This is a genomic window from Sphingomonas flavida (genome assembly GCF_036663655.1).
Taxonomy (GTDB): domain Bacteria; phylum Pseudomonadota; class Alphaproteobacteria; order Sphingomonadales; family Sphingomonadaceae; genus Sphingomonas.
Genome location: NZ_JAXOJH010000014.1, coordinates 57,672 through 104,258, shown reverse-complemented (window position 1 = coordinate 104,258; position 46,587 = coordinate 57,672). Strand labels below are relative to the sequence as shown.

The window sequence follows — 46,587 nt, the reverse complement described above, 5'->3', positions numbered from 1 at the left end:
CCTCAAGCATTTCCGACGCTTCGCTACTCGCTACGACCGCCGCATCATCCACTTCACCGGCTTCGTCCACCTCGCCGCCGCCATGATCTGGCTACGATGAATGTCGATCCGGCCTAGCGATATTTGACGATGCGCGTGATAAACCGCTATGTTATCGCATGTTACCGTTACGATATCGAGGATCGGGAAGAATTCGGCATGGGTGGCTGCGAACCGTCCTTACAGCCATGGGAAAAACCCAATGCTTCGTCTCTAAGGATGTCGCTGGCCTGTTTCAGATAGCACGCCGCGAGTTGACCCAGTTGTGCCTGATCCAGCCGCGCCAGATGACCATCCAATGCCTGCACAACTTCCCAGAGCGTTTCCATCGACGAGTCGCGGGTCATGCGTAGCCACCTATTGCCGACAAAAACAGGTGCCTAATGTGAACCGTCGATAGTCCCACGACGAGCATAATCTTGTTAATTATAAACAATATAGAACGGCAATATAAAGTTTGATAATTCATAGCTAAGCCGGTTGCATGGGTAATCGGTTCATCACCAAGCTGCGTGGGCTTGCCGATCTCGGCGAGCCAGAGATAAGCGCGCTGGAGCGCCTCACAGCCCGTCCCAAGGCCATCACGGCCCGAAAGGATCTGATCCGCGAAGGAGACCCCCCCGGCCCGGTGTTCGTCATGCTGGAAGGCTGGGCATACCGCTATAAAGTGCTGCCGAGCGGCACCCGCCAGATCACGGCGTTTCTAATGCCGGGTGATGCCTGCGACCTGCACACCGAAATGCTGGCCGAGATGGATCACAGCATCCAGACCGTAACCGCTGCTTCGGTGGCGACCATCAGCCGTTCGGACATGAACGAACTGATGGGGTCCTATCCTCGCATCGCAACGGCCATGTATATCGCGCAGCTGGTCGACGAAGGGACCCTTCGCGCCTGGATCGTCAGCCTGGGCCGCCGCTCCAGCGTCGAGCGCGTTGCCCATCTGATCCTGGAATTGTTCCTGCGCGCGGTCCGCATCGGGCTGAGCGACGGGACGCGCATGGAATTGCCGCTGCCGCAGGTGGTGCTAGCCGACGCATTGGGCATGACCCCGGTTCATATCAATCGCATCCTGCAAGAGCTGCGTCGGTCGGGCGCGATCGAGCTGAGCCGGGGCGTCCTGCGGATCATCGACCCGGCGGCCTTGACCCACATATCCGGTTTCGATGCCAATTACCTTTACAAGAGAATGAAATAGGCACCGGCACACGGCCTTCCTTAACTGCCTATATTGTCCTTGATAGATATATGGGGCATGACCGATCCATCGTCGGCTGATGCTCCGAGGCGCTGACGGCTGTGGGCGAAAAGGCCTGCGCCTCTGATGAGGCCAGCGCCATGCCCAAATTCTTTATCCACGCCATCGATGCCAGGCTCAAAACCCGCGACGACGGCACGGAATTCGATACCAGCGAAAGCGCCCTCACCTCCGCGATCCATAGCGCGGCCGCACTCGCCGTCGATGAAATCCACAAAGGCCAGACAAATGCGGCGATCGAGGTGCGGGTCGAACGGGCCGATGGCACGCCGCTGCGTCGTGCCATCGTGTGCATGTCGGTCTCCTCCCTTCTTCCTTGATCGAAGAAGGGCAAGGCTTGCAGGTCACAGTAGAGGGTCGCTGACGACCCGATCCTATAGCCGGGCAGAGATTAGTTCGGGCAGGCGAGGACGAACGTGGGCAGACGGCATCAGGCGTCCACCGCGCCGATCTGCTTCAGCATGCCCAGATTGTCCATCAGCGCCCAATGCTCCTTCAGCTTGCCGTCCTCGAAGCGGAACAGGTCCATCACGACGAAATCGACCGGCTTGTGCGTGGCGGGCACACCCAGCCCGTCGCCCGAATGGATCGCCTTCATCCGCAGATGGATCAACACCTTGTCCCCCTCAGCGACGGAATCGAGGATGGGCAGTTCGATCCGGCTGAAATTGCCGTGCAGGAATTCGCCAAGCTGACGCATCCCGTCATGCCCGCGCACGACGAATGGCAGGCCCGGATCGTGGCGTACGAAGTCTTCGGCGATATGCTCTTTCCACCACGCCTCGTCGCGCGCGGCGAAGGCGGTAAAGTAATCGCGGGCCAGTTGCGTGTTCGCAGACGTGTCGGTCATGAGCGTCCTTTCAAAGATAGGGCTTGGTGTCGCGGAAGGCGGGGCGATCGGCGGTGGCGGTGACCAGCGCGTCGAGCCGGGGCATCGCTGCCACCCAGGGCTCACCCGCAAAGCGCAGGTCGAGATAGTCCCGCGCCACCACCGCGGTGATGACCGCGATGTCGGGCGTGTCGCCGTGATAGATGGGTGGATCCGCCTCCAGCGCGGCCAGACCGTTAACGATCGTCCGAATACGTCGCCGGCCCACCCGGTGCTCGGCAAAGTCGGGATCGATCTGCATCCGGTTGGTGACGATGTTCGCCTGGGCGTCGATCACCCCCATGGCACGACCCGCCAGGCTGACGATCCGGTCGACATCGCCCGCCAGCAGCGACGGCTCGGGCCGGGTTCGCTCGAGCCACAACAGGATCAACAGGCTTTCGGTGAGCGGCAGGCCGCCCTCTATCTCCAGCGTCGGCACGCGCGCGGCGGTGTTGAGCTTCAGCAGCGCCGCATCGTCGTTCCAGGGATTGACGATCTCGGTGGCCGACAGGTCGAAGCCTTTTTCACCCAAGGCGATCCGCGCGATGCGGGCATAGGGCGAAGTGGTGTTGGTCAGGATACGCATCAGGCGTCCTCGTCGCGAACGGCGCTGAACCCCAGGCGCGGGAGATGGACATGAACCGTGCCCGCCGCCCCGGTGACGTTCGCGATGACCAGCTCGCGCGTGTCCGCCGCGACCAGCGTGCCACGGATCGGGTCGTTGGCCTCGTCCGCGATGACGAGGACGGGATCGCCCTCGGCCAGACCGCTGGGGTCGGCATCGCGGACGCCGGTCGTCGCGATGGGCTGCGCGTCCCGCGCAACCGAAAGGGCATCGGTCGGGGTCATCGTGCTATGCTGGCCATGCCCGAAGGCGGCGATACGCTCCATCCAGTCCGACAGGTTGTCGAACGGCAGGAGCGCCTCGATCGCCGCACCGCCATTGCTTCGCGCGAACCACAATGGATGCCAGGCCGCGAGATCGGCGGCAGTCAGCGTCTCGCCGAACAGGAACGGACGGCCATCCGCCAGCATCTGCGCAAGCAAGTCGATGAGACTGGCCACCCGCTGGCGGTCGAGCGGCGCGGTCTTCATGCTCGCCGCGCGGGAGAAGTCGTGGTGCATGAAGGCAATACGGTCGGCGATGAACTCGGCTGGCACGCCGTCGCCGATGATCGACGTGGTCAGCGTCGCCGCAGGCATGAACCCGGCCATATCCGCCCAGCGGGCAAAAGCCATGATCGCACCGCGCTGCTCCATCGGGTAGAGCGGCTTATCCGGATAGCGGCGATCCAGCTCGTCGAGGATCAGCGCGGTGTCGCAATAGATATCCGCGCCGAATTGCAGAACCGGAATCCGGCGATAGCCCGCGGTCAGTGGCACGGTATGCGGGCGCGGCGGCCAGATGGGTGCCTCGACCGACGCCCAGACCACACCCTTGTGCCCCAGTGCGGTCCGCACCTTCTCGGCAAAAGGCGACAGGTCGTAATGGTGCAGGATGGGCGTGGTCATGCGCAAAGCTCCGACAGCATCGCCTCGGCCTGCGCGACCGTCATCTTGCGGGCCGAGGGGCAGCCGATGATCGTATCGGGCCGCGCCGTCGCCGGGTCGTAATCGCGCGCGGCGATGCCCGCATACAGGCCGGGCACCGCGCGCCGCGCCATTTCCGCCACCCGGTCGCGCGGCAGTTGCTGGCTGGTGAATTTCAGCGGAAAGGCGATGTCGCGGTAGAGATCACGCACGGCATCCGAAGCCGCCGCGATGCATTCCGCGCGAGACAGGCCGGTCGTGTCGACCTCCAGCGCCTCGGCCAGCGGGCGGACCTTGTGCGGCAGCACCGCCAGATCGAAAGCCAGCACCTCGGGCAGCAGGATGCCGACGCCGTACGGGTGCGGAAGGTCGAGATGCCCCTCCATCGGCAGCGACAGCGCATGGCCATGGCCCAGCCGTGCGTTGCCACAGGCGATATTGGCCATGCACGACGCGATCAGATTGTCGGCCCATGCGCCCTCGTCATCCGAATTGATCGAGGCGCGCAGCGAACCGTGCTGCAACCGTACCGCCGCGATCGCCAGCGCGTCGGTGATCGGCGATCCGATCGCGCTGACATAGGCCTCGACCGCGTGTGTCAGCGCGTCGACGGCCGGAAGCGCGGCCACCCGCATTGGCAGCGAGGCGAGCGTGACGGGGTCGAGGATCGCCGCATCGGGAAAGCTGAGCGGCCCGCCGCCCAGCAGCTTGAGGTGGCGTTCCTCGTCCTTGACGATCGTCCATTGCGACACTTCGGACCCCGAACCCGCCGTGGTCGGGACCATGATCATCGGCAGCGCGCGCTTGTCGAAACTGCCGACGCCGGTGCATTCCGCCATAGGCTTGTCGTTGGTCGCGACGATTGCGATCCCCTTGCCGGTGCACATCACCGATCCGCCGCCGATGCAGATGATGCCGTCGATCGCGGCGCGGCGAACCCGATCGCCCTGCTGGTCGATATGCGAGCAGCGTGCGTCGATGCCGACCTCGTCGAACCGCTCGGTCGCGATCCCCGCCTCGGCCAGCGCATCGAGGGCGGCGGCATGAAAATCCTGCGCCGAGATGACGGGATCTGAAACGACCAGCACCCGACTGATCTTCAGATCACGCGCGACCGTGCCGATCGTCGCCAGCGATCCCGATCCGGCGATCACGCGGGTCGGCATGTAGAAATTGGTGACCAAGACCATCTCTCCTTGAGCGATCCGATACTTTGCCGGATCACCTTGTTCGTCGATGTTGCGGCCCAGGGGTCAGGCGGCGCCAATAGGGCTTTTGTCGCGCCGCCATCGCCTGTCGTTATGGCTCAGCCGTGCTTGAAGATGGTCGTGCGGATCGTCGAGGCGTCGTGCAACGCCGCAAAGCCCTTTTCGCGGCCATGGCCGGACTTCTTCATGCCCCCGAAGGGCAGTTCGATGCCGCCGCCCGCGCCGAAGGCGTTGATATAGACCTGCCCCGCCCGGATCTGCCGCGAAACCCGCAGCGCACGATTGCCGTCGATCGTCCACACTGCCGCCATCAGGCCGTAATCGGTGTCGTTGGCGAGACGCACGGCATCCTCTTCGTCCTCGAAGGACAGGACGGCGAGCACCGGTCCGAACACTTCCTGCGTCGCCAGCTCATGCTCGCGCGGGACCGGGCCATAGATGCGCGGCGCGACGAAATAGCCGCCCTCCGGCACCCCTTCGGCAACCTGGCCTTCCGCCAACACCGGGACGCCCGCACGTTGAGCGCGTTCGAAGAAACCCTCGATCCGCTTCTTCTGGGTCGCGTTGATGACGGGGCCCAACTGATGATCCATCTCCGGCGTGCCCGCCGTCAGCTTCGCAAATTCCTCGGCCAGCGCCTTGGTCACGGCATCGAAGACGGACGCCTGGACCAGCGCACGCGAGCCCGCCGAACAGGTCTGCCCCGAATTCTGCACCATGGTCAGCGCGATCGTCTTGGCGGCGGTGGTGATGTCGGCATCCTCGAAGACGACATGCGGGCTCTTGCCGCCCAGCTCCATCGTGACGCCGATATGGTTCCTGGCCGCCGCCGTCTGGATCAGCGTGCCGACCTCCGGGCTGCCGGTGAACGAGATGAAGTCGATTCCCGGATGATTGGACAATGCGTCGCCCGCCTCCTCGCCCAGTCCCGGCACGATGTTGATCGCGCCCTTGGGAAAGCCGATCTCGGCCGCCAGTTCGGCCAAGCGCAGCGGGGTCAGGCACGCATCCTCGGCGGGCTTGACGACACAGGCATTGCCCATGGCCAGCGCCGGTCCGACCGTGCGGCCGAACATCTGCGCCGGGTAGTTCCAGGGGATGATATGACCGGTGACGCCGTGCGGCACATGCTCGGTCGTGACAAAATAACCGGGCATGAACGGGATGGTGTCACCGTGGACCTTGTCCGCCGCGCCGCCATAATATTCAAAATAGCGCGCGGTCGCGACCATGTCGTTACGCGCTTGGGTCAGCGGCTTGCCAGTGTCGCGGCTTTCCAACTGCGCCAATTCCTCGGCGACCTCGGCAATCCGCAGACCCAATCTGGTCAGCAGGCGGCCACGCTCGGTCGCCGACAACTTGCCCCAGTCACCCGCCAGCGCGGCGCGCGCTGCCGCTACTGCCCGGTCCACATCGGCCTTGTTGCCCGCCGCGATCTTGGCGAACTTCACGCCCTCGGCCGGGGCGATCACGTCGATCGTGCCGCCGGAGGCCGATGCCACCCATTCATTGTCGATGAAGACACCCTTGGCGGGCAAGATGGCGGCCTCGGTCATGCGTTGAACATCCTCTGCTTGCGGCGGCTTTCAGGATTAACCGTCAAAGCCGCGATCTTGATCCAGGATGTGCTGGCTTGCCGAACGCATCGCCAAGACGCTTTTGCGCTGGCGCCCATAGGGCGTCGTTATGCCCGATCAGACACTGACCCGCATCCGCGCCTGCCCCCACGCCCCGGCGCGCACCAGGTCGCGCAAGGTCCGTCGACACAGCCGCTCGACCGCGCGCATCGCGGTGGTCAGCGGGCGGTCGGCAGGCTCGACGATATGGACGGTGCGCTGGAAGGCAGGCTCGAACGCCCAGGACCGGAGCGCCCCGGCCGCCACTTCGACGGCCACCGAATGATCGGGCAGGACGGAAAAGCCCAGCCCGTCCGCCACCAGCGACTTGATGGCGCCATAGGCGTCGATCTCCCACCCCGTGGTCAGGGAGACCTTGGCACGGGCCGCCTGATCGTCGACCAGATCGCGCAGGCCATGGCCGGGGCTGGGCAGGATCAACGGCAGCCCGGCCAACTGCGCCATCCCGACCGACCGGCCGGGCGGGGACATGGCATGGATTTCCGCCTCCCCGGTCGCGCCGAACAGGACCAGCGTCTCGGTCAGGATGCCCGTCGAACGCAGCTCACGATCCTCGACAAAGGCGTAGAGCAGGCCCAGATCTACCCGCCCCTGCCGCAGCCAGTCCAGGACATAGCCGCTCATCGCCTCGGCCACCCGCAGGCGGACGCGCGGCAGCTCGGCACGGGCGGAGCGGACCAGCGGCGCACCCAGCACCTGCGCGATAGAGGACGGCAGGCCGATCGCCACCTCTCCCGCCGGCTCGGCATCGGTATCGCGAATGGCACGCTCGGCTTCCTCGAAACGGGCGACGATGTCGCGGGCATGGGCAAGCAGCGTCGCCCCCGCCTCCGTCGCCTGGACGCCCTGTGCCGTTCGAAACAGCAGCGCGACGCCCAGATCCGCTTCCATGTTGCGGACATGCAGGCTGAGCGAGGGCTGCGCGACGTTCAGTCGTTGCGCCGCGCGCGAAATGGAACCGCTTTCGACGATGGCGATGAAATAGCGCAGCTGTCTGACGTCCAAGGGCGGGTCCTCTCTCTCCGCCCCCGCGCATAGCGCGCCGCCCGTGAAACGTCACCCGGCGGCGAACTCCGCGCGCAAGCCTGCGTCGTGCTCGCCCAGGGCCGGTACGGGCCCGAATGCCGGGTCCTGATTGTTGATGCGTGCGCCGGGGGCCAGATACCGGACCGGTCCCGATGGCGTGTCGACCGTGACGTATCGATTTTGCGGATGCGCGGCCAGATCGGCCATCGAGCTGACCCGGCCATAGGCGATCCGCGCGCGCTCCAGGCGTTCGATCATTTCATCCCGTGTCGCCGCCGCGAAGGCCGCCGACACGATCGCGTCCAGCTCGTCGCGATGCGCCACCCGCGTGCTGTTGCCGACGAAACGCGGATCGGTCGCCACCTCCGGCTGGAGGAGGACGTCGCGGCACAGATTGGCCCATTCGCGTTCGTTCTGGATCGAGAACAGCACGGCCGAGCCATCACCACAGGTATAGGCGCCGTAGGGCGCGATCGTCGGGTGGTTGAGCCCCGAGCGGGCCGGCTGCTTGCCGCCATAGACATATTGCAGATAGGGCACGTTCATCCAGTCGGCGAGCGCATGGAACAGCGACACGTCGATATGCCGCCCCTCGCCGCTGCGCATCCGCCCGATAATCGCCTGGAGCACCGCCTGATATGCGGTCATGCCTGCCGAAATGTCACAGACCGACACGCCCACCCGCGCCATGCCATGGTCGTTGCCGGTAATCGCGGACAGCCCGCTTTCGGCCTGAACCAGCAGGTCATAGGCCTTCAGGTCGCGATACGGCCCCTCCAGTCCATAACCGGAAATGGAACAGGTGATCAGCCGGGGATCACGCGCGCGCAAAGCCGCAGGCGCAAAGCCCAGCTTGTCGATGACGCCGGGGGCCAGGTTCTGAACGAAGATATCCGCGCCATCGATCATCCGCGCCAGGATCGCACGATCGGCCTCCTGCTTCAGGTCGAGGCGCACCGATTCCTTGCCGCGATTGAGCCAGACGAAATAGGCGCTCTCACCATGGACCAGATGGTCATAACCGCGCGCGAAATCGCCTTCCGGACGCTCGACCTTGATGACACGCGCGCCGCCGTCCGCCAGCCGGCTGGTGAGATAGGGTGCCGCCACAGCCTGTTCGACCGACACCACCGTCAATCCCGCCAAGTCGCCCATCATCCCATCCTCGATTTGATTGCATCGTCGGATGTGGCTTTTGCCGATCAGGGGCGCAAATAGCGTCGCGGTCATACTGTCATCGCATCCCGCTATGCCCTTTGTGCGCCGCCGTATCGCAAGCCGTGGCCAAGACAGGAACATGTGCCCGCCGGTTCGATCGTCGGCACCGTCATCCTATCTGAGCAGGCGCTTCGGTGTGTCGCCGCTTGCCGCACGGTCCTTTTTTGCGGCGATCCTCGTCTCGTTGCGATCGTGATGGGCATGGTGGTGGTGGGCGTGACGGCCAGGTTCGAAACAGGGCGTGGCGTCCGCCATGGGCGCCGCCACGTCGAAGCAGTCGTTGCTCATGTCGCGCTCGCTCTGCGCGGCCAGGGCGGGGACGGCGACCAGGCCGAGCGGAAGAGCGATCGTCCAGAAATCGGGGCGGCGCATGTGAAACCCTTTGAACCGAGACCGTGAGATGCCCCCATTGTCGCCCCGAAGGCCGCGTCTGCCGACTTAAATGAATTTAACCTGCGGCGATGCGTCTTGGCCGCCATGCGGGTGTGCGGTTATGCCGCACGTCATGGCAGATATTCTGGTCATCGAAGACGACGACGCCACCGCTGCGGCCATCATGGCCGAGCTGGCGCGTCATGGGCATGTCGCCAGTCGGGCGGCGGACGGCGATAGCGGGCTGGACCTTGCCACCCGCGAAGCGTTCGATGCAATCACCCTGGACCGGATGCTGCCCGGACTGGACGGCCTGACCCTGGTCGCACGACTGCGCGAACGGCATATCACCATCCCGGTCCTGATGCTGAGCGCCTTGAGCGACGTCGACGAGCGGATCGCAGGGCTTCGCGCGGGCGGCGACGATTACCTGACCAAGCCTTTCGATTTCGCCGAAATGGCGATGCGGGTCGAGGTGCTGCTGCGGCGGCGCGAACAGGCCGAGGCGGTGGTGCTTCGCGGCGGCGGGATCGAATGCGACCTGGTCCGCCGCACGGTCAAGGTGGACGGCGAGCCGACCCGGCTGCTCCACATGGAGTTCCGACTGCTCGAGTTCCTGATGCGCAATCAGGGCGAGGTCATGACCCGGCGGATCATCTTCGAGCGGGTCTGGGGCTATTATTTCGATCCCGGCGCCAATCTGATCAGCGTCCATATCGCCCGGCTGCGCAAGAAGATCGACCGGCCGGGCCGACCGTCGCCGATCCAGACGGTGAAGGGAGAGGGCTATCTCTTCGAGAGCTGACGCGCCATTGCGCTGGCGCGACATCATCGGGATCAGCACCTTCCGCCTCTCGGCCATGCTGGGGGCGGTGTTCGTCGTCGGGCTGATCGCGATGCTGGGCGTCGTCTATGCCGCCACCGCCCGCGACCTGACCGCACGCAGCGACCGCATCCTCCATGCCGCCGCGCAGCGCCTGTTGCAGGTCCCGGCGGACCAGTTGCCCGACCGCGTGCGATACGAGCTGCGGCGCGACCGGGCCGGCTTCAATTATCTGGCACTGATCGCGGCCGACGGCACCCCGATCGTCGGCAATGTCCGCCTGTTGCGCCCCCTGCCCCCCGGCCATCCCGTCGATGTCGAGGACGGATCGCGCGGCCCCTTTCGCCTGGTGGCGCTGCACACCCGCGAGGGCGAGACGCTGCTCGTCGGGCGCGACATCAGCCTGCTGCGCGACCTGCGCCATACCATCCTGGAGACGCTGATCGTCAGCGGCCTGCTGACCCTGCTTTGCGTGGCGGCGGCGGCGATCTGGTTCAGCCGCGCACCGCTGCGCCGCGTACGCGCCCTGCAACGCGCCAGCCGGGAGATCGCGGCGGGGGATTTTTCGGTCCGGATGCCGATCGCCGGGCGGCATGACGAACTCGACCAGTTCGCGACGACGGTGAACGCGACGGTCGAGGAGGTCGGCCGCGTCGTCGCGCAGGTGAAGGGCGCGACCGATGGCATCGCCCATGATCTCCGTACCCCCCTCACCCGCGTCCGCGCGACCCTGAACGCGCTGCGCCACCGCCCCCATGACGCGGACGAAGTGGCGGCGGGAATCCGGCAGGCGACCGGCGACCTCGACCTGGTGCTGGAGCGGTTCGCCGCCCTGCTGCGCATCTCCGAGCTGGAAGCGGGACGCCGCCGTGCCGGGTTTCGCACGCTCGACCTGGGCACCCTCGTCACACAGGTCGCCGACCTCTACGAACCACTGGCCGAGGATCGGGGCATCGCCCTGTCGGTGGCTAGCCGGTCATGGTCGGTGGAAGGCGACGACAAGCTGTTGTTCGAGGCGCTGAGCAACCTGCTCGACAATGCCATCAAGTTCGGGCGGCCCGGCGGTCGGGTCGCGATCGCACTGACCGAAGGCCCGGACGGGCGCGCGATCGAGGTGCGTGACGACGGACCCGGCATCGCAGCCGGGGAACGCGATGCGGTGCTACGCCGGTTCCACCGGGGACAGGGGGCGCAGGACATTGCGGGCAGCGGCCTGGGCCTCAGCCTGGTCGTCGCGATCCTGCACCTGCATGGCCTCAGCCTCAGCCTGTACGATGCCGGGCCGGGACTATGCGTGCGGATCGCGCTGCCCCGCCCGGAGTGAAATTCATTTAAGTCGCCTGCGCCCCCGAATGGCGCGATGGAGGCCCCGTCGGCGACGCGCAGCGGGTTCCCCACCCCCCTTGATCCCCGCGCCGTTGCCGACACCGCCCATATCCGACGGTCACCGGGACACCCATGCTTCAGCTCGTCAAGCTTGCCCTCGCCAAGCCCTATACCTTTGTCGTCCTCGCGATCCTGATCGTGCTGGGCGGCGGGATCGCGGCGGTGGAAACGCCGACCGACATCTTTCCCGACATCCGCATCCCGGTGATCGCCGCGGTCTGGACCTATCGCGGGTTGCCGCCACGCGACATGTCGGGGCGCGTCATCTATTATTACGAACGCTCGCTGTCCTCGACGGTCGGTGACATCGACCATATCGAAAGCCAGTCGCTGTCGGGCGTCGGCATCGTGAAGATCTTCTTCCGCCCCGGCGTCGATATCCGCACCGCCACCGCGCAGGTGACGTCCGCATCGCAGACCGTTCTGAAGCAGATGCCGCCGGGCATCACGCCGCCGCTGATCCTGAACTACAACGCCTCGACCGTGCCGATCCTTCAGCTCGCCCTGTCGGGCAAGGGCCTGTCCGAGCAGAAGATCTACGACCTGGGCCAGAACATGATCCGCCCGGCGCTGGCGTCGGTGCAGGGCGCGGCGATCCCATCGCCCTATGGCGGCAAGGAACGCCAGATTCAGATCGACCTGGACCCCGCCGCGCTTCAGGCGCACCGGCTGTCGGCGACCGACGTCGCGAGCGCCCTGGCGCAGCAGAACCAGATCGTGCCCGCCGGCACCGCGAAGATCGGCCAGTATGAATATAATCTCCGTCTGAACAACAGCCCCGACGCGATCGACGAACTCAACGACCTGCCGATCAAGACGATCGACGGGACGACCGTCCTGATGCGTGACGTGGCGCATGTCCGCGACGGATCGCCGCCGCAGCGCAACGAGGTGCGGGTCGACGGCGCGCGCTCGGTCCTGATGACCGTGCTGAAGAGCGGATCGGCCTCGACGATCGCCATCGTCGATCAGGTCAAGGCACTGATGCCCAAGCTGGAGGCGACGTTGCCGCCCGGGCTGAACGTCAAGCTGCTGTCCGACCAGTCCGTGTTCGTGAAGGCGGCGGTATCCGGCGTGATGCGCGAAGGCGTGATCGCCGCCGCGCTGACCAGCCTGATGATCCTGCTGTTCTTGGGCTCGTGGCGCTCGACCGTCATCATCGCCGCGTCGATCCCGCTCGCCATCCTGGCCGCCATCGCCGGGCTGGCGCTCGCCGGGCAGACGCTGAACATCATGACGCTGGGCGGGCTGGCGCTGGCGGTCGGCATCCTGGTCGACGACGCCACCGTCACCATCGAGAACATCAACTGGCATCTGGAACAGGGCAAGTCGGTGCGCGACGCGATCTTGGACGGCGCCAGGCAGATCGTCGGCCCCGCCTTCGTCTCGCTGCTGTGCATCTGCATCGCCTTCGTGCCGATGTTCTTCCTGCCGGGGATCGCGGGCTTCCTGTTCGCGCCGATGGCGATGGCGGTGGTGTTCGCCATGATCGCCTCGTTCATCCTGTCGCGCACCCTGGTGCCGACGATGGGCAATTACCTGCTGCGCGATCATGGCAGCGCCCACACCGCCGAGGTGATGGCGACGCATGACGCGCAGGCCGGTCGGCCGGAAAGCCGCAACCCGCTACGCCGGTTCCAGCATGGTTTCGAGCGTCGGTTCGAGGCGGTGCGCAGCTATTATACCGGCCTCCTCGCCTTTGCGCTCGCCCGGCGGCGACCATTCGTCATCGGCTTCATGGTGGTGGTGCTGATGTCCTTCGCGCTGGTGCCGATGCTCGGCCGCAACTTCTTCCCCGCCGTCGATGCAGGCCAGATCAGCCTGCATGTCCGTGCGCCCGTCGGCACCCGCATCGAAGAGACGGCCGCGCTGTTCGACCATATCGAGAACCGCATTCGACAGGTCATTCCCCCCGACCAGCTCGACACCATCGTCGACAATATCGGCCTGCCGGTCAGCGGCATCAACCGCGCCTATTCCAACACCGGCGGCGTGGGCCCGCAGGACGGCGACATCCTGGTCACGTTGAAGGAAGGTCACCACCCGACCGCCGATTTCGTCAAGGCATTGCGCGAACAGTTGCCGCAGGATTTCCCCGGCTCGTCCTTCGCCTTCCTGCCCGCCGACATCGTCAGCCAGATCCTGAACTTTGGCTCGCCCGCCCCCATCGACGTGCAGGTCGCAGGCCCCGATACCAAGGGGAACGAGGCCTATGCCCGGATGCTCGTCGCCCGCCTGTCGAAAATCCCCGGCCTCGCCGATGTCCGCCTGCAACAGGCGTCCAACTATCCCGAATATGCGGTCGATGTGGACCGTGCGCAGGCCAGCCGCCTGGGCATCACCGAGAACGACGTGACGCGCAGTCTCTCCGTCAATCTGGCGGGCAGCGCGCAGGTCGCGCCGACCTTCTGGCTCAATCCCAAGAACGGCGTGTCCTATCCGATCGTGGTGCAGTCGCCGCAATATCGCGCCAGCACCATCGAACAGCTCGACAACCTGCCGATCACCGGCGCCACGCCCGGCAGCTTCCAGACGCTGCAGGCGTTGGGCACGCTGCACCGCGAACCCAGCCCCGCGCTCGTCTCGCACTATGCCGTGCAGCCGGTGTTCGACGTCTATGCGACGCCGCAGGGTCGCGACCTGGGCGCGGTCGCCGCCGACATCAACCGGGTGCTCGCCCAGACCAGGGCTCAGTTGCCCAAGGGCGCGACCGTGGCGATGCGTGGACAGGTGGAGACCATGAATACCGCCTTCACCGGCCTGATCCTCGGCCTGGCGGGTGCGGTCATCCTGATCTACCTGCTGATCGTCGTGAACTTCCAAAGCTGGATCGATCCGCTGGTGATCGTATCCGCCCTGCCCGCCGCACTGGCCGGGATCGTGTGGATGCTGTTCGCAACCCATACGCCGCTTAGCGTGCCCGCCCTGACCGGCGCCATCATGTGCATGGGCGTGGCGACCGCGAACAGCGTGCTGGTGGTCAGCTTCGCCCGCGAGCGGCTGGCGGCGTGCGGCGACGCGATCCAGGCCGCGATGGAGGCGGGCGCCACCCGCTTCCGCCCGGTGCTGATGACCGCGCTGTCGATGATGATCGGCATGGCCCCAATGGCGCTGGGCCTGGGCGAAGGCGGCGAGCAGAATGCGCCGCTCGGCCGTGCGGTCATCGGCGGCCTGCTATGCGCCACGCTCGCCACGCTGGTCTTCGTGCCCGTCGTCTTCGCCATTGCGCACCGCCGCCGGAAGGCGACCACGCCCACCCCCTTTACGCCCATCGGAGAAGCCAAACATGCATGATGCCGCCCCGGCCCCCGCTGTGTCGGCCGACACGCCCACGCCCAAGGGCCTGAAGATCGCCGGCCTTGCCGCCGTCGTCCTGGCGATCGGCACGGTCGGTGTCGGGATCTCGACCCGAAGCCATGACGTCGCGACGGCGGCCAGCTGGTCCACGACCAACGCCATTCCGACCGTCCACCTGATCCCCGTCAAGGGCGGTGCGGCAAGCGAGGCGCTCGACCTGCCCGCGACGCTGGAGGCCTGGGAGGCCGCGCGGCTGTTCCCGCGTGTCGGCGGCTATGTGCATAGCTGGTCGCAGGACATCGGCGCGCACGTCGCCGCCGGACAGGCGCTCGGCGTCATCGATACGCCCGAACTCGACGAGCAGATCGGCCAGGCCCGCGCCGCGCTGGCCAGTGCCGTCGCGCATGAAAAACTGGCGCGCAGTACGGCCGCCCGCTGGAGCGACCTGCTGACCACCTCCTCGGTATCCCGGCAGGAGGTCGACGAGAAGAACGGCGACCTGGCGGTCAAGGCGGCCGGTGTCGCCGAGGCGCGCGCCGCCCTGTCGCGGCTGGAGGCCATGAAACGCTATGCGGTCGTCCGCGCGCCCTTTGCCGGGGTCGTCACCGCGCGCAATGCCGAGGTGGGCGATCTCGTCGGTCCCGGCGCCGCCGCGCAGTCGCCCATGTTCGGCGTGGCCGACACCCGCCGCATCCGCGTCTATGTCAACGTGCCGCAGTCGCTGTCGGCCACGATCAAGCCGGGCATGACCGCGACGCTGAGCGTCCCCGCCTTTCCGGGACGCCGCTTCACCGCCACGGTCGCGGGCCTGTCGAGCGCCATCGATCCGCAATCGGGTGCCTTCCGCGTCCAGCTTCTCGCCGACAATCCCGACGGCCTGTTGAAGCCCGGCGGCTATGCCCAGGCACGCTTCGACCTGCCCGGCCAGCCGGGCACCGCGCTAGTGTCATCCAGCGCCATCCTGTTCGGTGCAGGCGGCGCGCAGGTCGCCACGGTCGACCCGCACGGGCATATCGTGATGCATCCGGTGCATATCGGGCAGGACAACGGCCCGACCATACAGATCCTGTCTGGCATCGCGCCCGGCGAACAGGTCGTCGACAATCCGCCGGACTCGCTGGCGCAGGGCGAGCTGGTCCGCGTGGGGCAGAACCGTCATGGCTAAGCCCCTGTCCCGATCGATCGCATCCCACTGGCTCGCCGGCACGGCACTGGCGCTTCTGGGCGGGTGTTCGATGGCCCCCGCCTATCACCCGCCGGTCATCCCCGCCCCTGCCGCGTATAAGGAAATGCCGACGGCCGGGAACACGGTGTGGAAGACCGCCGATGCGGCGACCACGACCCTGCCCGCCGCCTGGTGGACCGGCTTCGGCGATCCGCTGCTCGACCAGTTGGAAGCGCGGATCGACAGCGACAATCCGACGCTGGCGGGCGCGCTGGCTCGCTACGACATGGCCCGTGCCACCCTGGCGGGCGCGCGTTCCGGGTTGTTCCCCCGTGTCGAGCTGACCCCGAACCTCACCCGCAACCGGCAGTCGGACGAGCGCCCCTTGCGCGGCGGCTCGCAACCGGATTTCTATAGCGCCGCGACACTGGGCGGTGACTTATCCTATGAGGCCGATCTGTGGGGGCGCGTGCGCAATTCCGTGGCGTCCGGCCGGGCGCTTGCCGAAGCCAGCCGCGACGATCTGGCGGCGGTCAAGCTCGCCCTGCAAGGCCAGCTGGCCACGGACTTCGTGCGGTTGCGGGGGCAGGACCAGCAACTGGCGCTTCTCGCCCAGACGATTGATGCCTTCGCCAAGGCGGATGCCCTGACCCGCAACCGCTTCCGCGGCGGTATCGCGACCGGGATGGATGTCGGCCGGGCCGGTGCGCTACTCGGCGAGGCGCGCGCGCAATATGCCGTGTTGCAGGCGGATCGCGCCGTGACCGAACATGCGATCGCCAGCCTGGTCGGGCAACCCGCCTCGGTCTTCTCGATCCCGCGTCGCGATACCCCGCTCGCCCTTCCCGCCATTCCGGTCGGCGTCCCCTCGACCCTGCTCGCCAGACGCCCCGATGTCGCGGCGGCCGAGCGGCGCATGGCGGCGGCCAATGCGCGGATCGGCGTCGCCAGGGCCGCATTCTTCCCACAGATCATGCTGGGCGGCACAGGCGGGTTCCAGAGCACGGCGCTGGCGGGGCTGGTCGCTGCCCCCAATATCTTCTGGGCGATTGGACCGGGCGCGATCCTCAACCTGTTCGACGGCGGGAAGCGCCGCGCCGATGTCGCCGCCGCGCGCGCCGACTGGGCCGCTGCCGCAGCCGATTACCGGGTCCGCGCCCTGGGGGCATTCCAGGATGTCGAGGATGCCCTGGCCACCCTCCATCATCTTGACGAAGCCCAGACCGCACAGAACGAAGCGGTAGCATCGGCCGCCAAGGCAAGTCAGATCGCGCTGGACCGTTACATCAAAGGCGCCACCACCTATCTCGACGTGGCCACCGCCCAGGAAAATCTCCTCCGAGACCAGCAAAGCGCCCTGTCGTTGCAGAACCAGCGCCTGACGGCGAGCGTCGCCTTGGCCCGTACGCTGGGCGGAGGATCACCGACAGCCAGTGGCTAGCGGACCGACGAGATGCCCCAGAACCGAGCCCTCATGCGCTTGGCCACGCATCCCCGCATCAGATGCGCGATCATCTGGTGGTTCGGCATCGCAAACGCGGTCGAGACGGGACAAATGTCGCTCGCTGATGGTCGCCCATAGCGGCCGTGCTGCAAATGCAGACGGGACAGAAGAAACAACGCCGCGACATCCCTCAATTTGGAACAGAAGCAATCGTTTGGCGCTTGTGAATGTGATCATTCCGGGAGCTATGACATTGACCGATACCACACGACGCACATTCGTGACGGGTGCAGCCGTCACCGCTGGTGCCATCGCAGCGACAGCCGCAAACGCCGCAACGCAGGGCGGCAGCAACAACGCCGCGACGACATCGGCGGCCGCAGCCTATCCCAAGCCCCCCTATCCCGCACAGCGCCAGCCTTGGCCTGGTCTTGCGTCGAAGATGACCCCGCGCCCGGACCACGGTGAGAAGAGCTACAAGGGCTCAGGCAAGCTGGCTGGCAAGAAGGCCTTGATAACCGGCGGCGACAGCGGCATCGGCCGGGCTGCGGCGATCGCCTATGCGCGAGAGGGTGCGGACGTCGCGATCAACTATCTACCCGCCGAAGAACCGGACGCTCGCGAGGTCGTGGCCTTGATCCAGGCCGAGGGTCGCAAGGCGATCGCAATTCCCGGCGATCTGCGTGACGAACGTTTTTGCCGCCAGCTGGTGAAGCAGGCGAGCGAACAGCTGGGCGGCCTCGATATCCTCGTCAACAATGCGGCACGCCAGCAGACGCGTCCCGGTATCGCCGATATCTCGAGCCAGGATTTCGACGATACGATGAAGACCAATGTCTACGCACCGTTCTGGCTGACGAAGGCGGCACTCGAGCGGATGAGCGCGGGCGCGGTCATCGTGAACACCTCGTCCGAACAGGCTGGCAATCCCTCGCCCGACATCGTCGACTATGCACTGACGCGCGCCGCGGTGCTGAACTTCACCAAGAGCATGGCCAAGCAAGTCGCCAGCCGCGGCATCCGCGTGAACGCCGTTGCCCCCGGCCCCTTCTGGACTCCCCTACAGGTCAGCGGCGGAGCGACACCTGAGAAGTTGCGGAACTTCGGCGGAGATTCGCCGATGGCGCGAGCAGGCCAGCCGGCGGAAATTGCGGCACTTTACGTGGCCGCCGCCGATCCGTCGTTGAGCTATTCGACGGGCCAGATATTCGGTTCGACGGGCGGAAACGGTCAACCGGCATGACCAGTCGTGCCGCAACTCTTCGGAGTTGCGGCACGCAACAGGCGGTCCCAATGCCGATCTCGAAACTGCCGCCAATCCGTGAGCGGTCATCCGAGACGGGTGGAAGCGGGGTCGACGACAGCGTCGCCGCTCGATGATGCCACTGGACATCCTCCTTTTTTTCCAGTTTATGTTATGTTGTAACATACCTAACGGATGATCGTCATGACACGTCTTTCCCAGTCCGATTCCCGCCTTCCCGTGACCGTGCTGTCGGGCTTTCTCGGTGCTGGAAAGACGACGCTGCTCAATCACATCCTCGCCAATCGCGAGGGGCGGCGAGTGGCAGTGATCGTCAACGACATGTCGGAGGTGAATATCGACGCCGACCTCGTCCGTGGGGGTGAGGCCGCATTGTCCCGGTCGGAGGAAGCCTTGGTCGAGATGACCAATGGTTGCATCTGCTGCACGCTGCGCGACGACCTGCTGGCGGAGGTCCGCACACTCGCCGAGGCGGGGCGGTTCGATTACCTTGTCATCGAAAGCACGGGGATTTCGGAGCCGCTGCCCGTCGCCTCCACCTTCTCGTTCCGCGACGAAGACGGCATGTCGCTGGGCGATGTCGCGCGGCTCGACACGATGGTGACGGTGGTCGATGCCCTGAACCTGCTCGCCGATTATTCGAGCCAGGATTTCCTGGCCGACCGTGGCGAGACATTGGGAGAAGACGATACCCGCAGCCTGGTGGGCTTGCTGGTCGAGCAGATCGAGTTCGCCGACGTCGTGATCGTCAACAAGGCGTCGTCGGTATCGCCGGAACAGCTTGGCATCGTGAAGAAGCTGATCGCCAGCCTCAACGCGGATGCCGTGATCGTGACGGCCGATCACGGCCGCGTCGACCTGGACCTCATTCTCGACACCGGGCTGTTCGACGAGGAAAAAGCGGCGCGCCATCCGCTCTGGGCGAAAGAGTTGTACGGCTATGCCCACCACCAGCCCGAAACCGAGGAATATGGCATCGAAAGCTTCGTCTATCGCGCCCGACAGCCCTTCGATCCGGCGCGTTTCCATGCATTCCTGACGGATGGCGGCTTGGACCATGTCGTGCGCGCCAAGGGGCATTTCTGGTTGGCGACCCGGCCAGACTGGATCGGCGAACTCGCGGTCGCGGGCAGCCAGACCGAGACGGCGCGCATGGGCCGCTGGTGGGCGTCTATCCCGAAACACCAATGGCCCGATGACGGGCGCTTCGAGGAATTCGTCGCCAGGCATTGGGACATGATCTGGGGCGATCGGCGCCAGGAACTGGTGTTCATCGGCATCAACATGGACGAGGCACGAATCCGCGCGAGACTGGATGCCTGCCTCGTTTCCGCCGCTGCCTTCACCCCCGCGCTTTGGACAGCGCTGCGCGATCCGTTCCCGGCATGGGGCGCGCGCCAGTTGGAAATCGCTGAGTGACGCTTGGCATGGTCGAGGACGTCGGTGCCTCGGCCTATAAGCCCATCGTGATGATCTTCGCTCGGCGCGGATCAAGACGCCGTGTCCCTGCGCAAGATCAACGCGGTCCGGGCAGCGTTCGGCATCGGCGTGCTCCAGGATGCTATCAGCAGCCCCGCGACAGGTAGCTACGTCGCGAATTGTCCCGAAACGATGGCCGAAGGGACGCCAACCCTTCGCAGTGACATCTACACCTTTTTACACTATCCAACCTCCGTGCGCCGCCTCCTCCCCCTCCTGGCCTGCTTGATGCTGATGCTGACGACTATGTCAGGCATGGCTCATGCTGCCGATGTGGCGGGGGGCAGCATCGCCGGTGTCGAGCTGTCCGCGCATACGGACGGCGATAGCGACGAAGTCCCATCGGACAGCGACAAGGGCTATCCGCATCATCACACCGTCTGCCACGGACATGAGGTCGGCAAGCCGATGCAGGCCGATGCGGCATGGGCGCATGTTGCGCGTGGAATGCAGGCGGTTGCCTCCCTCATTGCTCCTTTGAACGGCACGGCGGGCACCGTCGATTTGAGGCCCCCGCAAGCCTGACGTTCCGAACAGGGCGCGCATTGGCGCGCCCCTGTCGTTCATCGTCAGGAGTTCCTATTCATGTATCGCACCCTTGCGGCCGTCCTGGTCGCAGCGTCGTGCGCCTCCGTGGCGCCAGCGCAGATGGACATGGCCGCGCCTTTGGCATCGACCGAGCCCGTCTATACCCTTGAGCAAGCTGTCGCCGCAGCGGGGGGCACTGCGCCCGCTACGACGGCAGCCTCCGCCGCCATCGATGCGGCGCGCGCCGGCCGCACCGTCGCGGGCCTGCGCCCCAACCCGGTCATACAGGGCCAGGTGGAAAACATCATCGGATCAGGGTCATATCGTGGTCTGCGATCAGCTGAGACGACGGTCGGCTTCGCTGTTCCGATCGAACTCGGCGGCAAGCGGGGTGCCCGCGTGGCGGTCGCGAACGCCCATCTGGCCCGGACCGAATTGCAGGCGGCCATCATCGCGGCCGATGTCCGGCTTCAGGTCACGCAACTCTATATCCAGGCGGTGGCAGCGGATCGCCGTGTCATCACCGCGCGCGATCAGGCGCGGATCGCAAGCGATGCGTCGAAGGCGGCGGGCATTCGCGTCCAGGCCGGGCGTGCCTCTCCGCTGGAGCAGCAGCGCGCGGACGTCGCCCGCATCAACGCGGAGGCGAACGTCGAGCGACAGTCGCGGTTGGCCGATGCGGCGCGGGCGAACCTTGCACGTCGTATCGGACAGCCGATCGACGGAATGCTCGACTCCGGCTTGCTCGATCGTCTGCCGACTATCGCGACATACGGCCCGCTGCCGCCCGTCGATACCTCCGGTACACTGGCGTTGGCGGCAGCGAATGCCGAACTCAGCGTGGCCGATGCCGGGCTCAGGCTGGCGCGTACGAACCGCGTGCCCGACCTCAATATCGGACCGGCGCTGCGCCGTCTCGAGGCGACCAACGACACCGCCGCAGTGTTCACCGTCTCGATCCCGATCCCGCTGTTCAACAATGGACATGCTGCGATCGCCCAGGCGACCGCACAGCGGACCCAGGCGGAGGCGCTACGTCGCGCCATGACGCTCGACGTCGAGCAGGCGATCACCGACGCCAGGGCCGAAGAAGCCAATGCCGCGACTGCCGCACGCGCGGCATCGGGGCCTGCACTGGCGGCAGCGCAGGAAGCCGCGCGAATCGCCCGGATCGGCTACCGCGAAGGCAAGTTCGGTCAGCTCGATCTCCTCGATGCGGAAAGAACGCTATCGGAAACGCGCGTCGCCGCGATCGATGCGCTCGCCAATTATCAAAACGCCCGTGCGCGGCTGGAGCGACTGACCGCCCCCGCGCCGACATCCACGATATCGGGGGAAACCCAGTGATGAAGACGACCTATCTCGTCAGTGCAGGCGCGCTTGTGCTGATACTGTCCGCCTGCGGCGGTAGCCGTGACGCCGGCGATCGGAGCGCCGGCAAGGAAGCTGCCTCGACGTCCCAGGCCGCCCCCGTCCAGAAGGGGGCGGTAACGCTGTCGACCGACCAGATCCGCGCAGCGGGCGTCGAGCTTGGCCGTCCGATCATAGGCGGCGCAGGCACGATCGACCTGCCTGCCATCATCGAGGGCGATCCGCAGAATACGCTGGTCGTCTCCGCAGCGATCGCCGGACGCGTCGTGGCGCTGACCCGCAACCTTGGCCAGTCGGTCGGACGCGGACAGACGATCGCCCTCATCGAGAGCCGTGAGGCGGCGCAACTCAAGGGCGAGGCCGAGGCTGCGCGCGCGCGGCTGCAACTCGCCAGTTCCAATCTCGCGCGCGAGCAGCGCCTGTTCGCGCAGAAGGTGTCGCCCGAGCAGGACCTTGTCGCGGCACGGACCGCCGCGACCGAAGCGCGGATCGCGTTGCGCCAGGCGCAGAGCATGATCTCGGCGGCGGGGGGCCTCGGAGGCGGCCTCAACCGTCTTGGCATCGTCGCCCCGATCTCGGGCCAGGTCATCGCCCGCCCGGTCGTGCTGGGACAGACTGTCGCGGCAGACGCCGAACTCTACCGCATCGCCGATCTTGCGCGGGTGTCGCTGTCGCTTAGCCTGAAGCCGGACGACGCGAGCAAGATTCGTCCCGGCAATATCGTCACCGTTCGCGCAGCGGGTCGGCAGGCGACGGCGCGCATCGCCTTCGTTTCACCTGCACTGGATCCGCAGACGCGTTTGGTGCCCGCGATCGCGACGCTCGACAATCACGGCGGTACATGGCGTGTCGGCGAGCCGGTGACGGCCTCGATCCAGCTCACCGGCAGCGGGCGCGACGCGGCGATCCGCGTACCGACGACGGCGGTGCAAAGCGAAGACGGTCGCTCGATCGTGTTCGTGCGAACGACGACCGGCTTCCAGGCAACGCCGGTCGTCCTGGGTGATGCGTCGGGCGATACCGTCATCGTCCGCTCCGGCCTGACCGGGCGCGAGCAGATCGCCACTACGGGAAGCTTCTCGCTCAAGGCCGAACTCGGCAAGAGCGAAGCGGCGGAGGATTGATCGCATGATCGCCCGCATCGTCACATGGGCGGTCGAGAAGCGCTGGCTCGTCCTGCTCCTCACCGCCATCGCCGCGACCATCGGCGCCTTCTCGCTTCGGCAACTGCCGATCGACGCCGTGCCCGACATCACCAACAACCAGGTCCAGATCAACGTCCGCGCGTCGGCACTGTCGCCCGAGCTGGTCGAAAAGCAGGTGTCGTTCCCGATCGAGACCGCGCTCGCCGGGACGCCTGGCCTCGAATATACCCGCTCGCTCAGCCGCAACGGCTTTGCACAGATCACCGCGGTCTTTTCGGACAAGACCGACATCTACTTCGCCCGCCAGCAGGTGGGCGAGCGGTTGCAGGGCGTCCGGGAAAGCTTGCCGGACGGCGTGAACCCGGAAATGGGCCCGATCGCGACCGGGCTCGGCGAGGTGTACATGTACACCGTTCGGCTCCAGCATCGCGCCGACGACACGCACAAGCCGGGTGAACCGGGGCAGCAGCCCGACGGCAGCTACATCACGCCCGAAGGCGAGCGACTGACGAGCGAGGAGGACAAGGCCACCTATCTGCGCACCGCGCAGGACTGGATCGTCACGCCGCTGCTCAAGAGCGTCCCGGGCCTTGCCGGGGTCGACTCGATCGGCGGCTATGCCAAGCAGTTTCTCGTTGTCCCCGACGTGGCGAAGCTCGCCTCGCTCGGGATCACGCTGACCGACCTCGGCACCGCGCTGGAGCGCAACAACACCAGCGTCGGCGGAGGCTTCGTCAACCGCAACGGCGAAGGTCTGGCGGTGCGATCCGACGCGCTGCTACGCAACACCGCCGAGTTGGGGCGCACCGTCGTCGCCTCGCGAGGCGGCGTGCCGATCACGCTCGATCAGGTAGCGACCGTCAAGACCGGCCAGGCAATCCGCATGGGATCGGCATCGGAGAACGGCACCGAAGTCGTGGTCGGCACCGCGATCATGCGGATCGGGGAGAACAGCCGCAATGTCGCGACCGCGGTCGCGGACAAGCTCGAATCGATCAACGCCTCGCTGCCACCCGATGTCGTCGTCCAGCCCGTGCTGAACCGCACCGCGCTGGTCGATTCCACCATCAAAACCGTGGCGAAGAACCTCTTGGAGGGCGCGATCCTCGTGATCGTCGTCCTGTTCCTCCTGCTCGGCAATTTCCGCGCGGCGATCATCGCGGCCCTGGTCATCCCGGTGACGATGATGCTGACCGGGTTCGGAATGCTCCGCGCCGGCGTCTCGGCAAACCTGATGAGCCTCGGTGCGCTCGACTTCGGCCTGATCGTCGACGGCGCGGTCATCATCGTCGAGAACTCGCTGCGGCACCTCGCCGAGTTGCAGCACGACAAGGGCCGGCTCCTGACGCCGAAGGAGCGGCTGGCCACCGTCGCGACCTCGGCGCGTGAAATGATCCGTCCGTCCGTCTACGGACAGGCGATCATCATCCTCGTCTATGTGCCGTTGCTCACCCTGACCGGGGTGGAGGGCAAGACGTTCGTGCCAATGGCGCTTACCGTCATCATCGCGCTCGCCTTCGCCTTCGTGCTGTCGCTCACCTTCGTGCCCGCGATGATCGCGATCGCGCTGTCGAAGCGCGTCGAGGAACAGGACGGCCGGATCGTCGCATGGCTGAAGCGCCGGTACGAGCCGGGACTGACCAAGGCCATGAAGCGCCCGGCGATCACGATCGGCGCGGCGGTCGGCAGCCTCGTCCTGGCGGCGCTGGCGTTCACCGCGCTGGGTCAGGTGTTCCTGCCCCAGCTCGACGAGGGCGATCTCCTCATCCAGTCGCTGCGCATACCGGCGACCTCGGTCCAGCAGAGCCAGGCGATGCAGGTGCCGATCGAGCGGATGATGTCGCACCAGCCGGAGGTGAAGTTCGTCTACTCCAAGACCGGCACCGCCGACCTGGCGTCGGACCCCATGCCGCCCAATGCGACGGACATGTTCGTCATCCTCAAGCCGCGCGAGGAATGGCCCGACCCGAAGCTGACGAAGGCGGCTCTGGTCAGTCGGCTGGAGGGGCAGCTCGCCCGTTTCCCCGGCAATGCCTATGAGATCACCCAGCCGATCCAGATGCGCTTCAACGAGCTGATCGCCGGCGTGCGCGGCGATATCGCCGTCAAGGTGTTCGGCGACGACTTCGCGTCGATGAACCGCACCGCGGAGCAGATCGCCAGCGTGCTCCGCAAGACGCCGGGCGCTGTGGATGTGAAGGTCGAGCAGACGACGGGCCTCCCCATGCTCGACATCCGCGTCAACCGCGACGCGATGGCGCGGCTCGGCGTTACCGCGCAGGACGTGCAGGACACGATCACCGCAACGCTGGGCGGCCGCACGGCGGGAATGATCTTCGAGGGCGATCGTCGCTTCCCGGTGGTCATCCGCCTGTCCGAGACGCAACGTGCGGACCTGAACCTGTTGCAGCAGGTCCCGGTGCCGGTCGCCGGAGGCGCGTTCGTGCCACTGTCGAGCGTCGCGGACATCCGCATCACCGACGGGCCGAACCAGATCAGCCGCGAAAATGGAAAGCGGCGGGTGGTCGTTCAGGCCAATGTCCGCGGCCGCGACGTCGGGTCGGTCGTCGCGGAGGCGCAGGCGACGATCGCGCGACAGGTCCGCCTCCCCTCGGGCAGCTACCTCGAATGGGGTGGTCAGTTCGAAAATCTCGCCTCGGCGAACGCTCGGCTGAAGCTCGTGGTGCCGGCGTGCTTCGTCCTGATCCTGTTCCTGCTGTACGGGGCCCTGGGGTCGGTGCGGGACGCGGCGATCGTCTTCACCGGCGTGCCCTTCGCGCTGGTGGGCGGCGTGCTGCTGCTATTCGTATGCGGTATGGACTTTTCAATCTCGGCTGCGGTCGGGTTCATCGCGTTGTCGGGTATCGCGGTCCTTAACGGTCTCGTCATGGTCAGCTCGATCCAGGGGCTTATCGCCGGCGGCATGGACCGGGCAGAAGCGGCCTATGCCGGGGCGCAGCAACGCCTTCGTCCGGTGGCGATGACGGCGCTGGTCGCCAGCCTCGGCTTCGTGCCGATGGCGCTTGGCCACGGAGCCGGTGCCGAGGTGCAGAAGCCCCTGGCGACAGTCGTCATCGGCGGGCTGATCTCCGCGACGCTGTTGACCATGTTCGTATTGCCGACACTCTATGCCCGCTTCGGGCAGCGGACGATCGGCACGACGGCCGACGACAGTGCGGAGACGGACGTCGCCTCGACGATGCAGGCCGCACATGCGCCTGACTGACCGTATCCGCCTCGCACGCGGATCGCATCATCACTCGAATTACGAAAGACGTCGATATGGATGTAAGGCTCTGGGTCGTGTGCGCAGCGGTCGGTGGTATGATTCCTGGTCGAGATGTGGGCCCCTAGCTGGGCCGCTACGCCGGCATCCTTGGTGGTTTCGTACTTTTGGCGATCGGTGGACCGATCCTGCTTCAACATCTCTCCGACGCTGCCTGAGACAAGGACGCCCAGCCGATCCCATCGAACCGCCAAGAAGCTTTCGGCAGCTAAGGAAAATTTGCAGACCTCGACGAGCCGCTACCAGACATTCCTGCCCTATTCCCTAACCCGAGCTTAGGTCATTCGATGATTTGAAAGCCGGGCACGACAGGAACAACTAATGTCAGGCTGTCCCCGAAGCAGGATATACTCAGGCTCTTAAAATCGATGCGATACTCCAAGGAACGCCTGCATGTCAGGTGCGGCCCTGTTCAGCCCGACGTTCGTGCCAAGATCGAATTGCGTGTTATGATCCGATTGCCAGGATACCGCCAAGCTGCCCAGAGCGGGAGTCCCGCGCACGGTCCGGTCCGGATCGTCGTCGCGCAGGACCTGCGTGCTCAGATCGACTTTCAGCGTCTCGCTGAACTCATATTCGATTTCGGCCGCGCTGCCGTACAGCGCATGGCGGCCCCGACCGTCGTCATTAACCGCCGCCGACACGATCGGGGTGACTTGCAGCGAGACTGTCTTCGACGTGCGATAGGTGACGGGAAGCTGGAACGTCGCGCCCCAGTCACCGGCGCCGATCGGCTGGCGTCCCACCGGCACCAGCGCGGTGGCGATGCCAGACATCGCCAATCCCGTATCGCCCTTTCGTTCGACGATCGACGTCTTGATGCCGATGCTGGCGTCCCCGACCCGGTGCGTCCGCATTACGGCACCGTCTGCGTCGCGGTCCCGCTGAACGCCGAACGGCGTCCATCCCAACCGCAACTCGGTCTTCCCGCCCATACCGAAGCGGATCAGCGTGTCCCCGATCAGTACCGTGTCGACCCGCTCGCCATCGCGACGCTCAAGCGTCCAGTCTGCCAGTCCCGTTTCGGTCTGCAAGCGGCCGGCTGCCGTGATGCACGCGCTGGTCGTCAGGCCGGGGCGCTCGCTGCACAGCCGATCGGCATTGCTGTTCTGCGCTGTCGCCGCCACCGGAACCCACGCCAGGCCACAAGCTAACGCTTTGATCAAATTGCGCATTATTACCCCTTCACGAGCGGCGTAGCGCAAAGCGACCGACCATGCCATGGACTATCGCGCCTATTCTCTCGACCGCACCAAAGCTGTGAAGTGGCAACAGAGCGATCGAGGACGGTGACCGAGGACCAGTCATTCAGAGCGTACTATTCGTCTCCCGGCGTCCGCCATTCGTTGATCTTGTAACTGACGGTCCAACAGGGCTCACGCCATGGCGGACAAGCGGCGAGGCTTGGAGAAAGCGCGATGGCGACCTTCTGCACGACGGAGGGCAATAGCCGCAATGCGGGGTATGCCATGTTGTCCAGCCGTCAGGGCACAGAAACGCAGGGAACCTTCCAGCGTCCGGTTCCCTTTCTCTGCTTCATCTTATAAACGTATAATTTGGCCTGCCGTGGGGGCGGGAGATGTCGGACATAAGGCTCAAGGAAGCGACGGCAAGAATGGTAACGGACGCCGATCACGCCACACCGCGCATGGCCGAGCTGGTTGCTGGACATGTCTGGAGCAATAGTCCGCTGGGAGCGCGCAGCACTTGGCCGGCTTCGTTGCGGATCACGGTCGATACGATGCTGGCGTCGCTGCATCCCATGTGTTTGATCTGGGGTAGCGAACGCATCCTCCTCTACAATGACGGCTATGCTCCTATCCTCGGCACCCGCCATCCCGGCGCGCTCGGGCGACCGACCATCAAGGTGTGGCCGGAACTCTGGTATGACATCGAACCGCTGATCGACCGCGTCTTCGCAGGCGAGAGCGTCGCATTCCGCGACCAGCCCTTGACCATGACGCGTAACGGCTTTCCCGAAGAGACGTGGTACGATTTCGCCTACTCGCCAGTGCGGGATGACGAGGGCAAGGTCGTGGGCCTGCTGAACGTCACGTCGGAGAGCACGGCACGCGTGACCGCCCAGCGAGAACGCGATCGCTCGGTGGACGAGCTCTCGGTCAACGACGCGAAATGGCGCGACCTGTTCGAGACGCTGGAAGAGGGCTTTGTCCTTGGCGAGGTTATGCGCGATGGCGCGGGCCGGATCGTCGACTGGCGCTACGACGAGGTCAACAACGCCTGGTACGATCTGGTCGGTGTCGAACATGGCTGCGCGGTCGGACGGACGATCCGGGAGGTCTTTCCCGGCGTCGAGGATGAATGGGTGACAGAGATCGCCCGCGTCGTGGAGACGGGCGAGGCGATACGGTTCACGCGCCAGGTGGGCAATCTCGAACGTTGGTATGACGGCATATGCCAGCCCGCCGGAGCCGATCGGTTCACCATATTGTTCCTCGAGGTCACCGAACGCATCCAGTCGGAACGACGGCGCGAAGCCCTGGCGGAACTTGGTCGGGTGTTGCTGGCCATCGGCGATCCGGACGAAGTCGTGCGTGCGGCGGCGGCGATCATCGGACGCACGCTCGATGTCGGCCGCGTCGGGTACGGCACTCTTGCAGAGGACGGAGAGACCTTCACGGTGCCGAACGATTGGACGGCCGAAGGCTATCCGAGCCTCGCTGGCACCTATCATATGGATGACTACGGGGGTTATGCGGACGACCTTCGCCAGGGTCGCACCGTCGTCATTCCCGACATCCGTCTCGATTCCCGTACATTGCCCAATACGATAGCGCTGGAGAAGCTGGCGGTCCGTAGCCTGGTCAACCGGCCGATCGTGGAGAAGGGGCGAACGGTTGCCGTCCTCTACATCAATTCGGATACCACTCGTGACTGGACGCCCAAGGAGTTGGCGTTCATCGCCGACGCCGCCAATCGGACCCGCGCCGCACTCGAACGGCGTCGCGCCGAGAAGGACGTGCGAGAAACCGCGACCTTCATGCGCAGCGTCCTTGCCGCGTCCACCGATTGCATCAAGGTCGTCGAACTGGACGGCACGCTTTCGTTCATGAGCGAAGGCGGCATGGAGGTGATGGAGATCAGCGACTTCAATGCGGTCCGCGGATGTCCGTGGCCGGACCTGTTGAGGGAAGACGGCCCGAGACAAGCCCGCGAGGCGCTGGAAGCGGCGAAACGGGGCATCACGACGCATTTCGAAACGCCGGCCGACACGTATCTCGGCACACCGAAACACTGGTCCGTATCCGTATCGCCGATCCCAGGCCCCGATGGCGAGGTGGCGCGCATCCTGTCGGTGTCGCGTGACCACACCGAGCTTCAGAAATCACGCGAACAGCAGCAGCTCCTCAACGGCGAACTGGCGCATCGCATCAAGAACACGATGAGCGTCGTGCAGGCGATCGCCAACCAGACGCTCGGCAAGGCAGAGGATCGGGAGGCGGTCGCCGCGTTCGGCAAGCGGCTGGGTGCGCTCGCTTCCGCGCATGACGCGCTGACCCACGACCATTGGTCGGCGGCGAAGCTGGGCGATGTCGCGCGCGGCGCGCTGGAGACATTCGGCGAGGATCGCTTCACGCTGGCCGGACCCGAAGTCACGATCGGGCCACGCGCGACCTTGGCGCTGACCCTCATGCTGCACGAACTCGCGACCAATGCCGCCAAATATGGCGCGCTGACGGTGTCGGACGGCAAGGTCACAGTGAACTGGGCGGTCCACCGCGAGGGCGATCAGGACGTGCTCCATCTGGGCTGGGCCGAGCGAGGTGGCCCGCCTGCGGTCGAACCGACGCGCAAGGGTTTCGGCTCGCGGATCATTCGTATGGGTCTAAGCGGCTCCGGGGGCGTTAAGCTGCGCTACGAAGCCCAGGGCCTCACGATGGAGGCCACTGCCCCCCTTTACCAAGTTCAAGAGGCGTAACGCGTAACCTGACGACATGGGACAGTCTCAACCTATCATGCGCTGGCCGGTGCTGGTCGTCGAAGACGAGCCGATCCTGCGGCTCGATGCGATCAGCATGGTCGAGCAGGCCGGCTTCGAAGCCGTCGAGGCGCTGAGCAGCGCCGACGCCATTCGGCTTCTCGAAGAGCGTCTGGACATCCGCTTGGTCTATATGGACCTCGACATGCCGCGCAGTCGCAAAGGCATCGAGATCGCAGCGGCGATCCGCAAACGCTGGCCGCCGATCGAAATCATCCTGACCGCGGCGTATTTCACGCGAGAGAGCGTCGAGCTGCCCGAACGGGTCGAATTCTACCCCAAGCCGGTGGATCATATCGAGATTGTGGAAGCCATGCGGCGGCTGATCGGACATGATCGGACGGAACAGGCCTGAGCGCACCATCGCCCCTGTCCATCGGTGCAAGGCTGAATTGGGCTTGGCCGGAAAGTGGTGCGCTCTTGACGGTCGGAGTGCGGTTGATTGCCGCCCTTCGGACAAATCGAGACGGTCATCCGCCTGAAATCGCTCTATGATCCCGTTGCTGCCGGCAGACACACCTTGGTCACGAACCCAGGCCTATGACTAGATTGGCGACAGCACAGCCTGGCCACACTGCCCGGAAACCGTGCTCGACCTGTTGCTTCCGTCGAAGTTCGCGATGTGCCTTGGCTGTTCGTGACGGATGAGACTCGTCACCTCCACGGCGGGCAGGTTGCGGGGCATCGACCCATATTCGGTCGTTCTGGTGCTGGTTTGGCCCACCCGACTTCTGCCATTCATCCAACTTCGAAATGAGCGATACGTCGCTCGTCAACGAGCGATTGGCCGCGACGAACGGCACGAACGCTGCGCAGTGTGCAGGATTTCGAACCATGAAATCATGCCGATCGTCGCCGTCGCGGCTGTCAGGCCCATTTACCCCGCCTTTCGAGCGTCATGATCCGCCGCGCAGGCTACGGTCAGGCCACCATATTGGTATGGACATAGTATGGCGTGCCCATGTCGACCAGCGGGATGAGGGGACGGCCGATATGATAACCCTGTAGAGCATCGCAGCCGATTTCCCGACACAATGCGAGTTGTTCCGGCGTTTCGACCCCCTCGGCATGGGTAACGACACCCAGCTCGCGTCCGAGCGCAACCGTCGCCCGCAGCACCGCCATCGAGCGCGGATCGCTCGCCGCGCGCAGCACGAAGCTGCGATCGATCTTGATCCGGTCAAAGCTCAGATCACGAAGATGGGACAGCGACGATTGCCCGGTCCCGAAATCATCCAGTGCGATTTTGAAGCCGAGTTTCCGAATACGCTCCAACCGGCCTGCGACCTTGGCAGCGTCGTGGATCAGCGCCGTCTCGGTGATTTCGATTTCCAGCCGCTCAGCCGCCAAGCCATTAGCTATGACGGCCTGTGTGAGGTGGTCGAGCAAGGCATCCGATGCCAGCTGCGCGGCAGAAACGTTGACCGCTACATACAGATGCGGCGACCAACCCGCCAGGTGTCGACATGCTTCCGCGATCACCCACCGCCCGATTTCGTCGATCAGGCCTGAGTCCTCAGCGATGGGAATGAATATATCAGGCGAAATCCATCCCCGAACGGGATGTTGCCATCGCAGCAGTGCCTCATAGCCGCAGGTGATGCCGGAGGCGAGGTCGGCGATCGGTTGAAAGGCCAGGCGGAAGCCCCCGTCTTTCACGGCGCTATGGAGGCCGTCAACGATCTCCTGTCGCTGGAGGAGCGCTTCTGTCATGGCGTGCTCATAACAGTGAGCGCGACGACGGCCCGCCCGTTTCGCGTCGTAGAGGGCGAGGTCGGCACGCCTCATCAATTCCTCACCCGACAGCCCGGCTTCCCACTCCGCTACACCGATGCTGCATCCCGGCTGGAGGCGATAGCCGTCAATGATGACGGGATTGGATATCTCGGTGACGACCGTCTGGGCGAACGTCCTTGCCTCGCCGATCGGCAAGGCCATCACGATAGCCATCTCGTCGCCGCCCATCCGAGCAACGAAGCTTTCCGAGCTGACCAGGCGATGCAGGACGGCCGCACAATGGATCAGGAGCTTATCGCCTATGCCATGGCCAAATGTGTCGTTGATCTCCTTGAATTCATCAAGATCGATCAGAAGCAGGCTGAACGTCGCGGCCTTGCCGATCATGGCCGCGACGTGATCCTGAAGCGCCCGGCGGTTGCCGAGATTGGTCAGGACGTCATGATGCGCGTGAAAACTCAACTCGCGGCTGGCCTGCCTTTCGGAGGTCACGTCATTGAATGTAAGGACCACGCCCTGTCTGATCACCGGGCGGCACCGTACGACATAGGTTCGGCCGTCCTCCATTTCACACTCGCGGTCGAAAAGCTCACCGAACTGAACCCACGCCTTCATTGACTGGTCAACAATGGACCGTTTGCCGGGATGCCAGTTTCGGTATCGTGCAATAGTGTCGAGAAAGGTGTCGATGGTCACGCCAGTTCGCAGCGCCTCGGGCGGCGTATCGAACAGGGTCAGGAAGCGCTGGTTATACTGGCGAACACGCCCTGCCTTGTCGATAAAGACCAAGCCGTCAGAAATGCTCTCGATCACCGCCTTGAGCGTCTGCGCTTCCCGCTCGCGTCGCAATCGCGCCTGCGAGGCAGATAGAACGCCGCCCAGACAGGCGATCGAGACGGCAAAGGCCGTGCACGCCGCGACGAGGCCCGGCGACATGGCGCTGCCCTGGACGATCGCCAGCCGCGCGTTGACGATGTCGCCAGCCAAGCTGATAAAATGGATAGCGCACACCGCGCCGACAAATGAGATGCCAGTCGCCAGCCGTGGAAAACTCCGTGTATCACGGATTTGCCAGCTGATCAGGATCGCCGTACCGATCAGCCCACCGATCAGGTTGGTCATGGTCGAAAACTGGTGATTGCAATCGATCAGCGCGGACAGACCGACGGCATGCATACACCAGATCCCGAAACCCGCCGTCACGGCAAGCGCGATCTTCGTGCCTAGGTGCTGTACCTTGGCAAGGGCCGCGATGGGCACGCCGACCATGAGGATCCCCACCATAGCAGACAGCGCGGTGCGATGCGGTGCATAGGTCAGGATCAAATCTGGTCGATAGGCGGTCATCGCGCTGAAGTGGGTCGACCACACCCCCAACCCTGCGGCCAGGGCCAGCCCTCCATCGCGCCAGCCAATGTGGCTGGTCCGGGCATGACGAATTTCGGCCGTAAGCAGCGCCACCAACCAGCCCGACGTCAGGCAGATGCCGATGGACACCGCCAGAAGGTAAGCGGAATAAGGCAATAGGAAGAAGATCAAGGGGGCCCTATCACGGCATTGAGATTAGCAACCTATATCCCATCTCCTGATTAACAATCTATTTTAGTTTGCCGGTATATTGCGGCTCTTTCGGCATCGATCGAGCCAAGGCAGGTTCCTGTCGCCGTGCCACCGCACGGTAATGACAGGGTAGCGCTACTCCCGCGATAAAGGGGTAACGGTGGACCCGTCACCGACGCGATATCGGCGATATAGAGCAAGCGGGCGGCTTTCCTAGAGTAGCCTCCCGCTCGGTAGGCATTCTGAGGGGAGCGAGCTGACGATCGAACCTAAGCCGCTTTTGCCCCCGTCAGACGCTCCCAATTTGCGAAGGCAAAACCACGGCGCGCCGTGTCGTCGAGGTCGACGGTTTCCAGAAAGCGAAGTGGCTCGCCGCCCGGTCGGTACTGATATGGGAAGTCGGTCGAGAACAGCAGACGATCCGGGCCGACGATCTCCAGGCACTGCCGCAGATAGGCGTCGCTCCACATGCCGCTGCCGGTGACGTAAAGGTTGCTGCGCGCATATTCATGCAGCGATCGGTCGAGTTCGAGCGCTCGGCTCATCACGGCCGACGTCCGCTCGAGATAGAACAGCACCACCTCGCCCCAATGACCAAGGATGATCTGAAGCTCCGGCAGTTCGTCGAAGACACCCGCCGCCGCCAGTCTGACCCATTCCAATCCTGCCTCATAGTGCCAGCCAAGACCGAACGCGGCGAGTGCGAGATCCGCCCTGTCGCTGATCCCGGAGTAATTGGACGCGCGTACGTCCGGTGCTGGCGTTTGGGGATGGATGAACAGAGGGACGCCCAGTTCTGCGGCTTTCCTCAGCATCGGCCGCAGCGCCATATGGTCGAGGTGCCGGTCGCGTGTCCGGCCACAAAGCAGCGCGCCCTTCAGCCCGAGTTCTTTCACCGCGCGCTCCAGCTCGCGGGGGGCGGCGTCCGGATCGGATGTCGGGAGGGCCGCGAAACCCTGAAAGCGGGTGGGATGACGCGCACATGCCTCGGCGATGAGATCGTTGACGCGCCGGGCAGCCTCCACCGCTGGTCCAGGCTCGAGATTGTGGAGGCCCGGCGTGGTCAGGGACAACACCTGGACGTCGACGCCCTGCTCGTCCATCAGTGCCAGACGGCCAGCACCTAGGTCGGCCAGACGCTCGCCCGTTACACCCCCGTCTGCGATCGCAGATACGGGATCATGTGGAGGCGGCGCTGACGCCCAGGCGTCACAGACATTTTGCGGCAGGACATGTTCTTCGATGGCGATCAGGCGCATGGACGTCTCGCATAGGAGTCCGGAATAACCGTTACATCAGCCGCAAGCTTCCCTGATGCAAGGGCGCTCGCTCGACGTGATGGAGAAGCCCGGCTTTGCCATAGCCCATTCTACCAATCGGAAGCCCAATTGCGGTCATCTGGTGTCGAAACCAGCCCCCAGATTTCAGCCCTTCATTCGCGTTGGGCTCGACACCCGGAAGAGTAGTGCGCGTGTCTTGTCTGCAATGGCTGGATCGCGATCAATCCCTGTCAAGCTGTCGGCAGCGGCAGGAGAATACGAAACAAGGATCGGTCCTTGGTCCTCTGATAGATAGCGTCACCGCCATGAGCTCGGGCGATAGCGTGAACGACGGAAAGGCCAAGTCCCGATCCACCGGAATTTCCAGTGCCTCGTACGAACTGGCGAAATGCGCTGCCCTCGAGCTCGGGGGCAAGTCCCGGGCCTTTGTCCATGACCGTGATCGTCGCCTTGTCCCCGGTAAAATCGACCTCGATCCGCAGGGTGCATGGATCGGCATGGCGGCGCGCATTGTCGACAAGTGCGATCACCGCCTGTCGAATGCGCGCCGCATCGGCCCAGACGACCCCGGTCTCCAACGTCATCTCCAGTTCGAAACCCGCTGGCGACAGCATGGATGACAGGATCGGCCGCATATCCTCCAGCTCGGCAGCCAGATCGACATTCGCGACCTCCAGTTCCAGTCGCCCGCTCTCGGCCAGGCTGACGCTGCGCAGGTCCTCGACCAATCGGGTCAGACCCTCGACCTGCTTCATCAGGCCGACCACCAGTTCGTCGTCGAGCGGAAAGACGCCGTCCCTGGCCCCCTGAAGCCGCCCGCGCAGGATGGTCAGGGGGGTGCGCAGTTCGTGCGCGATCTGCGCGTTCCAAAGTTTCACATCGTCGGACATGCGTTGCAGCCGGTCGGCCATGGCGTTGAAATCGGCGATCAGCAGCGCGGCCTCGCCATGCGCGACACGTACAGGGGATATCCGGGCCGTCAGGTCTCCCTCGGCAATCTGGCGCGCCGCCTCGCCCACCGCGCCGAGCGGCTGCACGATCCGCCGCGCCAACCGCACCGCGACCGCCAGCGCCAGAACCACCCCGATCACGCAGCCCGCCAGCGTGATGCCGACATCCAGACCCGTGGTATCGGCCACGCCCGGTGGCAGCGGCGCGACGATGCGCAGCCGCTCCAGCACGCCATAGACGATGTAGAAGGCGGCCGTGCTGACCACGACCGCGACGAAGGCCAAAGTCGCCATCGCCACCGACAATTGCCGGGTCAGGCTGATCCGGTTCTTCATCCGCGCGACCATAGCCGGTATCCGACACCGCGCACCCCCTCGGGCATGTCGGGCACCCCCGCCTGATCGAGCTTGCGGCGCAGCTTGCTGACATGGCTGTCGACCGTGCGATCCAGCGCGTCCGATCCGGGCAGGCATGCGTCGAGCAGCTCGCTACGACTGAACACCCGGCTCGGCGTGCGCGCCATATGGGCGAGCAGACGGAACTCGGTCAGGGTCAGTGCCACCTCGCCGCGTTCGGTGCGGACCATATGCGCGGTCGTGTCGACCTCGACCGGGCCGACCCGCAACATGCCGTTCGCCCCCTCCCCGCCCGACCGGCGCAGCACCGCCTTGACGCGCGCGACCACCTCGACCGGGTTGAACGGCTTGACGACATAATCGTCCGCCCCGATGCGCAGCGCCTGGAGCTTGTCGATGTCCTGGTCCAGCGCAGTGGTGACGACGACCGGCGTATGGCCCCGCCGCCGCACTTCGGACAGCACGCCCCATCCGTCGATGATCGGCATCGAGATGTCGAGCAGCAGGATATCGGGCTTCAGCGCAAGGTGCAGGTCCAGCGCGGTGCGCCCGTCACCGGCATGGACGGTCCGGAACCCCTCGCGCTCCAGATAAGCACGGATGATCTCGGCGATGTCGCGGTCATCCTCGGCGATCAACGCGAGCGGGTTCATGCGGCGGGTCCACAGGGCATGGCCATGTTCCTATCAGCCGCGCCGGGTGTACCACCAGCCCGCCTCCACATAGTCTCCACATGATCTCGACGCAGGCGCAACGAGCCACGCGGATAGGCGGCGGCATGATGGGTCGACCTCTCGTTTGCCGCACGCTTCCCGTGCTGCCACTCCTTGTGCCGATGGCAGCGTGGCTCAGCGGCTGTTCCGCCGAAGCTCCGGCTGCACCGGCGGCCCCGGTCACGGTGCTGACCATGCGCGTCATGCCGGCCGAGATCACCGCGACCGACGAACTGCCCGGCCGGGTCGTGGCGTTCCGCACCGCGGAAATCCGCCCGCAGGTTGGCGGCATCGTCCAGCGCCGCCTGTTCGAACAGGGCGCGGCGGTACGCGCCGGGCAGATGCTGTTTCAGATCAGCCCTGCCCCCTATCGCGCCGATGCCGACACGGCCCAGGCGACCGTACAGAAGGCCAGCGCCGCCTATGCTCGCGCCTGTGCCCAGGCCGATCGCCTGAAACCGCTGGTCGCCGCCGACGCGATCAGCCGCCAAAGCTATGACGATGCGGTCGCCGCACGCGAGCAGGCCGGTGCCGAACTGGCCGAGGCGCGCGCGACCCTGCGCCGCCGCCGGATCGACCTGGGCTTTTCGCGGGTGACCGCGCCGATCGCCGGGCGGATCGGACCGGCCAATGTGACCGAGGGGGCACTGGTGACGGCGGCGGACGCGACGCCGCTGGCGACGATCCAGCAGATCGACCGGGTCTATGTCGATGTTCGACAGCCGGCCGAACGCTTTGCCGAATTGCGCGAAAAGGGTGCGGCGGCCGGGACGGTCGAGATCCTCACCGCCTCTGGCCAGAACCATCCGGCGCAGGGGCACATCCTGTTCTCGGGCATCACCGTTGATCCGGGCACCGGCGATGCGTTGGTCCGGGTCGAGGTGCCCAATCCCGGCGAGCGGCTGTTGCCCGGCATGTTCGTCCGCGCCCGCCTGCCGCGCGCGACCATGCCAGCCGCGCTGACCGTGCCGCAACAGGCCGTGACGCGCACGGGCGACGGCACGCCGCAGGTCAGCGTGGTCGACGGGCAGGACCGGGTGCATATCCGCCGCGTCACGCTCGGCCCGTTGGTCGATGGTCGCTATGTCATTGTGTCGGGCCTGCGCGCCGGTGAAACGGTCGTCATCGAGGGGCAGGATCGCGTCCAGCCCGGTACTCAGGTCAACCAGCGCCCTTGGCGTGGTGGCGCGGCGGGCTGAGCCATGGCGCAATTCTTCATCAACCGCCCGGTCTTCGCCTGGGTCATCGCCATCGCGATCGTCCTAATGGGCGTCATCGCGATCCCACAAATGCCGGTCGCACGTTTTCCCAGCGTCGCGCCGCCGACGGTCAGCATCTACGCCAGCTATCCCGGTGCCACGCCACAGACGCTGAACGACAGCGTCGTCTCGCTGGTGCAGCGCGAACTGTCGAGCGTGAAGAACCTGCTCTATTTCGAAAGCTCGGCCGATATCTCGGGCTCGGCGACGATCACGGCGACCTTCCGCCCCGGCACCGACCCGGAGCTGGCGCAGGTCGACGTGCAGAACCGGCTGAAGACCATCGAGCCGCGCCTGCCGCAGGTCGTCCGCCAGACCGGCGTCACCGTCGAGTCCGCTTCGTCGGGCTTCCTGATGATCGTCAGCCTGTTGTCCGATGGGCGGCAGGACGAGGTCGAGCTTTCCGATTACATGACCCGAAACATCGTCGACGAGTTGAAGCGCATTCCCGGCGTCGGGCGCGTCCAGAATTTCTCGGCCGAGCGCGCCATGCGCATCTGGATCGATCCCGCCAGGCTCGCCGGATATGGCCTGACCGCGACGGACGTAACCGCAGCGATCGCCGAGCAGAATGTCCAAATCGCCCCCGGCGCGCTGGGAGCCGAGCCGACCGCCCATGGCCAGCGCGTGCTGGTCCCGCTGACCGCCGACGGGCAGCTCAAGACGCCCGAGGATTTCGCCGGCATCATCCTGAAGGCCAATACCGACGGGTCATCGGTAACACTGGATAAGGTCGCCCGTATCGAACTGGGCCGGCAGAGCTTCGGTAACGACACGCGCGAGAACGGCAAATTCGCCGCCTCGGTCGGTATTCAGCTGACGCCGGGTGCCAATGCCGTTGCCGCGTCAAAGGCGGTCCGTGCCCGCATGACCGAGCTTGCCCATGCGTTGCCAGCGGGCATGAGCTGGTCCGCGCCGTTCGACACCGCGCCGTTCGTCCGCATCTCGATCGAGAAGGTGCTGCACACGCTGGCCGAGGCGATGTTGCTCGTCTTCCTGGTGATGTACCTGTTCCTGCAAAAGGTTCGCTACACGCTGATCCCCGCCATCGTCGCGCCGATCGCGTTGCTCGGCACGATCGCGGTCATGCTGGCGACCGGCTACTCGATCAATGTGCTGACCATGTTCGGCATGGTGCTGGCGATCGGCATCATCGTCGACGACGCAATCGTCGTCGTCGAGAATGTCGAGCGGCTGATGCACGAGGAGAAGCTGTCGCCCGCCGATGCCACGCGCAAGGCGATGCAGGAGATCACGCCCGCGATCATCGGCATCACGCTGGTCCTGTCGGCGGTGTTCATCCCCATGGCACTGGCGGCCGGATCGGTCGGCACCATCTATCGCCAATTCTCGATGGCGATGGCGGTATCGATCCTGTTTTCCGCCTTCCTCGCGCTCACCCTCACCCCGGCGCTATGCGCCACGCTGCTCAAGCCACTGGACTCGGAGCGCCCCAAGAACCGCTTCTTCACCTGGTTCGATCGCCAGTTCGAGCGGGCGACACGCGGTTATCAGGGCTGGATCGCGACGTTCCTGACGGCGAGCGGGCGGATGATGCTGGTCTTCGTCGCGATCGTCGGGATGCTGGCCATCGCCTTCGTTAACCTGCCGTCGTCCTTCATGCCGGAGGAGGATCAGGGTTACTTCATGACCAGCTTCCAGCTTCCGGCCGATGCCACCGCCACTCGCACCTTGGCGGCGGTCAAGGCGCTGGAAAAGCATATGGCGACCCGCCCCGGCGTCGAGACGACCGAGTCGATCCTGGGGTTCGGTTTCTCCGGCTCCGGCCCCAATGCGGCGATGGTCTATACCATGTTGAAGGATTGGAAGGAGCGCGGCGGCACGAACGTCGCCAAGGAAGTCGCCGCCGCCGATGCCGCGATGGCCAGGGACGTGCATGAGGGCCAGGTGATGAACGTCATGCCCCCCGCCATCGACGAACTCGGCACCTCGTCGGGCTTCGCACTGCGGCTGGAGGACCGGGCGGGCAAGGGACGCCATGCGCTGTTCACCGCGCGCGACATGCTGGTCGCCTATGCGCAGCGCAGCCCCAGGCTGACCGGCGTCTATGCCGAGGGCCTCCCCTCCGGCACCAGCGTCCGGCTGGACATCGACCGCGCCAAGGCGCGCGCGCTCGGCGTGTCGTTCACCGCGATCAGCGACATGATCGGCACCGCGCTGGGCAGCAGCTATGTCAACGACTTCCCCAACAAGGGACGGTTGCAACAGGTGATCGTGCAGGCCGAGCCTGCGCACCGCATGACCCTGGACGATGTGATGAAGCTACGCGTGAAGAACGCGGCCGGGGGAACCGTCGCGCTGGCCGAGCTGGTCACACCGGTGTGGAGCAATAGTCCCCTCCAGCTGTCGACCTATAACGGCTATCCGTCGGTCAGCATCACCGGCAGCGCCGCGCCGGGTGTTTCCAGTGGCGATGCGATGCGCGAGATGGAGCGGCTGGCCGCCGAACTGCCCCCCGGCTTCGGGATCGAATGGACCGGCCAGTCGCGGCATGAACGCGAAGCGGGCGCGCAGACCCCGATGCTGCTGGCGCTGTCGATGCTGGTCGTGTTCCTGGTGCTGGCCGCCCTCTATGAAAGCTGGTCGATCCCGATGGCGGTGATGCTGGTCGTGCCGCTGGGCCTGATCGGCGCGGTGTCCGCGGTGATGCTGCGCGGCATGTCGAACGACATCTTCTTCAAGGTCGGCCTGATCACCATCATCGGTCTGAGCGCCAAGAACGCGATCCTGATCGTCGAGTTCGCCAAGCAATATCGCGAGGCGGGCAGCAGCCTGATCGACGCCGCCATCGCCGCTGCACGGGTGCGCCTGCGCCCGATCGTGATGACCAGCCTGGCCTTCACGCTGGGCGTCGTGCCGCTGATGCTGGCGGGAGGTGCGAGCGCAGAGACGCAGCACGCGATCGGCACCGGCGTGTTCGGGGGCATGATCACCGGCACCGTGCTGGCGCTGATCTTCGTGCCGACCTTCTTCGTGGTGGTGGTCGGCCTGGCTGAACGCTGGCGCGCGTGCCGGATCAAGGAGGCATGACGATGCGATACCTGCCCCTCCCCCTGTTGCTGGCGACCACCGCCTGTTCGATGACGCCGAAGCTCACCCTGCCGACACCGCCGGTCGCCGCGGCCTTTCCGATCGCGAGCGGCACCGAGGCGCTGCCCGAATGGCGCCGCATGTTCGGCGATCCCCGGCTGCAAACCCTGATCGCGCTCTCGCTCGACGCCAATCGCGACCTGCGTATCGCCGCGCTGAACGCCGAAGCTGCGCGGGCGCAGGTGCGCGTACAGCGCGCCCAGTCGCTGCCCGGCCTCAACGTCGAGAGCGGCTATACCCGCCAGCGGCAGCCTGCCGGCGTCGCTGGAGCAGGTGTGGGCCTGACGCCGGGGGGCGAGGCGACGGGCTTCACGTTCGGTCAGTTCAGCGCCCAGGCCGCGCTGACCAGTTTCGAAATCGACCTGTTTGGTCGCCTGCGCGCGATGAACGAGGCGGCCTTCCACCGCTGGCTCGCCTCGGTCGAGGCCCGGCGCGCGGTGCGGCTGGCGGTGATCGGCGCGGTCGCCGACGCCTATTGGAACGAGCGGCTGGCGGACGAGCAACTGGCGCTGACCCGCTCGACATTGGCCGACTGGCGTGCATCGCTCGACATAACCCGGTTACGCAGGGACGCGGGCCAGGCGAGCGGCGCCGATGTGGCGCAGGCCGAGGGGCTGGTCCGGCAGGCCCAGGCCGATCTGGCGCAGCGCGAGCGCGAACTGGCGCAGGCGACCAACGCGCTGACGCTGGCCGTCGGTGCGCCCCTGCCAGGCGACTTGCTGCCGCCCACCCCGCTGATGGAACAACCGATCCGCACCGCGCTGGCGGTGGGGACGCCGTCCGACCTGCTGACCCGCCGCCCAGATATCGCGCAGGCCGAGCAGGATCTGCGCGCCGCCAATGCCGATATCGGCGCGGCGCGCGCGGCCTTCTTTCCGCGCGTGTCGCTGACCGCCGCCTTCGGTTTCGCCAGCCTGACGCTCGACAGCCTGTTTCAGGGGGCGAACCGATCCTGGTCCTATTCGCCCGCGATCAGCCTGCCGATCTTTCGTGGCGGAGAGCTACGCGGCAATCTCGACCTTGCCCGACTGCGTGCATCGACCGCCGTCGCAAGCTATGAAAAGGCGATCCAGACCGGCTTCCGTGAAGTCGCCGATGGGCTTGCCGCACAGGCAACCTATGGGCGGCAGGTGACAGAACAGCGTGCCGTCGTCACCCAGGCCGAACGTCGCGCCAATCTGACCGATCTCGCCTATCGCGCCGGGCAGACCAGCCGCCTCGAACTGCTCGACGCGCAGCGCGCGACCTATGCCGCGCAACAGACCGCGCTGATTGTCCGGCGCGACCAACTGACCGCCGCCGCCGCGCTCTACCGCGCGCTCGGCGGCGATACCGAAGCCCAAGGAACGCCGCGATGACCCGCCATGACCGCTATACCCTGCCGATGCGGCTGCTCCACTGGACCCGCGCCGCGCTGATCGTGGGGTTGATCGCGCTCGGCTGGACGATGACTTCGCTGCCCGACAGCACGGCCGCCAAGTTCGAATGGATGTATCCCGTCCACAAGGAGTTCGGTGTGCTGGCCTTCCTGATCGGCGCCGTGGCGCTGATCGTGCGCAGCCGGTCCGCCCTGCCCCATCATCCTGCCGGACTCGCCCGGTGGGAAGTCATGCTGTCGAGCATCGTCCAATATGCGATGCTGGCGCTCGCGATCATCGTACCGGTGATGGGCTATGCCATGTCCAGCTCGTTCAGCCAGAGCGACGGAGTGCCGTTCTTCGTCACCGACCTGCCCGAGCTTCTGCCCAAGAACGACCGCGCCTTCGCCGTCTTCGCGGTCGCGCACAAGGTGCTGGCCTATACGCTGCTGGCGCTGGTCGCGCTGCATGTCATGGGCGTTCTCAAGCACCGCTTCCTCGATCGCAGACGAGCCTCCGACGTCCTGCCCAGGATGTTATGAGCCAGACCATTTCGATGGAACAGACACCGGCGGGCGTCGATCCCGGCCCCGGCTGGCAGTGGCGCTTCTGGTCGATCTTTGCCGGACAGTCGCTGTCGCTGATCGGATCGGCGATGACGCAGTTCGTGCTGATCTGGTGGATCACCGACACGACCGGCGATCTCGGCGCGCTGGCGACCGCTGGGCTGGCCGCGCTGCTGCCCCAGGCGCTGCTGGGGCCGGTCGGAGGCACGTTCGCAGATCGCTACAGCCGCCGGATGCTGATGATCGTCGCCGACCTGATCTCGGCCTTCTGCATCGTGGTCCTGATTGCCCTGTTCCTAAGCGGCCATATCGCCTTGTGGCACATCTATCTCGCGATGTTCGTCCGCAGCGCGGCGACCGCGTTTCAGATGCCCGCCGCCTCCGCCAGCGAGGCGATGCTGGTGCCTCGGCATTTCCTCCCCCGCGCCGCCGGGCTGAACCAGACGCTGATGGGCATCGTGACCGTTGCCGCCGCGCCGCTGGGGGCGATTGCGATCACGGTGATGCCGGTCGGCATGGCGCTGTGGATCGACGTTGCCACAGCGCTGCTCGGCATATTGCCACTCCTGTTCTACACGATCCCGCAGCACCATGCGGCCACCGAAAGGGCCGGTTTCTGGGCCGAGTTTCGCGAAGGCGCCAGCGTCGTCTGGCAGAGCCCTCGGCTATTGCGCGTCTATGCTCTGCTGACCGCCACCGTCCTGGTCGTCATGCCGACCTTCACCCTGTTGCCGCTGCTGGTGAAACAGCATTTCGGCGGTGGAGCGGATCAGGTCGCCCTTTTGGAAAGCGTTGGCGGGGCTGGCATGATCGTCGGCGGCATGATGGTCGCGATCATCGTACCCCGGCGGCTGATGTCGTGGATCCTATGGGGGTTCACCCTGTCCTGCGCGACGATGGCGCTGACCGCGCTGATGCCGCCCGGCATGTTCCTGCTGGCCGCGATCTTCTGGGCGTTGAGCGGCCTGTTCTTTATCTTGGGCGACGCGCCGTTCACCGCTTTGATCCAGACGACCGTTCCCAATCGGTTACAGGGGCGTGTCCTTGGACTGCTCGGCACGATGATGGGATTGGCAGCCCCTTTCGGCCTGTTGGTCTCTGCTCCGCTTGGCGGGATGATCGGGGTACGGTGGATGTTCGTTTTGACCGGCGGCCTGGGGACGCTCGTCAGCCTGTCTGCGTTCCTCTCCAGCGAGTTGCGCGACGCCGATTGACCAAGGGCATCTGGTCGAGGACTTTATAAACAGACCTGATTCCGATCATCCATCGATCTCGCTCCTGCGCCGTTTTCAAAAAAATCGAACCCGGTCACCCCAAACCATGACATCTGTCACTACGTGGGCCGCGTGCCATGGCGCAGGGAATGAGCCTCACCGACGAGGTTGAACGATGTTCCTGACTGCCTTCGCACTTGCCGCCGCTCTGCCGCCTGCTGCCGCTGCCACCCCCGCGACAGCATCTCCAGCCGCCATCGCCCCGCAACCCATCCGTGACGGCGGCATGATCGCCGATCTCTACCGACCCGCGCGTCCCGGCCGCGCACCCGCGATCCTGCTGCTCGGCGGGTCGGAAGGCGGCCTTGGCAAGGCGGCCGCTGCACAGGCGGCGGCGCTGGCGGCCCATGGCTATGTCGTCCTTCAGCTTTCGTATTTCGGTGGCCCCGGCCAGCCTGTCGCCCTGAAGTCGATCCCCGTCGAAACCTTCACCCGCGCGCTCGACTGGTTAAAGACGCAGCCTGGGGTCGCCGACAATCGCATCGGCATCGTCGGCACGTCCAAAGGCGCCGAGGCAGCATTACTTGTCGCCTCGCGCCGAAGCGATCTCAAGATCGCGGTGCTCGGCGTCCCTTCCAGCGTCGTTTGGCCGGGGATCGACCGACAGGGACTCGTCACCGAAAGCTCATGGACCGAGGATGGCAAGCCGGTGCCGTTTACGCCCTATGGATGGACGGGAGAGTGGCGCGGCATCCATGCCCTGTATGCCGACGCGCTGGCCGATCCGGCCAAGGCCGCAACGGGCGCCATCCCGGCCGAGCGCGCGAAGGCCGCCATCGTGATGGTCTGTGGCGAGGCGGATGGGCTGTGGCCGTCCTGCCCGATGGCACGGGCGGTCGAAGCACGGTTGCACGCCGCCAGCTATCGACATCCCGTCACGGTGCTTGCCTATCCCGACGCGGGCCATGCCGCATTCGGCCCGCCCCCCGATCCTGCCTCGCAGGCGGCGAGAACGGCCGCTTCGCTTGGCGGGAGCATCGCCGGCAACCGCGCGGCGCGGGTCGATGGCTGGCCGAAAGTCCTGGCCGCACTCGATGCCGCGTTGACGCCGGAGGCCGGTCGATGAGCGGCGATCTGTCCGACGTCGCGCGGCTGGCGTGCGTGTCCAAACGGCTTGGCGGACGAAGCGTCCTCGCGGAACTCGATTTCGGCATCCGCGCCGGTGAGGTGACCGCGCTGCTGGGCCCGAACGGCGCGGGCAAGACGACCTCCGTCTCGCTGCTCACCGGACGCATCGCGCCGGATGCAGGCACCGCAGAGATTTTTGGGCTCGACCCGCGCCGACCCGCCGCGCGCCGCCGCCTGGGCGTGATGCTGCAAAGCGCGGGCCTGCCCGACGTGCTGACGATCGGCGAGCTACTGACGCTGCAATCGGGCTATTACATCGACCCGCGCCCGCTGGACGAGACGCTGGCGCTCGCGGGGCTCGACGACCTTGCCGACCGCCGCTGCTCGGCGCTGTCGGGTGGTCAGGCACGCCGCGTTCATTACGCCCTGGCGATCTGCGGCCGCCCCGACCTGCTCGTCCTCGACGAACCCACCGCCGCCATGGACCGGGCCTCCGCCCGCATGTTGTGGGGCACAGTGCGCGCCCTCGCCGATGACGGAACGGCGGTGCTGCTGACCAGCCACGACCTGGCCGAGGTCGATGCGCTCGCCGACCGGATCGTGGTGATGGACGCCGGGAGGATCGTCGCCGACGACACGCCTGCCGCCCTGCGGGCGCGAGCGGGAGGATCGGTGATCCGCTGCCGCAGCCGACTGACCCCGGATCGCGCCGCAACGGCACCGGCGGTCAGAGACGCTGGCATGGACGGCGCGAACCTGCGCATCGTCACCGCCGATGCCGCCGCGACCGTGCGCGCGCTCCTCGATGCCGATACCACGCTCATGGATTTGCGCGTCGCCGATGCGACGTTGGAGGATGCGATCGCCGCCCTGCTCGTCGCCCAGCCGGAAAGGATCGCCGCATGACCGCACTCGTTGCAATCCCGAACGGCGTGTGGCTGCGCGAAGCGGTCGCCGAACTCAAGCGCACGTCGCGATTGCCCCAGTTCCTCGTTCCGACCGTGGTG

General features: G+C 65.7%; 37 protein-coding genes (1 of these 37 cut by a window edge). 23 read left to right on the top strand and 14 right to left on the bottom strand.

What is annotated here, in order from left to right; translation table 11 throughout:
- Positions 1 to 167: 167 nt before the first annotated feature.
- Positions 168 to 386: a hypothetical protein gene (locus U1703_RS15080; RefSeq protein ID WP_332786339.1), complete on the bottom strand. Its 219-nt coding sequence runs from the start codon at positions 384 to 386 to the stop codon at positions 168 to 170.
- A 137-nt stretch (positions 387 to 523) separates the two neighbouring features.
- Here U1703_RS15080 and U1703_RS15075 point away from each other — a divergent pair, with 137 nt between their 5' ends.
- Both U1703_RS15075 and U1703_RS15070 read left to right on the top strand, forming a co-directional pair.
- A complete protein-coding gene (locus U1703_RS15075; protein ID WP_320450834.1) occupies positions 524 to 1,237 on the top strand; it encodes a Crp/Fnr family transcriptional regulator in 714 nt (237 codons plus the stop codon).
- 101 nt (positions 1,238 to 1,338) lie between these two features.
- On the top strand, positions 1,339 to 1,617 hold the full coding sequence (locus tag U1703_RS15070; RefSeq protein WP_332786338.1) for a DUF6894 family protein: 279 nt from the start codon (positions 1,339 to 1,341) through the stop codon (positions 1,615 to 1,617).
- Positions 1,618 to 1,727: 110 nt separating this feature from the next.
- On the opposite strand, the gene U1703_RS15065 is transcribed toward U1703_RS15070, so the two are convergent.
- From U1703_RS15065 to U1703_RS15030, 8 genes are all read right to left on the bottom strand, one after another.
- Entirely contained in the window at positions 1,728 to 2,147 is a 420-nt protein-coding gene (locus U1703_RS15065; RefSeq protein ID WP_332786337.1) for an ester cyclase, read from the bottom strand.
- Between the two features lie 10 nt (positions 2,148 to 2,157).
- Positions 2,158 to 2,754, bottom strand: a complete 597-nt coding sequence (locus tag U1703_RS15060; RefSeq protein WP_332786336.1) for a glutathione S-transferase family protein — start codon at positions 2,752 to 2,754, stop codon at positions 2,158 to 2,160.
- Complete coding sequence (locus U1703_RS15055; protein ID WP_332786335.1) at positions 2,754 to 3,680, bottom strand: glutathione S-transferase family protein; 927 nt, start codon at positions 3,678 to 3,680, stop codon at positions 2,754 to 2,756. The genes U1703_RS15060 and U1703_RS15055 overlap by 1 nt, the downstream gene beginning before the upstream one ends.
- Complete coding sequence (locus U1703_RS15050; RefSeq protein WP_332786334.1) at positions 3,677 to 4,888, bottom strand: iron-containing alcohol dehydrogenase; 1,212 nt, start codon at positions 4,886 to 4,888, stop codon at positions 3,677 to 3,679. The genes U1703_RS15055 and U1703_RS15050 overlap by 4 nt, the downstream gene beginning before the upstream one ends.
- Positions 4,889 to 5,004: 116 nt before the next feature.
- Positions 5,005 to 6,462 (bottom strand): aldehyde dehydrogenase family protein, encoded by a 1,458-nt coding sequence (locus tag U1703_RS15045; RefSeq protein WP_332786333.1) that lies wholly within the window; start codon positions 6,460 to 6,462, stop codon positions 5,005 to 5,007.
- A 138-nt stretch (positions 6,463 to 6,600) separates the two neighbouring features.
- A complete protein-coding gene (locus U1703_RS15040; protein WP_332786332.1) occupies positions 6,601 to 7,548 on the bottom strand; it encodes a LysR family transcriptional regulator in 948 nt (315 codons plus the stop codon).
- Between the two features lie 51 nt (positions 7,549 to 7,599).
- The gene (locus U1703_RS15035) at positions 7,600 to 8,724 is read right to left on the bottom strand and encodes a CaiB/BaiF CoA transferase family protein (protein ID WP_332786331.1); all 1,125 of its coding nucleotides are present in this window, start codon (positions 8,722 to 8,724) and stop codon (positions 7,600 to 7,602) included.
- A gap of 177 nt (positions 8,725 to 8,901) precedes the next feature.
- Positions 8,902 to 9,159, bottom strand: a complete 258-nt coding sequence (locus tag U1703_RS15030) for a hypothetical protein (protein ID WP_332786330.1) — start codon at positions 9,157 to 9,159, stop codon at positions 8,902 to 8,904.
- Between the two features lie 133 nt (positions 9,160 to 9,292).
- Here U1703_RS15030 and U1703_RS15025 point away from each other — a divergent pair, with 133 nt between their 5' ends.
- The 11 genes from U1703_RS15025 to U1703_RS14975 all read left to right on the top strand — a co-directional run bounded on the left by U1703_RS15025 (position 9,293) and on the right by U1703_RS14975 (position 26,287).
- Positions 9,293 to 9,964: a response regulator transcription factor gene (locus U1703_RS15025; protein WP_320450824.1), complete on the top strand. Its 672-nt coding sequence runs from the start codon at positions 9,293 to 9,295 to the stop codon at positions 9,962 to 9,964.
- A gap of 7 nt (positions 9,965 to 9,971) precedes the next feature.
- Positions 9,972 to 11,306 (top strand): sensor histidine kinase, encoded by a 1,335-nt coding sequence (locus tag U1703_RS15020; protein ID WP_332786329.1) that lies wholly within the window; start codon positions 9,972 to 9,974, stop codon positions 11,304 to 11,306.
- A 134-nt stretch (positions 11,307 to 11,440) separates the two neighbouring features.
- On the top strand, positions 11,441 to 14,662 hold the full coding sequence (locus U1703_RS15015; protein WP_332786328.1) for an efflux RND transporter permease subunit: 3,222 nt from the start codon (positions 11,441 to 11,443) through the stop codon (positions 14,660 to 14,662).
- Positions 14,655 to 15,830, top strand: a complete 1,176-nt coding sequence (locus U1703_RS15010) for an efflux RND transporter periplasmic adaptor subunit (RefSeq protein WP_332786327.1) — start codon at positions 14,655 to 14,657, stop codon at positions 15,828 to 15,830. Before U1703_RS15015 ends, U1703_RS15010 begins: the two co-directional genes overlap by 8 nt.
- Complete coding sequence (locus U1703_RS15005) at positions 15,823 to 17,271, top strand: efflux transporter outer membrane subunit (RefSeq protein ID WP_332786326.1); 1,449 nt, start codon at positions 15,823 to 15,825, stop codon at positions 17,269 to 17,271. Before U1703_RS15010 ends, U1703_RS15005 begins: the two co-directional genes overlap by 8 nt.
- A 250-nt stretch (positions 17,272 to 17,521) precedes the next feature.
- The gene (locus tag U1703_RS15000) at positions 17,522 to 18,517 is read left to right on the top strand and encodes an SDR family oxidoreductase (RefSeq protein WP_332786345.1); all 996 of its coding nucleotides are present in this window, start codon (positions 17,522 to 17,524) and stop codon (positions 18,515 to 18,517) included.
- A gap of 204 nt (positions 18,518 to 18,721) precedes the next feature.
- A complete protein-coding gene (locus U1703_RS14995; protein WP_332786325.1) occupies positions 18,722 to 19,957 on the top strand; it encodes a GTP-binding protein in 1,236 nt (411 codons plus the stop codon).
- A gap of 81 nt (positions 19,958 to 20,038) precedes the next feature.
- Entirely contained in the window at positions 20,039 to 20,542 is a 504-nt protein-coding gene (locus U1703_RS14990) for a hypothetical protein (RefSeq protein ID WP_332786324.1), read from the top strand.
- Between the two features lie 60 nt (positions 20,543 to 20,602).
- Positions 20,603 to 21,892 carry a TolC family protein gene (locus U1703_RS14985; RefSeq protein WP_332786323.1) on the top strand — a complete coding sequence of 430 codons (1,290 nt, stop codon included), beginning with the start codon at positions 20,603 to 20,605 and terminating at the stop codon, positions 21,890 to 21,892.
- Positions 21,892 to 23,040, top strand: coding sequence for an efflux RND transporter periplasmic adaptor subunit (locus U1703_RS14980; protein ID WP_332786322.1), 1,149 nt, complete (start codon positions 21,892 to 21,894; stop codon positions 23,038 to 23,040). Before U1703_RS14985 ends, U1703_RS14980 begins: the two co-directional genes overlap by 1 nt.
- 4 nt (positions 23,041 to 23,044) lie before the next feature.
- Positions 23,045 to 26,287 carry an efflux RND transporter permease subunit gene (locus tag U1703_RS14975; RefSeq protein ID WP_332786321.1) on the top strand — a complete coding sequence of 1,081 codons (3,243 nt, stop codon included), beginning with the start codon at positions 23,045 to 23,047 and terminating at the stop codon, positions 26,285 to 26,287.
- 419 nt (positions 26,288 to 26,706) lie between these two features.
- On the opposite strand, the gene U1703_RS14970 is transcribed toward U1703_RS14975, so the two are convergent.
- Positions 26,707 to 27,522: a transporter gene (locus U1703_RS14970; protein WP_332786320.1), complete on the bottom strand. Its 816-nt coding sequence runs from the start codon at positions 27,520 to 27,522 to the stop codon at positions 26,707 to 26,709.
- A 440-nt stretch (positions 27,523 to 27,962) separates the two neighbouring features.
- On the opposite strand from U1703_RS14970, the gene U1703_RS14965 reads away from it, so the two are divergent.
- Positions 27,963 to 30,287, top strand: a complete 2,325-nt coding sequence (locus U1703_RS14965) for a PAS domain-containing sensor histidine kinase (protein ID WP_332786319.1) — start codon at positions 27,963 to 27,965, stop codon at positions 30,285 to 30,287.
- 37 nt (positions 30,288 to 30,324) lie between these two features.
- Positions 30,325 to 30,702: a response regulator gene (locus U1703_RS14960; protein WP_332786318.1), complete on the top strand. Its 378-nt coding sequence runs from the start codon at positions 30,325 to 30,327 to the stop codon at positions 30,700 to 30,702.
- A gap of 566 nt (positions 30,703 to 31,268) precedes the next feature.
- On the opposite strand, the gene U1703_RS14955 is transcribed toward U1703_RS14960, so the two are convergent.
- From U1703_RS14955 to U1703_RS14940, 4 genes are all read right to left on the bottom strand, one after another.
- The gene (locus U1703_RS14955) at positions 31,269 to 33,623 is read right to left on the bottom strand and encodes a bifunctional diguanylate cyclase/phosphodiesterase (protein WP_332786317.1); all 2,355 of its coding nucleotides are present in this window, start codon (positions 33,621 to 33,623) and stop codon (positions 31,269 to 31,271) included.
- Between the two features lie 290 nt (positions 33,624 to 33,913).
- A complete protein-coding gene (locus U1703_RS14950; protein WP_332786316.1) occupies positions 33,914 to 34,903 on the bottom strand; it encodes an amidohydrolase family protein in 990 nt (329 codons plus the stop codon).
- Between the two features lie 251 nt (positions 34,904 to 35,154).
- Positions 35,155 to 36,222, bottom strand: coding sequence for an ATP-binding protein (locus tag U1703_RS14945; RefSeq protein WP_332786315.1), 1,068 nt, complete (start codon positions 36,220 to 36,222; stop codon positions 35,155 to 35,157).
- Positions 36,207 to 36,884 (bottom strand): response regulator, encoded by a 678-nt coding sequence (locus tag U1703_RS14940; protein ID WP_332786314.1) that lies wholly within the window; start codon positions 36,882 to 36,884, stop codon positions 36,207 to 36,209. Before U1703_RS14940 ends, U1703_RS14945 begins: the two co-directional genes overlap by 16 nt.
- Positions 36,885 to 37,066: 182 nt before the next feature.
- Between U1703_RS14940 and U1703_RS14935 the strand changes: the two genes are divergently transcribed.
- The 8 genes from U1703_RS14935 to U1703_RS14900 form a co-directional block, all read left to right on the top strand.
- Positions 37,067 to 38,143 carry an efflux RND transporter periplasmic adaptor subunit gene (locus U1703_RS14935; RefSeq protein ID WP_332786313.1) on the top strand — a complete coding sequence of 359 codons (1,077 nt, stop codon included), beginning with the start codon at positions 37,067 to 37,069 and terminating at the stop codon, positions 38,141 to 38,143.
- 3 nt (positions 38,144 to 38,146) lie between these two features.
- Positions 38,147 to 41,254: a multidrug efflux RND transporter permease subunit gene (locus U1703_RS14930; RefSeq protein WP_332786312.1), complete on the top strand. Its 3,108-nt coding sequence runs from the start codon at positions 38,147 to 38,149 to the stop codon at positions 41,252 to 41,254.
- Positions 41,255 to 41,256: 2 nt separating this feature from the next.
- Entirely contained in the window at positions 41,257 to 42,672 is a 1,416-nt protein-coding gene (locus tag U1703_RS14925; RefSeq protein WP_332786311.1) for an efflux transporter outer membrane subunit, read from the top strand.
- Entirely contained in the window at positions 42,669 to 43,214 is a 546-nt protein-coding gene (locus U1703_RS14920; protein WP_332786310.1) for a cytochrome b, read from the top strand. Before U1703_RS14925 ends, U1703_RS14920 begins: the two co-directional genes overlap by 4 nt.
- Positions 43,211 to 44,452 (top strand): MFS transporter, encoded by a 1,242-nt coding sequence (locus U1703_RS14915; RefSeq protein WP_332786309.1) that lies wholly within the window; start codon positions 43,211 to 43,213, stop codon positions 44,450 to 44,452. The genes U1703_RS14920 and U1703_RS14915 overlap by 4 nt, the downstream gene beginning before the upstream one ends.
- Positions 44,453 to 44,627: 175 nt before the next feature.
- A complete protein-coding gene (locus U1703_RS14910) occupies positions 44,628 to 45,578 on the top strand; it encodes an acyl-CoA thioester hydrolase/BAAT C-terminal domain-containing protein (protein WP_332786308.1) in 951 nt (316 codons plus the stop codon).
- Complete coding sequence (locus U1703_RS14905; protein ID WP_332786307.1) at positions 45,575 to 46,486, top strand: ABC transporter ATP-binding protein; 912 nt, start codon at positions 45,575 to 45,577, stop codon at positions 46,484 to 46,486. The genes U1703_RS14910 and U1703_RS14905 overlap by 4 nt, the downstream gene beginning before the upstream one ends.
- Positions 46,483 to 46,587: the 5' portion of an ABC transporter permease gene (locus U1703_RS14900; protein ID WP_332786306.1), read on the top strand. Its footprint extends 618 nt past the window's final position; 105 of the gene's 723 nt are visible here — the first part of the coding sequence; the start codon lies at positions 46,483 to 46,485; its stop codon lies beyond the right edge, outside the window. Before U1703_RS14905 ends, U1703_RS14900 begins: the two co-directional genes overlap by 4 nt.

Coding starts and splice junctions, on each gene's coding strand:
- U1703_RS14965 (WP_332786319.1), top strand. CDS start 27,963: ATGGTAACGGACGCCGATCACGCCACACCGCGCATGGCCGAGCTGGTT.
- U1703_RS15015 (WP_332786328.1), top strand. CDS start 11,441: ATGCTTCAGCTCGTCAAGCTTGCCCTCGCCAAGCCCTATACCTTTGTC.
- U1703_RS15010 (WP_332786327.1), top strand. CDS start 14,655: ATGCATGATGCCGCCCCGGCCCCCGCTGTGTCGGCCGACACGCCCACG.
- U1703_RS14945 (WP_332786315.1), bottom strand. CDS start 36,222: ATGGTCGCGCGGATGAAGAACCGGATCAGCCTGACCCGGCAATTGTCG.
- U1703_RS15000 (WP_332786345.1), top strand. CDS start 17,522: ATGACATTGACCGATACCACACGACGCACATTCGTGACGGGTGCAGCC.
- U1703_RS14920 (WP_332786310.1), top strand. CDS start 42,669: ATGACCCGCCATGACCGCTATACCCTGCCGATGCGGCTGCTCCACTGG.
- U1703_RS14960 (WP_332786318.1), top strand. CDS start 30,325: ATGCGCTGGCCGGTGCTGGTCGTCGAAGACGAGCCGATCCTGCGGCTC.
- U1703_RS14935 (WP_332786313.1), top strand. CDS start 37,067: ATGGCAGCGTGGCTCAGCGGCTGTTCCGCCGAAGCTCCGGCTGCACCG.
- U1703_RS15035 (WP_332786331.1), bottom strand. CDS start 8,724: ATGGGCGACTTGGCGGGATTGACGGTGGTGTCGGTCGAACAGGCTGTG.
- U1703_RS15075 (WP_320450834.1), top strand. CDS start 524: ATGGGTAATCGGTTCATCACCAAGCTGCGTGGGCTTGCCGATCTCGGC.
- U1703_RS15080 (WP_332786339.1), bottom strand. CDS start 386: ATGACCCGCGACTCGTCGATGGAAACGCTCTGGGAAGTTGTGCAGGCA.
- U1703_RS15030 (WP_332786330.1), bottom strand. CDS start 9,159: ATGCGCCGCCCCGATTTCTGGACGATCGCTCTTCCGCTCGGCCTGGTC.
- U1703_RS15065 (WP_332786337.1), bottom strand. CDS start 2,147: ATGACCGACACGTCTGCGAACACGCAACTGGCCCGCGATTACTTTACC.
- U1703_RS15005 (WP_332786326.1), top strand. CDS start 15,823: ATGGCTAAGCCCCTGTCCCGATCGATCGCATCCCACTGGCTCGCCGGC.
- U1703_RS15050 (WP_332786334.1), bottom strand. CDS start 4,888: ATGGTCTTGGTCACCAATTTCTACATGCCGACCCGCGTGATCGCCGGA.
- U1703_RS14980 (WP_332786322.1), top strand. CDS start 21,892: ATGAAGACGACCTATCTCGTCAGTGCAGGCGCGCTTGTGCTGATACTG.
- U1703_RS15055 (WP_332786335.1), bottom strand. CDS start 3,680: ATGACCACGCCCATCCTGCACCATTACGACCTGTCGCCTTTTGCCGAG.
- U1703_RS14925 (WP_332786311.1), top strand. CDS start 41,257: ATGCGATACCTGCCCCTCCCCCTGTTGCTGGCGACCACCGCCTGTTCG.
- U1703_RS14930 (WP_332786312.1), top strand. CDS start 38,147: ATGGCGCAATTCTTCATCAACCGCCCGGTCTTCGCCTGGGTCATCGCC.
- U1703_RS14940 (WP_332786314.1), bottom strand. CDS start 36,884: ATGAACCCGCTCGCGTTGATCGCCGAGGATGACCGCGACATCGCCGAG.
- U1703_RS14950 (WP_332786316.1), bottom strand. CDS start 34,903: ATGCGCCTGATCGCCATCGAAGAACATGTCCTGCCGCAAAATGTCTGT.
- U1703_RS14970 (WP_332786320.1), bottom strand. CDS start 27,522: ATGCGCAATTTGATCAAAGCGTTAGCTTGTGGCCTGGCGTGGGTTCCG.
- U1703_RS14995 (WP_332786325.1), top strand. CDS start 18,722: ATGACACGTCTTTCCCAGTCCGATTCCCGCCTTCCCGTGACCGTGCTG.
- U1703_RS15045 (WP_332786333.1), bottom strand. CDS start 6,462: ATGACCGAGGCCGCCATCTTGCCCGCCAAGGGTGTCTTCATCGACAAT.
- U1703_RS14985 (WP_332786323.1), top strand. CDS start 20,603: ATGTATCGCACCCTTGCGGCCGTCCTGGTCGCAGCGTCGTGCGCCTCC.
- U1703_RS15025 (WP_320450824.1), top strand. CDS start 9,293: ATGGCAGATATTCTGGTCATCGAAGACGACGACGCCACCGCTGCGGCC.
- U1703_RS14915 (WP_332786309.1), top strand. CDS start 43,211: ATGAGCCAGACCATTTCGATGGAACAGACACCGGCGGGCGTCGATCCC.
- U1703_RS14905 (WP_332786307.1), top strand. CDS start 45,575: ATGAGCGGCGATCTGTCCGACGTCGCGCGGCTGGCGTGCGTGTCCAAA.
- U1703_RS15060 (WP_332786336.1), bottom strand. CDS start 2,754: ATGCGTATCCTGACCAACACCACTTCGCCCTATGCCCGCATCGCGCGG.
- U1703_RS14910 (WP_332786308.1), top strand. CDS start 44,628: ATGTTCCTGACTGCCTTCGCACTTGCCGCCGCTCTGCCGCCTGCTGCC.
- U1703_RS14975 (WP_332786321.1), top strand. CDS start 23,045: ATGATCGCCCGCATCGTCACATGGGCGGTCGAGAAGCGCTGGCTCGTC.